Annotated in this window: 46 protein-coding genes, 1 tRNA gene and 1 pseudogene (2 of these 48 running past the window's edge); 21 read left to right on the top strand and 27 right to left on the bottom strand. The window is 61.6% G+C overall.

Translation table 11 applies throughout. From position 1 onward, the window contains the following. Together SIN04_RS20130 and SIN04_RS20125 are read right to left on the bottom strand one after the other, a co-directional pair. Positions 1-1,277, bottom strand: partial view of an extracellular solute-binding protein gene (locus tag SIN04_RS20130; RefSeq protein ID WP_134492170.1) — the 5' portion only. 613 nt of this gene lie to the left of the window's left edge; only the first 1,277 of its 1,890 coding nucleotides appear in the window; its start codon is at positions 1,275-1,277; its stop codon lies off the left edge, out of view. A gap of 258 nt (positions 1,278-1,535) precedes the next feature. Beyond that, positions 1,536-2,081 (bottom strand): c-type cytochrome, encoded by a 546-nt coding sequence (locus tag SIN04_RS20125; protein WP_134492168.1) that lies wholly within the window; start codon positions 2,079-2,081, stop codon positions 1,536-1,538. Between the two features lie 325 nt (positions 2,082-2,406). Here SIN04_RS20125 and SIN04_RS20120 point away from each other — a divergent pair, with 325 nt between their 5' ends. Together SIN04_RS20120 and SIN04_RS20115 are read left to right on the top strand one after the other, a co-directional pair. Beyond that, positions 2,407-3,270, top strand: a complete 864-nt coding sequence (locus tag SIN04_RS20120; RefSeq protein ID WP_134492166.1) for a prephenate dehydratase — start codon at positions 2,407-2,409, stop codon at positions 3,268-3,270. A 222-nt stretch (positions 3,271-3,492) separates the two neighbouring features. Then, complete coding sequence (locus SIN04_RS20115) at positions 3,493-4,848, top strand: APC family permease (RefSeq protein ID WP_134492164.1); 1,356 nt, start codon at positions 3,493-3,495, stop codon at positions 4,846-4,848. Between the two features lie 143 nt (positions 4,849-4,991). Here the strand turns inward: SIN04_RS20115 and SIN04_RS20110 are convergent, their stop codons facing one another. The 3 genes from SIN04_RS20110 to SIN04_RS20100 form a co-directional block, all read right to left on the bottom strand. Continuing rightward, entirely contained in the window at positions 4,992-6,203 is a 1,212-nt protein-coding gene (locus SIN04_RS20110) for a TIGR03862 family flavoprotein (protein ID WP_244606014.1), read from the bottom strand. Between the two features lie 768 nt (positions 6,204-6,971). Further along, complete coding sequence (locus SIN04_RS20105; RefSeq protein ID WP_244605917.1) at positions 6,972-7,253, bottom strand: chaperone modulator CbpM; 282 nt, start codon at positions 7,251-7,253, stop codon at positions 6,972-6,974. Further along, positions 7,254-8,156, bottom strand: a complete 903-nt coding sequence (locus tag SIN04_RS20100; protein WP_134492160.1) for a DnaJ C-terminal domain-containing protein — start codon at positions 8,154-8,156, stop codon at positions 7,254-7,256. A gap of 486 nt (positions 8,157-8,642) precedes the next feature. Here SIN04_RS20100 and SIN04_RS20095 point away from each other — a divergent pair, with 486 nt between their 5' ends. From SIN04_RS20095 to SIN04_RS20075, 5 genes are all read left to right on the top strand, one after another. Beyond that, positions 8,643-9,077, top strand: a complete 435-nt coding sequence (locus tag SIN04_RS20095; protein ID WP_134492158.1) for a DUF1236 domain-containing protein — start codon at positions 8,643-8,645, stop codon at positions 9,075-9,077. Positions 9,078-9,180: 103 nt separating this feature from the next. Next, complete coding sequence (locus tag SIN04_RS20090) at positions 9,181-9,858, top strand: HAD family hydrolase (protein WP_134492156.1); 678 nt, start codon at positions 9,181-9,183, stop codon at positions 9,856-9,858. Between the two features lie 117 nt (positions 9,859-9,975). Next, positions 9,976-10,052, top strand: a tRNA-Met gene (locus SIN04_RS20085). Positions 10,053-10,416: 364 nt separating this feature from the next. Continuing rightward, on the top strand, positions 10,417-13,272 hold the full coding sequence (locus SIN04_RS20080) for an AMP-binding protein (protein WP_134492722.1): 2,856 nt from the start codon (positions 10,417-10,419) through the stop codon (positions 13,270-13,272). Positions 13,273-13,321: 49 nt separating this feature from the next. Further along, positions 13,322-13,678, top strand: coding sequence for an Mth938-like domain-containing protein (locus tag SIN04_RS20075; RefSeq protein ID WP_134492154.1), 357 nt, complete (start codon positions 13,322-13,324; stop codon positions 13,676-13,678). A 40-nt stretch (positions 13,679-13,718) separates the two neighbouring features. Here the strand turns inward: SIN04_RS20075 and SIN04_RS20070 are convergent, their stop codons facing one another. After that, entirely contained in the window at positions 13,719-14,015 is a 297-nt protein-coding gene (locus tag SIN04_RS20070; protein ID WP_134492152.1) for a GYD domain-containing protein, read from the bottom strand. A gap of 430 nt (positions 14,016-14,445) precedes the next feature. Between SIN04_RS20070 and SIN04_RS20065 the strand changes: the two genes are divergently transcribed. After that, positions 14,446-16,113: an AMP-binding protein gene (locus tag SIN04_RS20065; protein ID WP_134492720.1), complete on the top strand. Its 1,668-nt coding sequence runs from the start codon at positions 14,446-14,448 to the stop codon at positions 16,111-16,113. 276 nt (positions 16,114-16,389) lie between these two features. Here the strand turns inward: SIN04_RS20065 and SIN04_RS20060 are convergent, their stop codons facing one another. Together SIN04_RS20060 and SIN04_RS20055 are read right to left on the bottom strand one after the other, a co-directional pair. Beyond that, positions 16,390-17,466 carry a hypothetical protein gene (locus SIN04_RS20060; protein WP_134492150.1) on the bottom strand — a complete coding sequence of 359 codons (1,077 nt, stop codon included), beginning with the start codon at positions 17,464-17,466 and terminating at the stop codon, positions 16,390-16,392. A 159-nt stretch (positions 17,467-17,625) separates the two neighbouring features. Then, positions 17,626-18,078, bottom strand: a complete 453-nt coding sequence (locus tag SIN04_RS20055) for a hypothetical protein (protein ID WP_134492148.1) — start codon at positions 18,076-18,078, stop codon at positions 17,626-17,628. Between the two features lie 772 nt (positions 18,079-18,850). On the opposite strand from SIN04_RS20055, the gene SIN04_RS20050 reads away from it, so the two are divergent. After that, on the top strand, positions 18,851-19,801 hold the full coding sequence (locus SIN04_RS20050) for a 1-phosphofructokinase family hexose kinase (RefSeq protein ID WP_134492146.1): 951 nt from the start codon (positions 18,851-18,853) through the stop codon (positions 19,799-19,801). Positions 19,802-20,270: 469 nt separating this feature from the next. Then, entirely contained in the window at positions 20,271-21,209 is a 939-nt protein-coding gene (locus SIN04_RS20045; RefSeq protein ID WP_134492144.1) for a class I fructose-bisphosphate aldolase, read from the top strand. 60 nt (positions 21,210-21,269) lie between these two features. Here the strand turns inward: SIN04_RS20045 and tpiA are convergent, their stop codons facing one another. Further along, complete coding sequence (gene tpiA / locus SIN04_RS20040; protein ID WP_134492142.1) at positions 21,270-22,019, bottom strand: triose-phosphate isomerase; 750 nt, start codon at positions 22,017-22,019, stop codon at positions 21,270-21,272. Between the two features lie 580 nt (positions 22,020-22,599). On the opposite strand from tpiA, the gene SIN04_RS20035 reads away from it, so the two are divergent. Next, the gene (locus SIN04_RS20035) at positions 22,600-23,160 is read left to right on the top strand and encodes a nitroreductase family protein (RefSeq protein ID WP_134492140.1); all 561 of its coding nucleotides are present in this window, start codon (positions 22,600-22,602) and stop codon (positions 23,158-23,160) included. A gap of 212 nt (positions 23,161-23,372) precedes the next feature. Here the strand turns inward: SIN04_RS20035 and polX are convergent, their stop codons facing one another. The 4 genes from polX to SIN04_RS20015 all read right to left on the bottom strand — a co-directional run bounded on the left by polX (position 23,373) and on the right by SIN04_RS20015 (position 28,730). Beyond that, positions 23,373-25,088 (bottom strand): DNA polymerase/3'-5' exonuclease PolX, encoded by a 1,716-nt coding sequence (gene polX / locus SIN04_RS20030; protein ID WP_134492138.1) that lies wholly within the window; start codon positions 25,086-25,088, stop codon positions 23,373-23,375. A 92-nt stretch (positions 25,089-25,180) separates the two neighbouring features. Then, positions 25,181-25,639 (bottom strand): YbhB/YbcL family Raf kinase inhibitor-like protein, encoded by a 459-nt coding sequence (locus SIN04_RS20025; RefSeq protein ID WP_134492136.1) that lies wholly within the window; start codon positions 25,637-25,639, stop codon positions 25,181-25,183. An 18-nt stretch (positions 25,640-25,657) separates the two neighbouring features. Beyond that, the gene (gene ppsA, locus SIN04_RS20020) at positions 25,658-28,078 is read right to left on the bottom strand and encodes a phosphoenolpyruvate synthase (RefSeq protein ID WP_134492134.1); all 2,421 of its coding nucleotides are present in this window, start codon (positions 28,076-28,078) and stop codon (positions 25,658-25,660) included. 451 nt (positions 28,079-28,529) lie between these two features. Next, complete coding sequence (locus tag SIN04_RS20015; protein WP_244605915.1) at positions 28,530-28,730, bottom strand: hypothetical protein; 201 nt, start codon at positions 28,728-28,730, stop codon at positions 28,530-28,532. Between SIN04_RS20015 and SIN04_RS20010 the strand changes: the two genes are divergently transcribed. After that, positions 28,729-28,980, top strand: a complete 252-nt coding sequence (locus tag SIN04_RS20010) for a hypothetical protein (protein WP_244605914.1) — start codon at positions 28,729-28,731, stop codon at positions 28,978-28,980. The two genes, SIN04_RS20015 and SIN04_RS20010, sit on opposite strands and share 2 nt — an antisense overlap. Positions 28,981-29,183: 203 nt before the next feature. Here SIN04_RS20010 and SIN04_RS20005 read toward each other — a convergent pair whose 3' ends face one another. Continuing rightward, positions 29,184-30,344, bottom strand: a complete 1,161-nt coding sequence (locus SIN04_RS20005; RefSeq protein WP_134492132.1) for a CapA family protein — start codon at positions 30,342-30,344, stop codon at positions 29,184-29,186. Between the two features lie 44 nt (positions 30,345-30,388). Continuing rightward, positions 30,389-31,420 carry a hypothetical protein gene (locus tag SIN04_RS20000; protein WP_244605913.1) on the bottom strand — a complete coding sequence of 344 codons (1,032 nt, stop codon included), beginning with the start codon at positions 31,418-31,420 and terminating at the stop codon, positions 30,389-30,391. Between the two features lie 151 nt (positions 31,421-31,571). Between SIN04_RS20000 and SIN04_RS19995 the strand changes: the two genes are divergently transcribed. Further along, entirely contained in the window at positions 31,572-32,084 is a 513-nt protein-coding gene (locus tag SIN04_RS19995) for a PAS domain-containing protein (protein ID WP_166796008.1), read from the top strand. A 250-nt stretch (positions 32,085-32,334) separates the two neighbouring features. Next, positions 32,335-32,811 (top strand): NUDIX domain-containing protein, encoded by a 477-nt coding sequence (locus tag SIN04_RS19990; RefSeq protein WP_134492126.1) that lies wholly within the window; start codon positions 32,335-32,337, stop codon positions 32,809-32,811. A 436-nt stretch (positions 32,812-33,247) separates the two neighbouring features. Here SIN04_RS19990 and SIN04_RS19985 read toward each other — a convergent pair whose 3' ends face one another. The 6 genes and pseudogenes from SIN04_RS19985 to SIN04_RS19960 all read right to left on the bottom strand — a co-directional run bounded on the left by SIN04_RS19985 (position 33,248) and on the right by SIN04_RS19960 (position 38,969). Next, on the bottom strand, positions 33,248-33,493 hold the full coding sequence (locus SIN04_RS19985; RefSeq protein ID WP_134492124.1) for an acyl carrier protein: 246 nt from the start codon (positions 33,491-33,493) through the stop codon (positions 33,248-33,250). Then, positions 33,490-34,689: a dihydrolipoamide acetyltransferase family protein gene (locus SIN04_RS19980; RefSeq protein WP_134492122.1), complete on the bottom strand. Its 1,200-nt coding sequence runs from the start codon at positions 34,687-34,689 to the stop codon at positions 33,490-33,492. Before SIN04_RS19980 ends, SIN04_RS19985 begins: the two co-directional genes overlap by 4 nt. Before the next feature lie 4 nt (positions 34,690-34,693). Further along, the gene (locus tag SIN04_RS19975) at positions 34,694-35,704 is read right to left on the bottom strand and encodes an alpha-ketoacid dehydrogenase subunit beta (protein WP_134492120.1); all 1,011 of its coding nucleotides are present in this window, start codon (positions 35,702-35,704) and stop codon (positions 34,694-34,696) included. 19 nt (positions 35,705-35,723) lie between these two features. Next, positions 35,724-36,707 (bottom strand): pyruvate dehydrogenase (acetyl-transferring) E1 component subunit alpha, encoded by a 984-nt coding sequence (gene pdhA / locus SIN04_RS19970; protein ID WP_134492118.1) that lies wholly within the window; start codon positions 36,705-36,707, stop codon positions 35,724-35,726. Then, positions 36,704-38,461: an acetate--CoA ligase gene (acsA, locus tag SIN04_RS19965; RefSeq protein ID WP_134492116.1), complete on the bottom strand. Its 1,758-nt coding sequence runs from the start codon at positions 38,459-38,461 to the stop codon at positions 36,704-36,706. The genes pdhA and acsA overlap by 4 nt, the downstream gene beginning before the upstream one ends. Before the next feature lie 86 nt (positions 38,462-38,547). Further along, positions 38,548-38,969 (bottom strand): annotated as a pseudogene (locus SIN04_RS19960) (CBS domain-containing protein). 767 nt (positions 38,970-39,736) lie between these two features. On the opposite strand from SIN04_RS19960, the gene SIN04_RS19955 reads away from it, so the two are divergent. Beyond that, positions 39,737-40,000: a helix-turn-helix domain-containing protein gene (locus SIN04_RS19955; protein ID WP_134492716.1), complete on the top strand. Its 264-nt coding sequence runs from the start codon at positions 39,737-39,739 to the stop codon at positions 39,998-40,000. 81 nt (positions 40,001-40,081) lie between these two features. Continuing rightward, positions 40,082-41,809 carry a SulP family inorganic anion transporter gene (locus tag SIN04_RS19950; RefSeq protein WP_134492714.1) on the top strand — a complete coding sequence of 576 codons (1,728 nt, stop codon included), beginning with the start codon at positions 40,082-40,084 and terminating at the stop codon, positions 41,807-41,809. Between the two features lie 45 nt (positions 41,810-41,854). Here the strand turns inward: SIN04_RS19950 and SIN04_RS19945 are convergent, their stop codons facing one another. Further along, the gene (locus tag SIN04_RS19945) at positions 41,855-43,378 is read right to left on the bottom strand and encodes an aldehyde dehydrogenase family protein (RefSeq protein ID WP_134492114.1); all 1,524 of its coding nucleotides are present in this window, start codon (positions 43,376-43,378) and stop codon (positions 41,855-41,857) included. Positions 43,379-43,678: 300 nt separating this feature from the next. On the opposite strand from SIN04_RS19945, the gene SIN04_RS19940 reads away from it, so the two are divergent. Continuing rightward, on the top strand, positions 43,679-44,938 hold the full coding sequence (locus tag SIN04_RS19940; RefSeq protein ID WP_341264176.1) for an SGNH family hydrolase: 1,260 nt from the start codon (positions 43,679-43,681) through the stop codon (positions 44,936-44,938). Positions 44,939-45,098: 160 nt separating this feature from the next. Then, a complete protein-coding gene (locus tag SIN04_RS19935; RefSeq protein ID WP_134492110.1) occupies positions 45,099-45,719 on the top strand; it encodes a L,D-transpeptidase in 621 nt (206 codons plus the stop codon). A gap of 83 nt (positions 45,720-45,802) precedes the next feature. Here SIN04_RS19935 and SIN04_RS19930 read toward each other — a convergent pair whose 3' ends face one another. Beyond that, on the bottom strand, positions 45,803-46,345 hold the full coding sequence (locus tag SIN04_RS19930; protein ID WP_166796006.1) for a GNAT family N-acetyltransferase: 543 nt from the start codon (positions 46,343-46,345) through the stop codon (positions 45,803-45,805). A 100-nt stretch (positions 46,346-46,445) separates the two neighbouring features. Beyond that, complete coding sequence (locus SIN04_RS19925; RefSeq protein ID WP_134492105.1) at positions 46,446-47,444, bottom strand: alpha/beta fold hydrolase; 999 nt, start codon at positions 47,442-47,444, stop codon at positions 46,446-46,448. A 329-nt stretch (positions 47,445-47,773) separates the two neighbouring features. Between SIN04_RS19925 and SIN04_RS19920 the strand changes: the two genes are divergently transcribed. Then, positions 47,774-48,253 (top strand): Hsp20 family protein, encoded by a 480-nt coding sequence (locus SIN04_RS19920; RefSeq protein WP_134492103.1) that lies wholly within the window; start codon positions 47,774-47,776, stop codon positions 48,251-48,253. Between the two features lie 151 nt (positions 48,254-48,404). Here SIN04_RS19920 and SIN04_RS19915 read toward each other — a convergent pair whose 3' ends face one another. Further along, positions 48,405-49,454, bottom strand: coding sequence for a threonine aldolase family protein (locus tag SIN04_RS19915; RefSeq protein WP_341264175.1), 1,050 nt, complete (start codon positions 49,452-49,454; stop codon positions 48,405-48,407). A 604-nt stretch (positions 49,455-50,058) separates the two neighbouring features. Between SIN04_RS19915 and gltB the strand changes: the two genes are divergently transcribed. Continuing rightward, on the top strand, positions 50,059-54,789 hold the full coding sequence (gltB, locus tag SIN04_RS19910) for a glutamate synthase large subunit (protein WP_134492099.1): 4,731 nt from the start codon (positions 50,059-50,061) through the stop codon (positions 54,787-54,789). Positions 54,790-54,944: 155 nt separating this feature from the next. After that, positions 54,945-56,363, top strand: a complete 1,419-nt coding sequence (locus SIN04_RS19905; protein ID WP_134492097.1) for a glutamate synthase subunit beta — start codon at positions 54,945-54,947, stop codon at positions 56,361-56,363. Positions 56,364-56,504: 141 nt separating this feature from the next. Here the strand turns inward: SIN04_RS19905 and SIN04_RS19900 are convergent, their stop codons facing one another. Next, positions 56,505-57,284, bottom strand: coding sequence for a L,D-transpeptidase (locus SIN04_RS19900; protein ID WP_423136039.1), 780 nt, complete (start codon positions 57,282-57,284; stop codon positions 56,505-56,507). Positions 57,285-57,588: 304 nt separating this feature from the next. After that, positions 57,589-57,671, bottom strand: the end of a protein-coding gene (gene rpoC / locus SIN04_RS19895) for a DNA-directed RNA polymerase subunit beta' (protein ID WP_134492095.1). It continues 4,114 nt past the right edge of the window; 83 of the gene's 4,197 nt are visible here — the last part of the coding sequence; its start codon lies off the right edge, out of view — the gene reads right to left on this strand; it ends in the stop codon at positions 57,589-57,591.

The raw sequence follows: 57,671 nt of genomic DNA, 5'->3' as shown, positions 1-57,671 counted from the left end.
TCCTGCCCTGAGCCGTCCGACACGGGCGGCGCATAGACCTCGCCAAAGGCTTCAGCGGGGATCTCGCCGCGGTAGGGCTCAAGCAGGGCGAGTTCCTCCGGCGAAGGCTTTCCCTGCGCCGCCATCGGCGAATTCTGGAAGAAAGAGGTGGTGCGCGAATAGACGCCATACATGATATTGGCGTTGGTCCATTCGAAATCGAAAGCAAGACCGACCGCCTGCCTTATGCGCGGATCCTTGAATTTGTCGCGCCGCATGTTGAGGAACCAGCCCTGCGTTCCCATCGGCGACTCGTCCGGCAGCGTGGCGCGCTGAACGCGTCCTTCCTTGACGGCTGAAAAATCATAGCCGGTCGCCCAGACGGCGGAGGTGAACTCCTCGCGGAAGGTGAAAATCCCGGCCTTGAACGCCTCGAACGCGACTTTACGGTCGGCGAAATACTCAAACCGGATGTGGTCGAAATTCGCCTGGCCGAGATTGACCGGCAGATCCCTGCCCCAATAATCGGGGACGCGATCGAAGCTGATAAAATGGCCCTGATCGAACCGCCCGACCTTGTAAGCTCCGGAGCCGAGCGGCGGTTCGAGCGTCGTCGCGTCGAATTCGCGCGTCTTGTAATACGCCGCGCTGAAGATCGGCTGTCCCGCCACGATCAAACCCGCTTCGCGGCTATGATGGGGCTTTAGCTTGACGAGAACGATGTCGTCGGCTTCGGCCTCGGCGGCGTCGATGTCGCGCAGTGCCTGGCGGATCGAAGGGTGGCCTTTGGTCCGCAGCACGTTCAGGGAAAAAGCGACATCCTCGGCGCTCAGCGGCGAACCGTCATGGAATCGCGCTTCCTTGCGCAACAGGAAGCGATAGGCGCTCTTGTCGGCCGAGACTTTCACGGCGCGGGCGGCGAGACCATAGAGGGAATCCGGCTCGTCGGCGTTCCCGGTCATCAGAGTATCGAAAATCAGCCCCATGCCGGCCGCGCCGTCGCCTTTCAGGATGTAGGCGTTCAACGTGTTGAAGGTGGTGAAGTTCTGGTTGCCCGAGGTCGAGCTGACCTGCAGCACCATCTGACCGGCTTTCGGCGCGTTGGGATTGACATACGCGAAATGTGGAAAGTCCGCGGGAAGCGCCAGATCGCCGAAGACGGAGAGGCCGTGAACTTCGCCGGCTTCCGTCGCCGCTCCGGCGCGGCCGGACATGAATGGAGGTAGGAGGAGACCACCGGCGGAGAGTTGCAGAAACGAGCGACGAGAGAAGCAAAAAGGATTGGGCAATAAAACCATCCCGATATGCGGCCGCCGGCTGCGCTGAACCTGCGAAGCTTTCCGCGCTGAGGCGGGCGCCGTGGCGCGTTCAGCTCCAAGGTTCAGAGCCGCGCGAGGCTCGGCCATGAACTCAACGAGCACCCTATCTAGGTTTTATGATGACGCTCGCCAAGGCAAATAAACCAAAACGCCGGGCGCAAACCCGGCGTTGGATCAATCAGGGGCTGTTCGCCCCGCCTTCGCCCCCGGAGAGAGCCAGAGCTTTGCCGCGGCGTCCTATTTCGCCGCCGCCGCCGGAAGCGGAACCGGGCTATCGGACAAAGTATGCAGATAATCAATGATGTCGGCGCGTTTTTGCGGATCGGGCTCGCCTGCGAACGCCATTTTCGTGCCGTTCACGAAGCCCTTGGGATTGGCGATGAACTGATCGAGATCGTCATAGGTCCAGTCGCCGCCCTTGGCCTTCATCGCGTCGGAATAGGCAAAGCCGGGGATCGAGCCTTTGGGGCGGCCGACGACGCCATAAAGCGGCGGACCGACCTTGGGGCCAGCACCCTTTTCAAAATTGTGGCAGGCCTGACAGGCCTTGGTGCTGGCCTCTCCCTTGGAGACGTCGGCCTTGGCGAGGCGCGCGGGCAGCGGTGCAACCGCGGGCGTGGCCGCCGCGCCTTCGGTAGCCTCGGCGGGCGCGGGCAGATCATAGCCGGGCTTGACGAGCGGCGGATGGGAGAAAATCATCTGGCCGATGACCCCGAGCCCCATGGCCAGGAGAAGCGAGCCAAGGATAGCTCCGGCGATCTTGTTGGTTTCGAAAGAAAACAATTGCGCCCTCCACCCTTCATCCATTTTAGGCCAGGCTCGAACCTGAAAGGGCGAGCCGGGCCGTCACGCTGATCATGATTCCATCAGCTTGGACGCTGCATAGTCTATCTGCGTTACGGCTTCCATAACAATATCGTCAAGGCTCCGCCACGCACTTCTTTTTGTCCCGCCGCCATCTGGAGCGCAAGGGCAAACACGCGTTTTGGCGCGCCCTGGCGCCCATTTTCCGGCCTCCGCTCCAACAAGAGCTTCCCGCGAGCGGCCGGAACATGCCATAGGCTGCGGCAGCTTCGGTTTTTCAGGTAGCGACAAGGTTTTCGAGATTATGACTGTTCGAAAAATCGCCTATCAGGGCGAGCCCGGCGCGAATTCCCATATCGCCTGCCAAAACGTCTATCCGGATTGGGAGCCGCTTGCCTGCGACACCTTCGAGGACGCGCTCAGCGCCATCGCTGAAGGCGAGGCGGGTCTTGGCATGATTCCGATCGAAAATTCGATCGCCGGCCGCGTCGCCGATATCCATCACCTGCTGCCAAGCGCCAACCTTCATGTCGTCGGCGAATATTTTCTCCCCATCCATTTTCAGCTGCTCGGCCTTAAGGGCGCGAAGCTTGGCGACGTCAAATCCGTTCACAGCCATGTTCATGCGCTCGGCCAGTGCCGCAAAATCATCCGCAAGCTGCGCCTTTCGCCGCATGTTTCAGCCGATACGGCGGGCTCCGCCCGGGAAGTCGCCGAATGGGGCGATCCGGCGCGCGCCTCGATCGCGACATCGCTCGCCGCCGACATCTATGGGCTTGAGGTTCTCGCCGGGGACATTGAAGACGAGCCGAATAATACGACGCGTTTCGTCATTCTGTCCAAGACGCCGCGCTGGGCGGAGCCCTCAGACGAGCCGACCGTTACGAGTTTCGTCTTTCGGGTGCGCAACGTGCCGGCCGCGCTTTATAAGGCGCTCGGCGGCTTCGCGACCAATGGCGTCAACATGACGAAGCTCGAGAGCTATATGGTCGAGGGACAATTCACGGCGACGCAGTTTCTGGCCGACGTCGACGGCCATCCGGACGAGCCGGCATTGGCGCGCGCGCTGGAAGAACTCGCCTTTTTCTGCAAGGAACTGAAAATTCTCGGCGTCTATCGCGCCCATCCCTACCGGATCCTGAGCCAGACGCTTGATCCCGACCTTTAGCGTATAAACGCGCCGGATCGTCGGCGTTGGGCGTCGCCGTCCCGATGATTGGCGCGTCTTTGTGGCGACGGTCGCTTTGCGCGAGAGGGCGGCTTACTGAAAAAATAGACTCTGCCAAGCCGACGGCCGCCGCAGGCCGCCGGCCCTGTAGCGTTTTGGTTAGGGTTCGGCGCTAAGGTCCAAACGCACGCCGCGCAACGCGGAGGCGTCAAAGGTGCGCCCATGAAATTGCAAACGACCACCAAGAAAGCTGGCCTTCGCCGATCGGTCGGATTTCTCGGGGTGCTTGGCCAGTCCGTGGCCGGCGTTGCGCCGACCACGACCCCGACGATCAACGTCGCCCTCGTCTTCGCCGCGGCGGGCAGCGGGACCTGGTTGGCTTTTCTGGTCGCGACGCTCGCCATCCTGCTGGTGGCGCTGAACCTGGCGCCGCTCGCCCGGACGTTTGCCGGGGCGGGATCGCTGTCGGAGTTCGTCGGCCATGGCCTCGGTCCCGTCGGGCGGCTGATCACGGCATGGATTCTCTTGTTGGTCTACCTCGCACTTTCAGTGGCGACGCTCGCGGGCTGCACCGCTTACGTGTCTACGCTGTTCGAAGCGGCGCGAATTTCCTTGCCGTTGATTTTCTGGGTAGCCCTCGTAGGCGGCGTGGCCGTGTTATTTGCGCTGCGCGACATTCGGCTTTCAACCGTCCTGATGCTGGCGCTCGAGATCATCTCCATCCTGCTCGTCGTCGTCCTCGGCATAACGATCCTCGTTCGCCTTGGCGTCGCCGTCGATCTCGCGCAGCTGCGTCTCACCGGCCTTCGTGGTTCGGGCATGAGCAGCGCGCTGCTGATCGGCGTGCTGAGCTTCGTCGGTTTCGAGGCGGCCGCGACGTTAGGGGACGAGGCCGAGCAGCCGCTGCGCGACATTCCGCGCGTGTTGATCCTGACCCCTGTGCTGGCCGGCGTGTTCTTCGTATTTTCGGCTTACGTGATTGTGCTCGGGTTCAATCATTACGGCATCGCCGTCGCCACCAGCGACGCGCCGCTGGATGATCTCGCCCGCGCTCTCGATCGGCCGGGTCTGGGGGCCGTGGTCTCGATAGGCACGGCCATCAGCCTTTTTGCCTGCGCGACCGCCACGATGGTCGCCTCCTCACGCATCGCCTTCGCCCTCGCGCAGCAAAACGCGATACCCGCCGCGCTAGCGCGGCTTGGCCGTCGATCCGCGCCGACGCGCGCGGTCGGACTGTCCGCTTTCCTGATCATGGCGACGGCATTGGCGCTGGCGACATTCGCCAAGCCGCTCGACATCTACGACTGGCTCGGCACCTTTGGCACCTTCGGTTGCGTGATCGCCTATGGATTGGCCTGCGTATCGACGCCGATCTTCCTGCGCCGCGCGGGCCAATTGCGCGTGGGCCATGTGGTCCTTTCCGCGGCGGCGCTCATTGTGCTTGGCTACGTGCTGCTCGGTTCGGTCTATCCAATCCCGGCCGCGCCGCTGAATGTGCTTCCATTGGTCTTTGTGGGCCTGCTCGCCACGGGAACCCTTTATTCATTGCGGCGGCAGACCGTGATCTCACGCGCATAGGCCTTCGTTCCCAAATGTCCACTTCGTTTCAACTCCATCATCGAGAACTCTTGGCCGCGCTTCCGCGAAGGGCAGGAACCGGTCATCGGCCAGATCCGCTGGATGAGTTTTGACGCCCGGAGCGGCGCCCCTGCGTTGTCTCTTCAAGTTCTTGAGACGAAAGATTCCGGCGCGCCCGTTTGCTTCGAGAGCCACTGAAGCGCGCCGCGTCCCGCGGCTGCGCCCGTGGCGAAACAGGCCTGGAGGAGATAGCCGCCCGTCGGCGCTTCCCAGTCGAGCATTTCTCCGGCGACGAAGGCGCCAGGGCGCCGCACCAGCATGAAATTGCTGTCGACTTCATCGAAGAGAACGCCGCCCGCCGTCGAGATCGCCCGCGCCAGCGGCGCGACCCCCTTGAGGCGAACCGGCGCGGCGTTGATGAACCCGGCAAGTCGCGCGGGGTCCATCGCCGAGAGGGGGAGCAGACCCTGTCTCGCGCTCTCGTGCAAAAGGCCGATCGCGGCGGGCGCAAGCTTGAGCGATTTGCGGGCGAAGGTCGAAAACGACTGTTTCGGGTCTCGCGCCTCTATGCGCCGCTCCAGCTCCGCAACCGAAAGATCGGGCCGCAGCGCGACGCGCAAAACGGCCTCCCCCGAAGCGGCGACGGACTCGCGCAGCGCCGCGGACAAGGCGTAAAGCGCGCCGCCTTCGAGCCCGGCGTGGGTGATGATCGCCTCTCCGCGCACGCTGGTTTCGCCAAAGGACAAAGCGATGCCCTTCAAAGGAGCGCCCTCGAAAAGATCCCTGAAATGATCTGACCAGTTGACCACAAATCCGCAATTGGCGGGCCGCAGCGGCGCCGTTGCGATGGCCGCGCGCTCCAGCGCCGCGACCCAGCCGCCGTCCGAGCCAAGACGCGGCCAACTCGCCCCACCGAGCGCCAGAATGGTCGCGTCGGCGGCGACCTCGAACTGACCCTCGGGACCTTTGAGGATGGCGGCGCCTTCATCGCTCCATCCCCGCCATTCGTGCCGGGAATTCAGGACAACGCCAAGCGAGGCGAGACGCTTCAGCCACGCCCGCAGCAATGGCGAGGCCTTGAATCTGGCCGGAAAGACGCGCCCGCTCGAACCGATGAAGGTCGATTCGCCAAGGCCCTCGCACCAGGCGCGCAGCACCTTCGGCGAAAACTGTTCGAGCGCGTCGCGCAGGCGCGGCAGGGCGTCGCCATAGCGCGTCAGCAAGATCTCGAAATCCTCGCTATGGGTGATGTTGAGGCCGCCGCGGCCGGCCAGCAGAAATTTGCGTCCAGGCGCCGCCATCCGATCGAATATCGTAACGCCGACGCCCGCCGAGGCGATAACCTCGGCCGCCATCAAACCGGACGGCCCGGCGCCGATAATGATCACATTCGGTCGAGCGGCGAGCGACACGGGAAACAGCTTTCCTGAAGCCTCGAGGGCGTTCGAGGCGAAGCGGACATGCCTTGCCTCAGACATGCCTTCGCCTCAGACATGCCTTCGCCTCAAGACAAGACGTGCCTTCGCCTCAAAAAAGGAGACGAGAAAACAGAAAGATAAGGAGGCGACAATGCTCTAGCATGAGCGCCTCCCCGCGCAAAGCCGTTTCGCCGCTGGCGCCGTCCTGAAGGATCGAGCCCCGCGCCTCCTCGCCCGGTTGGCGAAGGATTGCGCCGCTGACCTTCTCGCGCGGGAGACGCGGGAGAGCGGCCGCGACAGACCCCGGCAGATCACGCGCATTTGAGGCGTATTTGGGTCTGGCGCGGCTAAGGCGATGCCTGCTGTGAATTGACGCCAGGCGGATCACCGATCCGCCATGCTGGCGCAAGCTGCGTCAGGCACTGTCGCAACAACGCGGCGCGGATCCGCCCGCACAGCCAAGGATTTCGTCCCCTAATGAGAGACCGAGTCTTCGATTCTGAGGACGACGCCGCGCAATTTATCGCAATCGTCAAGGCGAACGATCCGAACGATGATTTTATCTATGTGATTTCAGGCGACCAGCGGAACGCTGGAAAATACATTATCGAAATTTTTGGCCAGGACGGGAGGCCTCTCGGAAGAGTTTGAAGGCGCGATGGGCTTTTTTTTGCGATCAAGGGCGCGCCCTTGATCGGGCTTGCATCATTCGCCCGTCTGAACGCGATCCTGGCGCAGCACCTCCTGAAGCGTCCGCCTCAAGCCGTGAAGCTGGTCGATCAGATGGAGGATGACCGCGACGGCTTCATCGTTGACGCCGATATCCGTCTTGAGATCGCGGATGAGTTGCGCCCGCGCGACGTCCGTTTCGGAAAAATCTTCGGCCTCGCCCTCGCGTCGCGGGATCAGCCATTCCTCCTCGATCCAGGCTTCAAGCGTGTGCGCTTCGAGGCGCGCCCGCATCAGGAACTGCTGTCGGTCAATCATTCAGGCCTCCATGCCGGCACGCGGGTTTTGAGCTTTCCCCGCGGCCCAGTTCGTCACGAATGATTCAAGCTCCGGATCGCTCTTTTCAGGCAGCATGACTTTCAAGGTGACATATTCGTCGCCGCGGCTTCCGTCCGGGCGCGCGACCCCTTTGCCTTTGAGGCGCAGCTTGCCGCCGGAGTTCGCGCCCCTCGGCACCTTCATGCTGACGGCGCCGGTCGGCGTTGGGACTTTGACCTCGCCGCCGAGAACGGCCTCTGCGAGGCTGATCGGCAAGGTCAGGTGAACATCGTCGCCCTCGCGCGCGAAAAACGGGTGGGGCCGCACCTCCAGTTCGACAAGCCCGTCACCGGGCGGGCCGCCGCCGAAACCCGGCTCGCCCTTTCCGCGCAGCCGAAGAATTTGCCCTTCCCGCGCCCCCGCCGGGATATTGACGTCGAGCGTCGCGCCGTCCGGCAATCCGACGCGAGCCGTTCCGCCATTGACCGCCGTCAGAAAATCGACGGGCAAGTGATAATGAATGTCGCGGCCGGCCGCCTGGCGCCGGCGGGCGCCGCGCAGGATGCTCGCCAGCGTCTCATCGTCCATGAAGTCAGCGTAGGCCGACTCATTGGCGTAAGGATTGGCGCCAGGGCCCGCGCCAGCGTAATCGCGATAGTATTGCTGAGGCGCCCGCTCGGCGCCAGAGGCGTCGATTTCGCCATTGTCGAACCGCTTTCGCTTATCGGCGTCGCCAAGCAGACCATAGGCCGAGGCAACCTCCTTGAATTCCTCTTCGGCTTTGACATTGCCTGGATTGAGGTCGGGGTGGAGCTTTTTCGCCAGCTTGCGATAGGCCTTCTGAATATCCGCCGCTGATGCGTTGCGTTCGACGCCGAGGACCTCATATGGATCTCTGCTCACGGCTTCTCCTTGAAGTTTTCGTCGCAGCGCGGCGCTTTTCCGCCGGCGGCCAGCATGATGGCGGAAACAAGTGCGGCTGTGTCAGCCAAAAAGCGTTTAAGCAATAGATTGAGCGACGCCCTCCGGCGCCGGGCGATGCCGGCGCGCCGCCCTGCGCTTAGTTGATCGAACCGGCCCTGTCGGTCAAGGCCCGGCTTTCCGATCGGCCGCCCCTGACATTTTGGTCCAAAAACAGCCCTTCACAAGGTTTTGACCGCGAAGCGAGCGATGCCGTTCCGCTGAAGCGCCAAATGCTTGAAGAGGCGCGCCAAACGTGCTTGACCAAGCAGGCATGTTGTGACGTTCGAGCCTTCTGGCAGGTCGGAAGACGCCAAACGCCTCACGGCCCGGACCTGTAGCGCAGCCGGAGTGGGGCCGTTGTGACCGGCGTGCCCGCGACACCGACAGCGTTGCAGAGTCCGTCCATCCGCAAGGGACAAAATCGTGATGAAAACCAAACTTCTTCTTCGCAGCGTTCTGTTCGCCCTGCTGCTGACGCCGCTCGCGGCTGAGGCGCAGAGCCTCTCGAGCGGCATCCAGAGCGGGGCCGCTGAGGGCGCCCGCTCCGGCGGCCCGGTCGGCGCAGTTCTCGGCGGCGTCGCTGGCGGCGTCATCGGCGGCGTCGGCGGCGTCGGCAACGCCGTCTTCGGCGCGGCCCACTGGCCGACGCTTCAGGATTATGTGCGCGAGGGGAACGTGCCTTCGCAGACGATTCGCGGTCCGGTCAGGATCGGGGAAAGGTTGCCGAGAGGGCTGACCGTTTACGCCGTGCCGCCGGAATATGGCGTCGACAGGCGCTACAGCTTCTCGGTCGTGAACAACGAGATCGTTCTGGTTGATTCGCGCAGCCGCCGCATCGTCCAGGTCATATCGGCCGCCTGAGCGGCTTTGCCCGGTCGACTCATGCATGTGATTCGATCGGGCTCGCTCCGCCTCTCGAACGGCGCCCCCCTTCGGGTTAGGTGAAACTGACTGACGGAAAGCCATGCAAAGCCCTCAAGGCTCGTTTCTGTTCGATCTCGACGGCACGCTGGTCGACAGCGTCTACCAGCATGTGCTGGCCTGGGACGAGGCTTTGAAGGCGGAAGGGATCGAGCTTTCGATCTGGCGCATCCACCGCAAGATCGGCATGAGCGGCGGCCTGTTCACGCATATGCTCCTGCGCGAAACTGAACTCGAAATCAGCCCGGAGCGCATCGAACGGCTGCAAAAGCGCCATGCCGAGGCCTATCGCAGCCGGGCGGACGCCATCCGCCCTCTTCCCGGCGCGCGTCAGCTGCTCGCCTATCTGACCGAGGCCGGCGTTCCGTGGGCGATCGCGACAAGCGGACGCATGGAGACGGCGGCTCCCGTTCTGGAAACGCTTGGCGTCGATTTAAAGCGCGTCGTCGTGGTCACGCGCGATCAGGTGAAATACGCCAAACCCGACCCTGATCTTTTTCTCACCGCCGCGGCGCGCCTTGGCGTCGAAACGCTTACGGCGACCGTCGTCGGCGACAGCGTCTGGGACATGCTGGCGAGCCGGCGCGCGCGCTGCCTCGGCATTGGCCTTCTCTCGGGAGGTTATGGCCAGGAAGAGCTGGAGCGCGCCGGCGCCTATCGCGTCTATGAAGACCCCGCCGACATGCTGAAGCGCATCGACGAGGTGGCGGGACGCGCATAGGCCGGGCTCGCGACGGCGGCAAAACACCGGCCGGCGCGAGGCGCTGAACTGCCTGCTTGACACAATTCGCCCGCATGCCTATGCCAACGCCTCGTCGCGCTTCATTGCAGCGCGCGGGGCGGAGTAGCTCAGCCGGCTAGAGCAGAGGAATCATAATCCTTGTGTCGGGGGTTCGAGTCCCTCCTCCGCTACCATCCTTCCCCACACTCCTTTGACCTGATTGGGGTAGGCCTGCTCGCCGAGAAGCGCCGTTAGCCATCCGGCAATCTCGACTAGGACGCCGCCGGGCCGGGACGCGTCGCGGGAGACCGTCACAGTCTCGCCCAAACCGCGCATCGGCTCCGCCGCTTCCGAGTCGCCAGCGTCAATGCCGCCAGCCAAGGCGTCCTGAAGCCGCGCCAGTTGCCCGTCCATCACAATTTCTGAATACCGGCCACTACGGCGGGAAGGATGCTGGAAGATATCTTTTTCTTCGCGTTTTCAGTTATAAGTCAGTTACGATCGAAAGCTTAATTCAGGTCAATGCCTGAGTTCCTCAAAGATTTTAATCATTTTTTTATGCCGGAGCAGCCTAGTCAAACAAATTCTCTCACCGCGGTGACCGAGCGGGAGATACGCGAGCGTGACCTGATCGAGGTCATTGCGCAGCTTGTGCGCGAGCTGCATCCGCAGCGCGTCAGATTCATCGACATCGTACCGTCAAGCCGGATCGAGCGCGATCTCGGGATCGATAGCCTGGGCCGAACCGAGCTGATCCTACGGATCGAGCGCGCGTTTCGCGTCCGCCTGCCTGCCCAGACCATTGGCGAGGCGGAAACCGTCCGTGACCTTCAGCAAGCCCTGGAACAAGCCGGACCTAGGCGGCAGCGGACGGCGCTAGAATCGGTGCCGGTTTCTGCCCTGCCGGCCGTGCCGGCCGCGAACCAGGCGCAAACTCTGGTCGAGGTTCTTGAGTGGCATGCAGCGCAACATCCCAACCGTCTGCATCTTACTGTGCTACAGGACGAGGCGACGGTTCTTGGCGCACTGACTTACGCCGAACTCGCAGCCAGAGCACACAACGTCGCACGCGGCTTGATCGGGCGCGACATCGCGCCCGCGGATCGCGTTGCCTTGATGCTGCCGACCAGCATCGACTTTTTCATCGCATTCTTCGGCATCCTTTGCGCCGGCGCCATTCCAGTGCCGATCTATCCGCCCATGCGGCTGTCGCAACTCGAGGATCATCTACGCCGCCAGACCGGCATTCTGCGTAATGCCGGCAGTTGCATGCTGATAACAATGCCGGAGGGGCGGCGGCTCGCCGCACTGCTCCGTCCGCAAGTCGAGAGCTTAACCGCTATCGTGAGCGTTGGGGACCTGGAGGCTTCCCCGCCACCGGTCGATCTGCCTCCTATTAATGATCCCAATTCGGTCGCGCTTATTCAGTATACATCCGGCAGCACTGGCGATCCGAAAGGCGTGGTGCTCAGTCACGCCAACCTGCTTGCCAACATTCGAGCGATGGGCGGAGTCATGGACGCGAGCTCGGCCGATGTCTTCGTCAGTTGGCTGCCGCTTTATCACGACATGGGTCTGATAGGCGCGTGGCTGGGATGTCTGCACTTTGCCGCGGCGCTTTATGTCATGTCGCCATTGAGTTTCCTCGTGCGGCCCGAAAGTTGGCTGTGGGCGATTCACCGCTTTCGCGCCACCCTTTCCGCGTCTCCCAATTTCGGGTTCGAGCTATGCCTGAACAAGATTGCCGATGCTGACCTTGAAGGACTAGACCTTAGCTCATTGCGCATGGTTCCGAATGGCGCAGAACCAGTAAGCGCCCAGACGTTACGCCGGTTCGTCGATCGATTTGGTCACTATGGTTTCCCCGCGTGCGCCATGGCGCCGGTTTATGGTCTTGCCGAAAGCTCAGTGGGACTCGCATTTCCGCCGCGTGGCCGCCCGCCTCTTATCGACCGTGTCAACCGCAATCGGCTGAGCACCGAAGGGTTGGCCGAGCCGGCAAGCTCCGAAAACTCTAGGCCACTCGAAATTGTAGCGTGCGGCCAGCCGCTACCCAACCACGAAATTCGCATCGTCGACGAGGCGGGTTACGAACTCGGCGAACGACAGGAAGGAAGGCTCGAGTTCCGTGGACCTTCGACAACGCGTGGCTACTTCCGCAACGAAACCAAGACACGCGAACTTTTTCACGATGGTTGGCTCGACAGTGCTGACCGTGCTTATATGGCGGGAGGCGACGTTTACATCACCGGTCGCATCAAAGACATCATCATTCGCGCCGGTCGTCACCTCTACCCACAGGAAATAGAGGAGGGCGTGGCTGAGATCGCTGGAATTCGCAAGGGCGGGGTCGCCGTATTTGGCGCGACCGATCGAAGCTCTGGCACCGAGCGCCTCGTTGTCCTCGCGGAGACTCGGGAGACCGACCCGGCGGTGCGCGCGGGGCTGCAGGCGCGCGCGCACGAGATCACGACCGACATCGCGGGAACGCCGCCCGATGAAATCATCCTCGCGCCGCCGCGCACGGTGCCGAAGACCTCGAGCGGCAAGATCCGCCGTAGCGCGGCCAAGGAGATTTACGAGAGCGGCCATATCGGTCCGCAACAACGAGCCCTAAGGTGGCAGCTTCTTCGCTTGGCGCTGTCCGGCGTTGGCCCCCAGATTAGGCGCTTGGCGCGAGCGTCGCGCGAAACCATATACGCAGCTTGGTGGTGGACTGTGCTTATCGGCGCATTCCTATTGGGATCGCTTGCCGTGCTCATCCTGCCTCGCCTCGCCTGGCGTTGGTCCGCTCTCCGGTGGATTGGACGCAGGGCGCTTTCAACGATGGGAGTCCAGCTTTCGACGAGCGGCATCGACCGTATTCCAAGCCGAGGCGCGATGCTTGTGTTCAATCATTCCAGTTATGTGGATTCTCTCATCCTCGCTGCGGTTCTCCCGGGCGAGCCAGCGATCGTTGCGAAAAGAGAATTGTTCACGCAATTTATCGCAGGCCCACTCCTGCGGCGTCTCGAAATACCATTCGTCGAGCGCTATGACATGTCCGGCAGTCTTGCAGATGCGGAGGAGTTAATCGCTCTTGCGCATAAAGGCCGCATCCTGGTCTTCTTCCCGGAGGGCACTTTCACCCGAAGGGTAGGCCTTTCCGAGTTCTATCTTGGGGCGTTCAAGACGGCGGCTGAGGCGAACCTTCCTGTCCTGCCGGGCATCCTCCGCGGCACCCGATCGATACTGCGCAGCGATCAATGGTTTCCCCGGCGCGGTGCGGTCACCGTCGAGATTGGGCAGCCGGTTATGCCGTCGGGCACGGATTTCAAGGCAGTTGTGCAGTTGCGCGATGCGGTGCGCAAAATCATATTGTCTCGTTGTGGAGAACCTGACCTTGGTGAGTTGATGAAGCCCTCTGTCTCATAGGCTGCAGAGGAAGCAAAGGGTGGAGGCAAAGCCTGTCCGGAGTGAAAAAATGCATATCGACAGAACCCAATTCGGGAGCATCACGATCGGTGGGAAAACCTATGAGCACGATGTGGTCATTCGTCTGTCCGGCAAAGTAAAAAAGCGGCAAAAGGCGCTCTCGAAAGAGCAGTATGGAACTTCCCACATCATATCGAAAGCGGAGGCGAAGTCTATCTTCGAGGAAGGCTGCGATTTGTTGATCATCGGCGCCGGTCAAGAAGGGAATGTGCGCCCGTCTCCGGAGGCCAGCGCATATTTCGAAAAGAAGGGTTGCCGCGTCATAGTGGAGCCGACGCCCGACGCCATTCAATCATTCAACCACTCACGGGAGAAAAAGATCGGCCTCATGCATGTCACATGTTAAATTGGCCCTTCGAATGCGATGGCGGCGCTCAAGCGCGCCCCTAAAGGGTCCGAACAATCTCTTTAAAGCGGCCCCACTCGGTCGCCGTCCAAATTTCGGTGTGGGCATGGCCAAAGGTGCGGACCAGGGTCGACACCTTGCTAGCTGTCTCGATGTCTTTGGCGCGGAATATATCCAAATAATCGCAAGGTCCTAGTATTGCGTAGCTGTTGACCCACTCAACATCGGGGCACTCCTTCCGCACGCGCTCCATGACCTGGCGTTCAAGGTCCTCAAGCGCCTCGGGCGAGCGCACTGCCTCCGAGCTGAGGCGCGTCAGCATGACGAAAGTCAGCATGGCGATATCCTCTTTTCAGTTCAGACATCAGACGCGAGACGCCGGACTGGGCAATTCGTTCCAGTCAAGGCCGACTTCGTCGACGATTTTTCTCACAGTTTTCGGATCACGCTGCTTCTTCATCCCGACGCCGAAGAATAACGCTTCGGTCGCTCGGGCGCACAATCACATGAGCACGCCCATGTGTTCTGACCGTGCCCTTGCTGTTTCCACCCATGCAGCGATCCATAATATCTTCAACGTCCAGCGCCAACTTACCAGCAAGAACTCGCGGGAGCCTGCAAGGCCTCGGCGATGCAGCCGTAGCGCGAAATCGTCGCTAGATTTGAACCTGATATGCTAACTGATTTTTTACGTGCTCTCATTGGCGATGCGACAGAGCTATTGTGACCGCTCCCTGCAGGGAGGGTTTTCAAGAACGGTAAGGATGATGGAGAAGATCTGGCTGAAAAGCTATCCGGCCGGCGTAGCTGCTGAAGTGAATGTCGACGAGTACCATTCGCTCGGCGAACTGTTCGACAGGAGCGTGGCCAGTTTCGGGCAGCGCGCAGCTTTCGTCAACATGGGCCAGGCCATCACCTATCGTGAGCTCGATCGCTTGTCGCGCAATTTCGGCGCCTACCTGCAAGGGGCGCTGAAACTGCAACCCGGCGCCCGAGTCGCTTTTGTGATGCCGAATATCCTGCAATACCCGATTGCCCTGTTCGGCGCCCTCAGGGCCGGTTACACGGTGGTGAACTGCAATCCTCTTTATACGCCCAGAGAGTTGGCCCGCCAGCTGAACGATTCGGGGGCTGAGGCCATCGTTATCCTTGAGAACCGCGCCTGGGTTCTCGAGAAAGTCATCGCCGGGACCGAGATCAAGCATGTGATCGCCACGCAAATCGGCGATATGCTGTGCCTCCCCAGGAACGTCATCGTCAATTTCGTCGTCAAGTTCGTGAGAAGAATGGTCCCGGCGTGGCGAATCCCCGGGGCGGTTTCCTTCAGATCGGCCTTAAAGCAGGGCAAGTCGCTGGAGTGGAGGCCGGTGAAGCTAGGGCATGACGATATCGCCTTCCTACAATACACGGGCGGGATCACGGGCGTTCCCAAGGGCGCCATGCTCACGCACGGCAACATCCTGGCGAACCTTCAGCAGGCCCATGCCTGGATGAGGCCCTTTTTTAAAGAAGGCGACGAAATCGTAATCACCGCGTTGCCGCTCTACCATATCTTTGCGATGACGGCGAACTGCCTGATCTTTGTCAAGCTCGGCGGCGCCAATGTCCTGATCACAGATCCGCGCGATATCGCCGGATTGCTGAAGGAGTTGAGGAAGCATCCATTCACGGCCATCACCGGCGTGAATACGCTATTCAACGCCTTGCTTCGCCATCCGGACTTTAGCAAGCTGGATTTCTCGCACTTGCGCAACTGCCTCAGCGGGGGAATGGCGTTGCATCAGGCGGTCGCCGAGAAATGGAAAAAGATCACCGGTGCAACGCTCATCGAGGCCTATGGCCTGACGGAGGCCTCGCCCGGCGTGACGATGAACCCGTTCAATCTTCGACAATTCAACGGTTCCGTCGGCCTCCCCCTGCCCTCGACCGAGGTCGCGATCCGTGACGATCAAGGTCACGATCTACCCATCGGCCAAGCCGGAGAACTATGCGTGCGCGGTCCCCAAGTCATGAAGGGCTATTGGAGACGTCCTGACGAGACCGCCAAGGCGATAATGCCGGATGGATTCCTGCGCACCGGCGACATCGCCGTCATGGATGAGAAGGGATTTATCCGAATTGTCGATCGCAAGAAGGACACGATTGTGGTCTCGGGCTTCAAAGTCTATCCGAACGAGGTGGAAGAGGTAGTGGTGATGCACCGGGGCGTCCTAGATGTGGGCGCGGTGGGCGTACCGGACGCCAATTCCGGTGAAGCCGTAAAGATCTTCGTCGTGAAGAAAGACGCCAATCTCACAGCGGCGGATTTGGTCGCCCACTGCCGCAAGAGTTTGGCCGCGTACAAGGTTCCGCGTCACATCGAGTTTCGCAACGACTTGCCTAAATCGGCCATCGGCAAAGTCCTGCGGCGAGTTCTTCGTGAAGGCGAGCCTTGATCGGCGCGCGAAATCTTTGGCCTTGCTGTTGGTCTCACCTTGGCAAGCGTTGATAAGGCATTGCCACGTCGCCGGCCCGTTTGCCGTTCATTGGCTTCAGCCGTAACCATCGATGATGACCAAGAATCAACTATGAGGGCTACGTAAGCGATGTTTGCGCGATCACCAACACTGTCTATTCATGGCGCAAGGAGGACAAGATTATTGGCAGCATGGCGCCGGGAAAGATCGCCAGAGCTAGAACAGGACCCCTACGCGTCAATGCCTGGCACAGGCTTAGTCCCCTTCGAACACCTCTCGCCAATGTTCCATCGCTTCAATCTGGTGACGTCCAAGATCAGTTAGGGCCAGGGCATCGCCTGGGGACCAATTGCACACCGCTCTGCCGAGATCGAAACATGGAAGGCGCTCACAAAGACCCCGCGCGCGATCGGATAGCGGGTGAGCGGTCCACGGATTTTCAAGCAAGATCAGGCCATCAGACACGACCAAGATGGCTCCGGATAGCTTGGTCTTTTTTTCTCCCGTAACCCGGAAGCGGCCATCATGTTCCATGGGCGCCACGCGATCGCGCGGAAAAAAGCAATCCTCGAAAACAGGAGCGCCGCGCCAGCCATAGAACGCATACCATAATGCGCCTGAAGTGAGCCCGTCACGTCCGGAAATGAGGGGAGCGGCCTGCTCTAGCTTCATGGCCTCGGGCCAGAGGCCGAAGCTTCTGAAGTCAATCCAGAGCAATGAAGGGGCTTTGTCAGAGAGTTGCGTCTCATCGCCCCTGGCTGCGCACACGCGGCTGATCAAGTCAGCCCGAACGCTATGAGGAGGCCTCGTCGGATCGGGAGCGCCGCCGGGCTGCAACACCGAAACCGTTGTCTCAATGGTCGCGTGTTCCCCTTTGGTCGCGAAATGCTCGACGCCCGGAGGCGTTCCGCCCAGAAGGTGCTTGTCTGCGCCACATTGGTGCTTTGTGAACACCTCGACCACAATTAACTCGTCTCCAGCATCAACAGAAAACTCGGGTGCGGCCACCTCCGATTGCGCTATGGGACTTACGCCAAAACCGGCATGCAGCAACCCGCCGTACGCACGAAGTTCGGCCAACGCCGCTGCCGCGTCCTCAGGATCTTCAAGGCGCGTGAGACGCCCATGAAGTGCGCGAAGCCAGTCGATGCCCCCGGCTTTGGCCACGAGCGCGACAGATTGGTTCGTCAGAAACTCGACTGTCTTCGGCTCATCATAAAAGATAGGATACCAAGTCGGATATCGGCCTGTCGGGATCAGGGGCGCTTTCTCGATCTCGGAGAGTTCAGCGTAAGTTAGCAGATCCCGAACAGAACTTGGCGTCACGGTCATTGGTTTTCCTAGGCCGGGGTTAATGACTGCGGTTGAGCTGCAAGGCGTTCTCGGGGAATTTAGGCCCGATGGGTACGGGCGCGCCGGTGTCCGCGTCCAGCCGCTTTAGGCGGCTCACATGGATAAAAGCCCCCCCGGATCTGCAGGGAGAAACTTTCTTCAGTAGATAATTTCGCCCTGATCTTTCTGAAAACTGATTACGTAAGTTGCTGTGACTTGGTTGGCGCGGGCGCCAATACCAGACAACATACCGTTAGACAGCACCAAATTTCCAATAATGACAGTTTCTGTAATTGTCTTTTGATCATCGCCGTACACAACAAGCTTGCCATATGGTGGCTGTGAGTGGCTATTGACCCAGTTAAAATTCGCGTGATACCCCTTTCCTTCGCCGTACTTCGTTGGAAAGAACAGTGAGCCATGCGATCCAAAAAGCCATTCGGTTGAGCTGTCGAGCCAGGGATGGGTATAGCTAGCCTTGCCAAGATACACGCTTACCGTTCCATCTGCTTGATTAGATGCAATCACAACATCTACCCAATAGTCCCAATGCGGCTTGAATTGTTTATTCCATTCGACCAAATCTTTCATCAAATCATCTATAGAAGACATGCACGATATCCTCTTTTTACCAACACGAGTTGTGTTTGGCGTGGGTTTGCCATCCGCTTTCGATATTGCTATTTGAGCATACCGTACTAACTATTAATCCTAACCCAATGGATTGTCCCGCGCCATCATTTTGAGCCGACATCCTTGATTTCGAGGCTTAGATTGCCGTTTTGGGGGCTTCCAGTCGCGCCACAGATCGGAATCATTTGGGAGCGAGGCCGTACGCCTCTGACCATGTCCACTGGACTTACGGCCCTTCGCGCGGTCAGATTGAACGGGACCTCGCGGGTTCTTGAGCCCTTGCCGTGACGGGACATGAACGCTGCATGATCAGTCGCGCAGGGCAGACGTCCGCGATCCGCAGCGCTGTCACCCCCGCCGACCCCTGAGCCCCGTCTGCGGCATGACTTGGACGAGCGCTAAGTGCGCCGGCCGACCCGTGGGTGAAGCGCCTGAGGCCCGCAGCATCGCATGAACCAGGCCAGGTAGCGGCCCATGCAGGCCGCCGTCAGCGTTGCAATTATGGCGAGCATGTGGATGATTGGGACCAAGGTAAATCTGCTTTCATGTCATCGCGGCGTCATTATCCTTCGCTCTGACCGATCGAGAGAGCCTTCGACAAAGATAGGGTAAGCGACGCCGCAGACTTTGTGGCTGCGCTAACTGACGCGAATCCATGCGTCTAGGCAACCGACTATGATCAGGTGCTCACACCTATCAAACGTTTGATGCAAACGTTACAGTTGCTCCGCTAGGGGCCACGGAGCTTCCAATGGACGCAATCGCCACATTGACCATGAATCCGGCATTGGACATCAATGCAGCGACCGAGCGCGTAATTCCTGGCGAGAAGCTCCGCTGCACGGCGCCGCGATATGATCCTGGCGGTGGCGGCATCAACGTCGCACGCGCGGTGCGATTGCTCGGCGGCGACGCGATCGCCGTGTTTCCCCTCGGCGGTCCAACCGGAGTCCGGTTGGAGCAGCTTCTGAAAGAGGAAAAGATTGACTATCGTTCTCTAGCGATCGCAGGGCTGACGCGCGAAAGCTTTACAGTCGACGAGCGGCAAACGGGCCAGCAGTTTCGGTTCATCATGGCCGGGCCGACCCTGACGGAGATTGAACAGCAACGCTGTCTCGATCAGATCTCGTCGCTTGAACCAAAACCCGCCTACATTGTGGGCAGCGGCAGCCTGCCTCCGGGAGTACCTTTTGACTTCTATGCTCGTCTCGCTGAGCGGGCCAAGAGACTCGGCGCCCGTCTGATTGTCGATACATCTGGCGAGGCGTTGCGCCAAGCTGGTCATGGCAACATCTACCTCCTCAAGCTGAGTCTCCGAGAACTGCAGGAGCTGGTGGGAAGGGAGATTGACGACGAGCGGCGGCAGGAGATCGCGGCGCGCGAACTCATTAAGGAAGCGCGCAGCGAGATCGTTGTCCTCTCTCTTGGAGGCGCCGGTGCGCTCCTCGCGACCGCAGAAGGATTCCGGCGCTTTGGTCCGATCAAGGTGCCAGTCAGGAGCACGGTCGGCGCTGGCGACAGTATGGTGGCGGGTATCGTTCTTAGCCTCGTGCGTGGACGGTCGATCGAGGAATCGGTTTGCTTCGGAACGGCGGCGGGCGCGGCGGCGGTCATGAGGCAGGGGACCGAGTTATGCGCCCGCCAGGATACAGAGCGTCTTTTCGCTCAGATGTGTCGGCCCTTTAACATATGCGCGGGATAGCCGGCTGGCGCCTAAACACGGCGCTGTCTACTGCTCCGTCTCTTTCTCAAGATCTGATGCGCCTGAACGGAAACTGGAATAGCTGAGCGGAACACTGGAGAGCCATTGTAAGCTGTGATAGACCGTCGCCGACGTGACGAAATGCGGCGGGACTGCGCTCTAACGCTGCATCCATCGTTATCTGCCAACCGCCACTACGGCGACGCCCACGCTTCATATAGCAGACTTCGTGTCGGAATGGCGCTTCGCCGACGGTCGCGTGGCGCATTACATCAGTGGCTACGCACCGCGGCGAACCGAAGCCCACCGGTGAATGCAGCCTTAATCGCACCCGCCGAACAGCAGATATACGCTTTGAAAATCGCAATCGTGAAGGCAGATTGATTGAAATCATGGCATTTCATAGCAAAGGATTTTTTTGTATCAGCCTTATCCAACTCGCCGGACAATCAATGGGAGAGCGGCAGCAGTGACGCCGAGAGTAAGAGAGATTCTGAGTTGGTACGGAGCCGATAACGTCGGGACGCTGACCAACGTGGCCCGCCTATTGAACCACGGTCGGTTGGCGGGGACAGGGAAGCTTGTGATCCTGCCGGTCGACCAGGGCTTCGAGCATGGGCCGGCGCGCTCATTTGCATCAAACCCACTCGCCTACAATCCGCATTACCACTTCGAACTTGCGATCGAGGCGGGCTGTAATGCCTACGCCGCTCCTTTGGGCTTCCTGGAGGCAGGCGCTCGCGATTTCGCGGGCGAGATTCCGCTCATCTTGAAATGCAACGACAATAATGCGCTTCTGGACGAGAAGGATCCGAATCAGGCGCTGACCGCCAGCGTACAGGATGCGCGCCGTCTCGGCTGCTGCGCGATCGGCTTCACGATTTATCCAGGCTCGGCCCATCAGCTTGAAATGTTTGGGCAGATCCGCGCCTATGCTGAAGAGGCAAAGCGATATGGGCTCGCAGTTGTCATATGGTCCTACCCGCGCGGATCAGATTTAGACAAGGAAGGCGAAACCGCGATCGACGTGGTCGGTTACGCCGCGCACATCGCGGCTCAGCTCGGGGCGCACATCATCAAGGTGAAGTTGCCGACCGCATATATTGAACAAGAGTCCGCCCGCAATGTATACGATCAGCTGCATGTTCCAATTGCAACCCTTGCCGAGCGGGTGCGCCATGTTGTCGAATGCGCCTTCGCCGGTCGGCGCATAGTCATTTTCTCCGGAGGCCCTGCGGTCTCCGATCAGGATAAACTGCTCGATGAGGTTCGCGCAATCCATGCTGGCGGCGGGTTTGGCTCCATCATTGGCCGCAACTCGTTTCAGCGTCCAAAGAAAGATGCGCTCCGGTTGCTGGGCGCGGTCATGGATATCTATGCAGACACGCCTGACCGGTTAACCGCGTAATGTTCCCAAGCATTTCGTCGCCTTGACTTCAAAAGTTTGCAGCTCGCTCGCCAAGCGCGGCTAAGCTTTTGGAGAAACAGCCCTGAAAATTGCTTCGAAATCCGCGGCCCTCAGGCTTGAGCGACCGACCAGCACGCCGCCAACTTCAGGCAGCGCGAGGATCTCACGCGCGTTGGACGGGTTGACGGATCCGCCGTAGAGGATGCGCATCGTCTTCCCTTTCGCCCCAAAACGCCCCACGAGGCAGTGGCGGATATGGGTAAGCATTTCCGCGATCTCCTCCGGAGTCGCCGCGCCCTCGGCTCCGATCGCCCACAGCGGCTCATAGGCGATCGCGTTGGCGGACGAAACCATGCCTTCGGGAACACTTCCTGCAATTTGATCGCTGCATACGGACAACGCCTTGCCGTCCCGCCGCTGTGGTTCCGTCTCGCCGATGCAGATGATTGCCTGAATGCCTACCCGCCAAGCGGCTTTCGCCTTCGCCGCCACCATTGCATCGGTCTCGCAATGATGTTGGCGGCGTTCCGAGTGTCCGACAATGACCGCAGAGGCGCCCGCATCCTTCAGCATTTCCGCGCTGATGCCCCCCGTGAAGGCGCCGGCAGCTTCCTTGTGGCAATCCTGCCCTCCGATGGCGATGCGGCCAGCGGCCCTCTGCGCGGCGCGCGCGATCAGAGTCGAGGGCGGGCAGATCAGAACGTCAGTAAACGGTGGCGTCGCAGTCACAGAGGCGGCAATCGCCTCGATCTCGCCAAGCTGCGACGATAAACCGTTCATCTTCCAGTTTCCGGCGATCAAAGGCCGCATGTTCTACTCACGGTTCCGGTGCGAACGGCAAAACGGAGACGCCGTCCGTCGCCTGGGTTTTCAAGACCGAAGGCGGCGTGACTTAATGGACGACGAGGCTCGTCTGACGCCTGAGTTTAGGCGGCGTCCTTTTGGCGTCGCAAGCGGCAATTTTGGCTTGAGGCCTCAGAATGCCGAGAGAAAGTCGATCTCCCGCACCGCTTTGCCATATTGACCCAAATCATGGCCGCTGCATTCATTCCGGGTATCAGTCGTCCAGGAAGAATGGGAGGCTGTCATGGAAAGCGAAACCTTTCGCCAATGGCTATCGGAGCGCGGCTGTACCTTCGAGGCTGGCAAGGACTCGGCCGGAGCACACGGTCATGCTTATGTGACCGTGCGCCGAGGCGACCGAAGGTCGGTTCTCCCTGAGGTGGGGTCCAAGAAGCGGCTTGATTCGAGAATTGTGCGACCAGTCGTCGACGAATTGGGTCTCGACTGGAATGAATTGCCCGGTCCCGCGTCTCGCGTTTGACGCCTTGAAGCGAAGAGGAAGATCGGGGTTAGTTTGATCTTTGGCAATCAAAAGCGGGATTCGATCATGGAACTCATGGAGGCGATTTTTGGACGACGCTCCGTCCGAGATTATCTACCTGACGCCGTACCGCAAGAGGCGATCAATCGTTTGGTCGATGCGGCGATCCACGCGCCGAACGCAATCAATCAGCAACCTTGGTCTTTCGCCGTGGTCCAGGAGCGATCGCTGCTCGATCAGATATCGCGCGACGCCAAGGCTCACTTGCTGAGCATCCGGTCCACGGCCCCCATGCCGGCGCATCTCTATGAAAGACTAGCAGACCCGGACTTCCACATCTTCTACCACGCGCCGACCCTGATCGTGATCTCGGCCATCGCGCAGGGACCATGGATTGTCGAGGACTGTGCGCTGGCAGCTGAAAACCTCATGCTCGCGGCTCACGGTGCCGGCTTCGGCTCTTGCTGGATCGGGCTCGCGCAGGCCTGGTTCGGCACGCCGAAGGGAAAGGAAACAATTGGCGTTCCAGAACCCCATGTCCCTGTGGCCCCGATCATCGTCGGTCGCCCAAGGACTCCCGCGCCGGCCGTTCCACGAAAAACGCCCGAAGTTCGTTGGATCAGTTAGATCGCTTCGCAACGCCACAGACGCAAGGCGCGGCGGCGGTTGAGTTCGAGCCATTTCGTTGCAGATTGCGCCGATCCCACGCGAGGGCGCTTGAGCGCAGCTTGTGAGACTCAGCTATCGCGTTCGCTTGCGGTTTATTGTTCGGGTCGCGATCTGAGGTCGTAGCGCTGAAGGACTTGTCTTTGCTGCCGCCGCGTCCGTGGTGCGACCAGTCAGTGTTTGAGGAGCTTTTTTAGTTCGCCAAGCGGCCGCGTATTGATGACGTCGCCAGACTCGAGCCAGCCGCGGCGCGCCTGGTCGACGCCAAACCGCATATATCCGAGCGCCGCGGTCGTGTGAGCGTCGGTCGAGATCGCGACTTTGACGCCCATCGATTTCGCGGCTTGAGCGTGCACATCTGTCAGATCCAGCCGCTCCGGCTCAGCATTCACCTCGAGGTGGCAACCGCGCTCATGCGCCGCAGCGATGACGCGCTCCATATCGACGTCATAGGGCTCCCGCTCTCCAATCAATCGGGCGGTCGGATGCGCCAGGATCGACATGTTCCGGTTGTCCATCGCGCGGATGATCCGCTCCGTCTGAGCCTGGCGGAAGAGATCGAACTTATAATGGACGGCGGCAACAACGACATCAAGACGAGACAGGATTTTATTTGGAAGATCAAGGCGACCATCCGCCAAAATATCGACCTCGACGCCTTTGAGCACGACGAAGCCCTCGAGTTCGTCGTTGAGGCGATCAACTTCGTCAATTTGCCGCGAAAGCCGCGCAGGATCGAGGCCATGAGCGATGGTTACGCGCTGGCTGTGGTCCGTGATCGCCATATAGGCGTAGCCGCGCTCTCTGGCTGCTGCTGCCATGTCGGCAATGGAAACCGTGCCGTCGCTCCACTCCGAATGGACGTGAAGATCGCCGCGAATGTCGGAGAGCGACACGAGCTTGGGCAGCCGTTTCTTCTTTGCCAGCACGACTTCGCCCCGGTCCTCGCGCAGCTCCGGTGGGACGAAGGCGAGGTCGAGCTTCCCATAGACGTCTTCCTCTGTCGCACCGGCGATCTGCCGCTCGCCGTCGAAAAGACCATATTCATTGAGTTTCCAACCGCGCTCATTGGCGAGAGCGCGGAGCGCGATATTGTGCGCCTTGGAGCCGGTAAAATACATCAGAGCCGCGCCGTAACTCTGCTCCGGAACGACGCGGAGGTCGACCTGGAGGCCGGAGCGAAGCACGACGGTGGTCCGCGTCGGCCCGTGGGCGAGGACGTTCGCCACGTTCTCATATTTTGAGAGCCTGTCTCCGGCAGCCGCATTGCGGTGCGCGGCGACAAGAATATCCAGATCCCCGACCGTGTCGCGACGCCGGCGATAGCTGCCCGCCACTACGACCCGAGCTTTGTCCAACCCCGGGCGCAGGAAGCTGACAAGCGCTTCCGCCTCCGCCTCGGCCATTGCGAGTTTAAACCTCTTCTGGCTCGGGGGCTTGGCGAGCGCGGCAAGGAGCTTCGCCTCGCTCTTTGGGCCGAAGCCCCGGAGCTCGCGGAGACGCCCCGCCTTGGCGGCGCGATAAAGATCTTCGATCGAGCGAACGCCGAGCTTGTCGTAGAGAAGCTTGACGCGTTTCGGACCGAGACCGGGCAAGGCGGCTATCTCGCCCAGATCGCCGGGCAGCTCGTCCTTCAAGGATTCGAGGAGATCGAATTTTCCGGTTGTGACGATGGCCGCAATCTTACCGGCCAAATCTTTGCCGATGCCGGGCAATTCCGAGAGATCTTCCCCTGCTTTCAGAAGACTCGTAACGCTTTTAGGCAATCCTTCAATGAGGCGCGCCGCTCGGCGGTATGCCCTGCTGCGAAAAGGGTTATCGCCCTTGATCTCCAGTAGCTCGGCCGCTTGGTCGAACAACGCCGCAATCTCGGCATTCTGCACCGGCATCGATCCTGTTCCCTATCTTCAGGAAGGCGCGTAAGCAGCGAATCCGGCGACACAGCCTGGAAAACCCTCGTGAACGAAACCGATCTTACTGATCATCGCTGGTACGTTCCCACGAGGATTGTTTCCGCAAGAAGATGTTTGCGCGCCTCTCGTTCGACATCCCGGCAGGATGGATTCCTGCGCACTGGCAGATGGTCTATTGAGAGCGCAAGCAGCCGGAAATGGTAATGATGCGGCCCATGGCCGCGTGGTGGGCAGGGGCCGCCGTAATCCGATCGGCCGAAGTCGTTAAGCGCCTGTTTTGAGCCATCCTCGCCTCCGGGCCGACCAGCGCCCTCGGGGAGCGCTGTACGATCGGCAGGAAGATCGTAAGCCGCCCAGTGACGCCAAATCCCTGCCGGAGCATCGGGGTCGTCGCAGAGAAGGACAAAACTGCGAGTTCCTTCCGGCGCATCAGTCCAATGGAGCGGCGGGGACACGTCTTCGCCCGCACAGGTAAAACGCCGCGGGATAGCGCTACCGTCGGAAAAGGCGCTCGATCTGAGTTGCATGGATTCGTCTCCCACACTCTAAGGCCGCGCTGCGGCCGCCGCGCGTTCCGCATCCGCCACCACCTTCAGCGCGCCGATCAGGCTGGATGGATTGACGCTGATGGAATCAATTCCCCAGCCGACCAGAGCGGCGGCGATCTCGGGATAGTTTGCAGGCGCCTCGCCGCAGATGCCGACATGGCGCCCGTTACGCTTCGCGCCCGTGACGGCGAGACGCAGCATCTCCAGCATGCCGGGGTCGCGCTCGTCGAAATCGAAGGCGACGATCTCGGAGTCCCGGTCGACGCCCAAGGTGAGCTGCGTCAAATCATTGGAGCCGATGGAAAAACCGTCGAACAGCTCGGCGAAGGCGTCGATGCGGATGACATTATTGGGGATCTCGCACATGACGAAGACCTCGAGCCCGTTCTCGCCGCGCTTCAGCCCATTGCGCTCCAATGCCGCCAGCACCCGTCTGGCTTCCTCCTCGCGCCGGACGAAAGGCGCCATGACCTTGAGATTTGTGAGGCCCATTCCCTCGCGCACGCGGCGCAAGGCCGCGCATTCAAGAGCAAAGCCCGCGGCATAGGCCGGATGATCGTAGCGGGAGGCGCCTCGAAAGCCGAGCATCGGATTGTCTTCCTTCGGCTCAAAGCCGGCGCCGCCGATCAGCCCGGCGTATTCATTCGTCTTGAAGTCCGAGAGGCGGACAATCACGGGGCGGGGATAAAAGGCCGCGGCGATGGTCCCGACGCCCTCGGAGAGGCGTTCGATGAAGAAATCGGCCGGCCGTGGATAACCCCGGACGGCGCGCGCGATCGCAGCCCTGGCCTTGGCCGACACGACCTTGGCCGGCTCGGCAAGCGCCATGGGGTGGATCCCAATGTGCTGCTGGATGATGAATTCCATACGCGCCAGACCGACGCCGGCCGATGGCAGTTCGGCCGCGCGAAAGGCGAGGTCGGGATCGCCCAGATTGACCATGACCTCCGTCTTGGGCGTCGGCAGGTCCTTGAAGTCGATAACCGAGGCCTCGAAAGGAATGGCGCCCGCATAGACCCGCCCGACGTCGCCTTCCGCGCAGGATACTGTCACGGTCGCGCCGGTCTTGAGCTTCAAGGTCGCATCGCCCGTTCCGACCACGGCCGGCACGCCGGCCTCGCGCGCCACGATCGCCGCATGGCAGGTGCGCCCGCCGCGGTTGGTGATGATGGCGGCGGCCGTTTTCATCACCGTCTGCCAGTCGGGCCTCGTGGTTTCCGCCACCAGAATCTCGCCAGGGCGGAAGGCGTCGAGATCCTCAACGCTGGAGACGACGCGGGCGATGCCGGTCGCGATCTTCTCGCCGACCGCGCGGCCGGTGACAATGACCGGCCCCGACCCCTTGATCGCATAAGTCTGCAGAATATTGGCGGCGCGGCGCGAGGCCACCGTCTCCGGCCGGGCCTGAACGATATAGAGCTCGCCGGTCTTGCCATCCTTGGCCCATTCGATATCCATGGGCATAGGCCGGCCGGCTTTCAGCGAATAGTGATCCTCGATCGCGATCGCATAGCCGGTCAGGGCGAGCACGTCCTCATCGGAAATGCAGAAACGCTCCCGCTCCGCCTTCGACGTCGGCTTGTTTCTGGTTCTCGCGCCCGCGCCGGCGCTTTCCGCATAGATCATCCTGAGCTGCTTCGCGCCCATCCTGCGCGCGAGCACCGTCCGAAATCCTTTCTTGAAGGTCGGCTTGTGCACATAAAACTCATCCGGGTCGATGCTGCCCTGGACGATATTCTCACCGAGGCCATAGCCGCCGGTGACGAAAACCACATCGCGGAATCCGGTCTCGGTGTCGAGGGTGAAGATCACGCCGCTCGAGCCGACATCCGAACGCACCATTTTGATCACGGCGACGGACAGGGCGACCTTGAAATGATCGAAGCCATTGTCGAGGCGGTAGGTGATGGCGCGGTCGGTGAAGATCGAGGCGAAGCACTGCCGGCAGGCCTCGACCGCGGCGGCTTCGCCGCTCACGTTCAGATAGCTCTCATGCTGGCCGGCAAAGCTCGCCGTCGGCAGATCCTCGGCCGTCGCCGAACTGCGCACCGCGACGGAGAGGCTCCCGCCGCATCTTTTCTTCAACTCCCGGTAGGCGGCGACGATCTGACGGCGAAGCTCCTCGCCTCCAGTCGCTGTGTAGACGATCCGGCGCGCCTCGGCCGCCCTTTCGGACAAAAGATCGACGTCGCTTACGTCCAGCCCGTCGAGCAGGCGATGCAATGGCGCAGAGGCGCCCGCCGCCGTGAGGGCGTCGCGGTAAGCCTCAGCGGTGACGGCGAAGCCCGGCGGAACCTTGACGCCCTGGCCCGAAAGCGCCGAGCAGAGCTCGCCGAGCGAGGCCGTTTTGCCGCCGACGATGGCGACATCGGCGCCGCTGAGGTCTTCAAACCAGCGGATATAGTTTGAGCTGGTCATTAGCTTCCTCTACCTGGCTGAGGTTGCGAGCCTGCTCCAACCAGAGATCGAGCCCTTTGATCACGATCAACGGTGGCGGGACAATCGTGTTGGGACGCCCGCAATTTAATTGCAGGCAGCTGCCTGGAACGTTAGTCGATGCCGCCTGAACGAACAATCCTGCGGCCTGGCGACGTCCTCGGCACGAAGCCGCGCGAGCCATTTACGAAGCATGACTGGCGGCGCCTCAAGGGACCAACGTCGAGACGGATGCAGCCGCGCGGCTTGATGCCGCTCAAGGCGCGCCGATACAACAAACCAAAGCTTATGCGAGGCGAGCATTGGTCCCGCCAAACGGAGACGCGGCTGATGGCGAAACCTCGCATCTGGTCGCCCTCGCATGTTCGGCCTATATCTGGCGGCCGGCTGAGCTTGTTCGCGTTGAAGGGAACCGAAGGGCTTGGCCAAGCGATCAGCCGGCTCCTCGGGCGACTTGCTCCGCGAAGCGCTGGAGGCGTCCACGGGCCGGCCGGTCGGCAAAGCATTCGCGGAAAAGCATCGCAGCGCCGGCGTTGTCTCCGGCGACCTTTTCGCTTGCGACGTCGCGGGGGCCGTCTGCATAATCGTCGACGATCTCGTCAGCACGGGCGGAACGCTCGTACGCGCGGCTCATGCCGCGCGTGGATCGCGGCGCGCGGTGGATCATCGCCTGCATCGCGCACGGCCTCTTCATGCCGGGCGCCGAGAAGACGCTGGCCGACCCGGCCATCGAGCGCATCATCACGACCGATACGGTTCCTCCCTTCCGGCTTCCGGCTGGTCCCGTCCGAGACAAGCTCGCCATCGCGTCGGCTGCGCCGCTGCTGGCCGAGGCGATCGCCCGGCTCCACGACCAGCCGCTCACAGATCTCCTTGTGTTTTGAGTCGCGGCTCTCGTGGAGGACTCGGCGGTATGGTCCGTCATGCGGCTGCGGCTAAACTTGAGCTCGGTCGCACGCGTCTAGCCTATGAGGTGCGCCAGCTCTCGCACGCAAGGCGGGCGGCGGCGTTGATCGCGCTCCTCGGTGAAGCGTTAATCATGAGATCGGCGCTGGGCACAAGAACGCGCCATATGCATGTCAGCACGTCAACCGACCGCATCACGCCAGCGCAGCGTCAGTCTCCCGTGTGGCGTCAGGCGGACCCGCGCGCCGAACGGAGAGCTTTCGCGATCGAGCGTCCGGCGCATCCACTCGACATCAGCTCTCGATGCTGGAACAAGCTGAAAACGCCGGATTTGAAGCACCGAGAGTTCGAGACTCGCAAGATGTCCGGTCAAGGCATCGAAACCGGCGAAATACATCACGGCGAGATCGCCGCGAAATTCCTCGTAGCCGCGAATGCCCTCATAATCGTTCAGGAAGTCGCCGCAGCCATAGAGGATCAGTCGATCCATGTAAATTTCGATGGCTTTCGCGTGGTGCGAGGAATGGCCGTGGACAAGAGAAACATTGGCCTGATCGATGAGGCCGCGCGCAAATCGTCGTTGCTCTTCTGGAACCTCATATCCCCAATTTGCTCCCCAATGAATGAACGCGATGACCAGATCGCCTGGCCGCCGTACGCTCTCCACCTGTTCCGCGATCCGCGCGACGCTTTCATCGGCAAAGTCGGAGAGAAGGTTCACGCCAGCGGCCACCGGAGTCGCTCCCCAATTCCGTGGGACGCCGCTCGTCGGGGACGCGAAAGAAAATACCAGCAAGCGTCCTTTGCCGGCGATCTCGAGGATCGCCGGCGCGCGCGCTTGCGCCAGATCGCGGCCAGCTCCGGCGGTCCTGATCCCCAAACGTTCGAGCGTGGCCAATGTTTCGAGCAGTCCGGCGCGCCCCCAGTCGAGGACATGGTTGTTGCCGAGGGCGCAGCAATCGACGCCGGCGGCAGGCAGGCACGCGGCGTTTTCCGGGCTCATTCGATAGTTGATGCCTTTTTCAGCATAGGCGTCGCTACGCGTAATGCTGGTTTCGAGATTGATGATGCGAGCGTCGGGTGCCTTCCGGTTCAGCTCGTCCAAAGCGGCGCCCCAGATATAGGACGGCGCAACCGGCGCTGGAATCGATCCGTTCGCCTGCTCGGCGAGACGAACATATCTATTTGCCGAATGCACATAATCTTCATGCAGACTAGGGTCGCATGGATGCGGCAAGATCTGATCGATGCCGCGCCCCGTCATCACGTCGCCGCAGAGAAAGACGCGAATGACTTGGCGCGGCGCCGGGGAGTCGAATGTGGACCGAGCCGAGGGGCTCATGCTCAATACCCTGCTTTCGATCGCCTTTGACGAAGGCGATCGGATCATTGCGCCGCTGGAACGTCGGGGCTAAGGCTAGCCGACGCGGCAATGTCCAAATATTGTTTGGCCAGGGGCAACCATTTCTTCGGCTTGCGCTGGTCATGCTCCAGAATGTGGACGAGCGATAATCGGGCGCGCAAACAGGCGCGGTAGGTCCGATAGAATGAAACGAGCTCCGGCGACGGCGTGTCGTCGCCTGAACTCTTAACGTAGACACTCAAGAGGACTGGCTCTACCCAGTCCGCCCCCAGACGGCTGCATTCGAGGCCGAGATAGGTGAGCTCATCCACCGGATCGACAAGGCGGAGCCGCCGATTGAACTCCAGGCAGTCAATAATGACCGGCGGTTGGCTGAGGCAGACATGCTCCGGCCTCAGGTCGCCGTGTCCCTCGACGATCCGGCCGCTTTCGGCGCGCGTCTCCAGGAGGCCGCTGCGCAAAGTATCCTCGACAAGACCCAAAAGCCGTTCGATGCGCCCACCATCGAGGTCGAATTGCGGAGCGGTCAGCACGGCTTCGTTCCGGGCGTGCTCTTCAATGAATTGCGCCACATAGGCCGCCGGCGCGAGATCCGCGGGCTGAGCGTGCTTGTAGAAGCCGACGAGCCGCTCAGCGACGGACGCTATTTCCGCGCCGCTGAGAGTGTGGGCGATAATGGCGCTGTCGAGCATGCGATCCCGTGGCAGGCGTCGCATGACGACCAGCCAGTCAACTGGACGCCCTTCCCCGTCTATCGAGAGGCGTCCACTATCGTTCCGAGTCAACGGCGCCACGCCGAGATAGATATCCTGCGCCAGACGACGATTGAGTCGAAGCTCCTCGCGACAGTTCTTCTCACGCGCTTCGATAGACCCGAAGTCGAGGAAGGAATGGCGGACCGGCTTCTTCAACTTATAAACGCGATCTCCCGCCAGAAAGACCCAAGACATATGGGTTTCCTCAACCTCAACCTTCGCCGGCTGAGGGCGGTAGGCCGCTGGGCTCTTGAGGAAACAGACCTTCTCCTCGAGGGAGGTCTCGGGAATATCCGTCACGTTGCGCTCGATCATCTGACTGACTATTTACTCATCATAAATTCGATGCGTAAAGTGTTGACGCAGATCAAGGAGAGGAGTCTTCGGCGCCCTCATGTTGATCCGTGGCTCGTTGGATGGCTGCCGAAGACCGAGCACGTGGGGGAATGACTTGACCACGCTCGCCGTGGCGCCGCCCCATCTCGCGCGCCTTTTCAATCGCCTTGACGCCGCCGATGCGAGCGACCCGCTTTTGAGGCTAGAGCTTGAATTCTGGCGCGACAAGCGTGGAAGCCGGCTCATGCCGACCGCCGCCGATCTTGCTCAGGGACCGGACGAAATTGCGGCCGGTATTTTCGTGTTCCAGCGATCTGACGGGACGAATGAATGGGAAGCGAGTCGGACCGGGCCTGAAGCAGGTCGTCTCCTGGGATTGGCGTCCCAAGAAAAAAGGCTTTCGAAAATGCTCGCGCCGCGCATCACCGCGCGTCTGCGGCGGCTTTTTGAGACGGTCGCTGAAACGGCCGAGCCTTTGGCCGCGGCGTTCGAGCTTCGCGTCAAGCCGGGCCGTCGCCAGTGGATCGAGGTTCTTGCAGCTCCGCTATCGTCGGACGGGCGCCACGTTGACGGCATATACGGCGGCATTGTATCCCACGCTGAGGCAGCGAGCCCGATCGCGAGCTGACGCCACCTCCGGCGCTTCTGGCCGGCCGCTACCCGCTGTGACGGATGTCGATGCCGGCGATCATGAAGGGCTATATCGACACCTTCGCGCGCGGCTTCGCTTCTGAATCGACAAATCAAACTGCGATCAGAAGGTTAGGACCATTCGGCCATCGACCTCAAGACAGCGCGATAATTCGAAACTCATTTGGCGGAGCGCCACACGAAGGCGTTGGAATTGACCTTGCGGTAGAGTTTTTGGATCCGAAGAGATGAGCCTCAGGAGCGCTGGCGTCTTGATGTATAAGCGCATGGATGGGCAGCTTTTTGTACTTCTCGTGCATCCCGGCGGTCCGTTCTGGCGCAATACGGACCTTGGCGCATGGTCGATTCCCAAGGGCGAAGTGGCTGAGAACGAGGATGCCGAAACCGCCGCTCGCCGCGAATTCGCGGAAGAACTAGGCGCCATGCCGGCGGGCGCGCTAAGGCCGCTTGGCAGCGTTCAGCAGAATGCGCGGAAAAAGACCGAAGCCTTCACCATGGAGGCCGATTTCGATGCGACCTGCATCAGCAGCAACTTGTTTGAGATCGAGTGGCCGCCTCGCAGCGGGCGCATGCAGTCCTTTCCGGAAATCGATCGCGCCGCCTGGTTTGCGTTGCCGATGGCCCGCCAGAAGATCCTCCCCGGCCAGCAGATCCTGCTCGATCGTCTCGAAGCGCTTTTTGGGCCCGATGGGGGCGTCAATTGATCCGTTTGGCGCTGCCCATGGCGACCAACTTATGAGCCAGACTCTACTTATTCCGCCATGCCGTATGGAGGCGGCCTACGCAGCCGGCGGAGCATGAGCGACCGAGAGCGTCAAGTTCGTTGATGAAGATGAGGCGCGGTGAGCGCCGCTTTGCGCCGATAGAAGAGGCGGCTTGGGCGGCGCCGGGCGTCAGCTCGGTCGAGGATCGTCTGACTATCGTCTGAAAGGAAGCCCCGCAGGGTCGGGCCGGTGTCCGCGCGCTAGCTCGGCCTTGATGTGAGGCGCGGCTTTTTCGCGGCCTTGCGTAGGCTTGCCGCCGCCCGGTGCGCTGAGTGGTCTTTCGGCGTGCAGTTTACCCTGAACTCGCGGACTGGCATTCAAAGGCATCCCCTACAAGGACATCATCATCCTCAGCTTAATCGGATGACCGTTGACGTCACCCAAGCTTCTCTTTGAGAAAACTGACGGCCCCATCCAACGTCCTGAGCCTTGGATAGTCGATCTCCGGTATCTCGATCTCGAGGCGATGGTGGATCGCAGTTATAAAATTAAGGAAATCAATAGAATCAATATCAAGAGCATCCCGCAGGTCTGCGGCGGGATCAACCGAATTTATATCGATTTCAGGCGCAATGTTTCCGAGTTCCTCCTTTAATGCCGTGCGGATATCGAGATCTTTCATAATTTCTCCGGCTCTTGCAGCAGTTTACCTATTTCGGCCAGGAACAAAGCTCCGCCATGGCCGTCATTGGCCCTGTGATCGCCCGAAAGAGTGATGCTGACGATGGAGCGCGCCGCGACGGCGCCTTCCACGATCCAGGGACGCGGTAAGATCTTCCCAACGCCCACGACGGCTACCTGGGGTGGATAAATCACGCCAAAGAGCGCTTCGACGCCGCGTTCGCCGAGACTTGAAACGGTAATGGTAGATTCGGCAATTTCCGAACTGCGGATGCGACCGGTCCGCATGCGTTGGACTAAATCGTGCGTGCGCGCCATAAGTTCGTCGCACGAGAGCTGGTCGACGTCATGAATCGCCGGCGCCGCCAATCCGCCGCCGCGAATGGCGATCGCCACTCCCACATGGACGCCGGAGGCCGACTCGAATTTTCCATCCCGGTAAAATCCGTTGAAGGCGGGAAAGCGGCGCGCGGCCAAAGCAACGGCCTTCAGAACAGGTGCGGCCATCAACACTCTTTTGTCGGGCGAACGGACCGCATTGACCTGCGCAAGCCACGCCTCGCATCGCGTTACGTCAACCCGATGCTCAAGATAATAATGTGGAATTTCACGCTTCGATCGCGCCATGGCGGAGGCGATCGCCGCCCGCATAGCGTCAAGGTTGAGGCCCGGCGCGGACTTCTTCTCCACCGGCGTCGCTACGGCGGTGAGATGGCGTTCGACGTCTCGAAGAACGATGGCGCCCGCCGGACCGCTGCCGGTGATCGCTGCAAGGTCCAGATCGCGAGTCTGAGCGAACCGCCGCGCCGCAGGTGAGGCGCGAATGCGATCGATCGCCAAAGGGGCCGGCCTTGGGGCCGTCGAAGGCAAAATCAGATGCTGCGCAGCGGGTGCGGCTACAGGAGGCGCCATCGCTGAAGCCGCTTCGGCAGGCTTTGCGTAGATACCGGCTCTGGCTTCCTGCTCCGTACGAATTTTCGCTAGCGCCGTCCCGACTGGCACTTTGGCGCCAAGATCGACCAGAATCTGCTCAACCTCGCCAGTCTCAAAAATTTCGACCTCGATCGCCCCTTTCTGAGTCTCCACTACGGCGACGACTTCGCCGCGTTTGACGCGATCTCCTGGCTTCACCATCCACTCGACGAGCGTTCCGGCCTCCATATCGGCGCCAAGCGAGGGCATGCGAAATTCGGCCACGGCGTCACCTTTCGCGCACAAGCGCGGATTTCACCGCCGCGACAATTTTCGGCGCCTGGGGGATTGCAGCCTGCTCAAGATGGCGCGGATAGGGAATCGGCGCCTCCTCGCTGCAGACGCGGCCTGGCGGCGCATCGAGCTCCCAGAACGCCTGCTCGATGACGCGTGTACAAATTTCCGCCGAAATGCTGCCGCTGCGCCAGCCTTCATCGACTACGATGGCGCGCCGCGTTTTGCTCACCGATGCGATGATCGTCACATCATCCAGCGGCCGCAAGCTGCGCAGATCGATGACTTCCGCCTCGATATTTTCATCCGCGAGCATGCGGGCGGCTTCGAGACACTTCCACAGCGATCCGCCGTAGGTGATGAGAGAGATATCTCGCCCCACGCGGCGCACCGCGGCTTTGTCGATCTCGACCGGGCCGGCATCGGCCGCGAGCTTTCCGCTCATATTGTAAAGCACGATGTTTTCGAAGATCAGCACGGGATCCGGATCCTGAAGGGCCGTCCATAGCATGCCTCGCGCATCCTCGAGCGTTGCCGGCGCGAGCACTTTAATGCCTGGAATGTGGGCGTACCACCCTTCGAGACTGTGCGAGTGCTGAGCGGCGAGCTGACGGCCCGCGCCGGTCGCCATCCTGATCACCAGCGGCACGCCGAATTGATTGCCGGACATATGACGAATGGTAGCGGCGGAGTTGAGAATCTGGTCGAGCGCGAGCAGGCTGAAATTCACGGTCATCAATTCGACAATCGGGCGCATGCCCGCCATTGCGGCGCCGATTCCGGCGCCCGTAAACCCCGACTCCGACAGCGGCGCGTCACGGATTCTCTCCGGTCCGAACTCCGCCTGAAGTCCCTTGGTGACCGCATAACAACCTCCGTAACGGCCAACGTCTTCGCCCATCAGGAAGACGCGCTGATCGCGCGTGAGCGCATCGCGGATCGCAGCGCGCACGGCCTCTCGATAGCTGATCTCGACAGGTTCGGATCGATCTGCGTTTTGTGGCATGAGGCCCGTCGCCAGCCTGTCAGGCTGTCCCTTCCGCATAAGTGAATCGCTTGAGGCGTTCGACCGGCTCCCATGTTCCCGCCTCTGCGAAAGCAATGGCTTCGGCGATTTCGGCGGCGACCTCAGCTTCGATCAGCGCCATATCCTCCGGGTGGATCATGTGATTTGCCTCGAGCCAGCCGCTGAACCGCACGATCGGCCCCTTTTGCCGCCAGGCCTCGACCTCAGTCTTGTCGCGGTAGAGTTGGCTGTCGAACATTGAATGGCCGCGGAACCGGTAGGTGTGGCATTCGAGAAAATACGGCTTTCCTGTTCGCCGCACCGCCTCCACCGCGCGTCGCGCCGCGGCCTCGACCGCGATCACGTCCATGCCATCGATCGCCTCGGCAGCGATCCGATAGCTTGCCGCCTTAAGGTGCAGATCGGTCTCCGATTCGGAGAGCGCCAGCGACGTTCCCATGGCGTAGAGATTATTCTCGCACACGAACAGCACAGGGAGCGTCCAGAGCATCGCTAAATTGAGGCTCTCATGAAACTCGCCTTCCGCGACGGCGCCGTCGCCGAAGAAGCAGGCAGTCACAATGTCCTCCCCGCGCATGTGATCGGCCAGCGCGAGACCGACCGCCATTGGAAGCCCACCCCCGACAATGGCGTTGCCTCCGTAGAAATTAGTCGCCCGGTCGAACAGGTGCATTGAGCCTCCGCGGCCACCGCTACATCCCTCCTGCTTGCCGTACATCTCGGCGAGCGCAGCCTTCATCGACACGCCGCGCACGAGCGCATGGCCATGCTCGCGATAGGTAGAAACAACCCGATCGCGCTTCTCGAGCACGGGAATGACCCCGGCGGCGACGGCCTCCTCTCCATCGTAGAGATGGAGAAAGCCCCTAATCTTCTCCTGCGTATAGAGCTCGGCGCATTTGTCCTCAAACCGGCGGATACGGATCATGTGCTTGAGGAGGTCGAGCTCATGCGCCCGCGACAAACGTGGTTTATCGGTCATTGCTCCTCGCTCTCAAGCGTCGACAGATCGCCCTCCGGCAGCCCCAATTCACGCGCTTTCAAGAGCCGGCGCATGATCTTGCCGCTGCGCGTCTTCGGCAGGTTCTTGCGGAAAGCGATGTCCTTTGGCGCGATCGCGGGACCAAGGCGCTTGCGCGCGTGGCCGAGCAGCTCCTTGCGCAACCCCTCGGTCGGTTCAACCCCTTCCTTCAAGGCGATAAAGGCTTTCACGACCTCCCCCGCAATCTCGTCCGGGATTCCAATCACGCCAGCCTCGGCGACCGCCTCGTGTTCCATGAGGGCGCTTTCCACCTCGAATGGGCCGACGAGATGGCCTGCGCTCTTGATGACGTCATCGGCCCGGCCAACAAACCAATAATAGCCTTCGTCGTCGCGCATCGCGAGATCGCCGGTTAGGTACCAGCCGCCGGCGAAACATTTGCGGTAACGCTCCTCCTCGTTCAGATAGGCGCGCATCATCGAGGGCCAGCCCGGACGCAGCGCAAGCTCTCCCATGATCATTGGCTTCGCGCTCTCCTGGATCTCCCCGCCTTGCTTCCGTTCGACGATCGAAGCCGTCACACCAGGCAATGGCCTGCCCATCGATCCCGGCTTGACGTCCATGGACCGGTAATTGGCGATCATGATGCCGCCGGTCTCAGTCTGCCACCAATTGTCGTGGAACGGCATCCCGAATGCTTCGAGTCCCCAAACGACAGCCTCAGGGTTGAGCGGTTCGCCGACGCTGGCCATGAAACGCAAGTTCGACAAATCGAACCGCTTAGCGACGCCGGCGCCAGCTTTCATGAGCATGCGGATCGCGGTCGGCGCTGTGTACCAGACATTGATTTTCTGCTTCTCAAGAATTCTGTACCAGCGTTCGGCTTCGAATTCGGCCTGGTCGACGATCAGCGTGGCGCCATTCGTGAGCGGAGAAATGATGCCGTAAGACGTGCCCGTCACCCAGCCGGGATCAGCCGTGCACCAAAAGATGTCGCCGGGATGGAGATCAAGCGCGAGCTTGCCCGTCACATGATGGGCGACGACGGATTGGTGCACGTGCACGGCGCCTTTTGGTCGCCCGGTTGTTCCGCTGGTGAAATGCAGGAGGGCCATGTCCTCGGGGCCCGTCAAAACCGTTTCAAACGAATCCGACGCCGCCGCCATGTCGGCCGCAAGATCGGTCGCGCCCGCGGGCGGATCGTCCAGGCAATCGGTCAGAAAGACATGCCCGAGGCTCGTCAATTCGTGGCGAATAGGCTCGATTTTGCGCCGGTAGAACGTTTCGGAAACGATAAGGGCCTTGGCGGCGCCGATCGTCATGCGCGCTTTGATCGGCTCCGGTCCGAAGGCCGAGAACAGCGGCGAGAACACGCTGCCGTTCTTGAGCGTGCCGAGGGCGGCGATGTAAAGCTCCGGCGTCCGGCCAAGCAGCGAAAAGACCCGCTCGCCTTTCCCCACGCCCCACCGCGCCAAGACATTAGCGAATCGATTGGCCGCAGCCTGGAGATCAGCGTAGGAGAAGTCTTGAACCCGATCGTCGCGGCCAATGCAGCGTAGCGCGAGCTTTCCGCCGCGCCCGGCCAATACATGCCGATCAACCGCCTCATGAGCGATATTAAGACCGCCCTGCGGTAACCCGCCAAGCAGCGTTTGTTCTTGCGACCATGAGAAGGTTGCAACCGAAGTTTCGTAATCCTGAAGGTTGGCGCCCGCAAAGTCCTCTGAACGCTTTCGAATAGCCTTCCATTCCATTGGCTCCTCCAGGCCGGCGTTTTTCTGGTTTTCAGGATACGCTTGAGATAAAGGTCACGATTGACCCTTGGCCAGGAGCTTTTTGGTCAGGCGTGATGGGCCGAGACAGCCTTCGTCGCTCCTGCGAGGCCGCATGCGAAACATCACCGAGGCTGATCATCCCAACCATTCTCTTGTTCGCATCGATGACGGGCAACCGTCTTACCTGCTTGCTTTCCATTATCCGCGCCGCCTCATCCACTGTTTCGCTGTCGCGGCAGTAGATTACGCCGGCAGTCATCACGTCCCCAGCGGTGAGCTTATCGAGATCCTTCCCGCTCATGGCGCCACGCACCGTGATGTCGCGGTCGGTCACCATACCAATGAGCCGATCGTTTTCACCGACAGGAATAGCGCCGATATCAGATTGTTGCATTTTTTTTGCCAGCGCCGTGACGGCTGTGTCCGGAGAAACACCATTGTGCATCATTTTTTTACTTTCATGGCGGACCTCTTTCCACCTGGTCATGGCCGCGTCGCGGCAATGGCCGTCTCGCCCGCTGCCCAGCCTGCCTTGCGGAACGCGCGCAGGGGCATTGCTGATAGTCTCTTCAATGTTCGAGGGCTATGATTCACATCAATCGCTTTATTGGAAATTGCCCTTTTTGCGTCGATGCGCCTAAGCAACCTTGATCTGAGCTTGGTGGATTATGAGCGGTTGGAAATTGATCGGAGTCCGCTAACAGACCACGCGGCCAGAATAGAAGCCAACCTCCTGTCAGGCGCGAGCCTGGCGAGAGTCTAGACGGCGTCGGAGCGGATTTCTCGGATGCACCTACCAAGTCTCATGCGCAGGATTGGAGGTGATAGCGCACATTTGGCAAGTGTGGGGAAAGGCGGTAGCGCTCCTCCGCTACCGCCTTTCCACTATGTCTCGGCCCGCTCACCGTTCGTCTCCATCTGGCGAGTCATGAACCCGGACGGCGCAGCGCGCCGGGCGCGCCAAGGCTCGGAGCCGCGAGCCTCATCCTCGCTACGCCAAACGGTCAATCTCCAGAGGATTGGACGCAGGCGCTGCTGATCCCGGCAATCCCGAAGATCGATTCTTTTCGCTTAAAGCCGCGCTCCCGCAGGCTTGCCAATAGGCGACGTCTGGTTTGTTACGACCGCGGCGGTCCGATTGGCCCGCTGCCGTCAGGCGGCCGGGGGAGACTCATGTTAAATCTCCCTAGATTCATGTTGAAACCATCAATCATGATGCTATATGCGTAATAGCAAATAAACATGGGGCCGCTCTTGATCACTGCCGCCCAGATGCGGGCCGCCCGCGCCCTGCTCGGGATCGACCAGCGCCAGCTTGCCGAGCTCTCCGGCATGTCGCTGCCGACGATCCAGCGCATGGAAGCCAGCGAGGGCAATGTACGGGGCGTGGTGGAGACCCTGACCAAGGTGATCGAGGCGTTCAATCGCGCCGGCGTCGAACTTATCGCGGAAGATGCGGCAAGTTACGGCGGCGGCCGGGGCGTTCGATTCAAGGAGTCGGCGCCGCGCCCGGACTGACTTTTTTTGAAACGCATATGACGGAGACCGCCAGGGCCTGAGCCAGACGATCCCGCGATATTGGATTGGGAGAAAATCGGCATGGCCGCCGGCATTTTGAACCCGAGTTTCGTCGAGCTCTTTACGCCCAAGCTCATCACCGTCCTGCGCGAGCGCTACGGCCTCTCCGATTTGCGCGCCGACGCCGTCGCCGGCCTCACCGTCGCGATCGTCGCCCTGCCTCTGTCGATGGCGATCGCCATTGCTTCGGGCGTGACGCCGGACCGTGGGCTCTATACCGCGATCATCGGCGGATTTTTCGTCTCGGCGCTCGGCGGCAGCCGCTTCCAGATCGGCGGTCCCGCCGGCGCCTTCATCGTTCTCGTGGCGGCGACGGTCGCGGAGCACGGCGTCGACGGTTTGATCCTGGCGACGCTGCTATCCGGGCTGATCCTGGTGGCGATCGGGTTCCTGCGTCTTGGCGCCTTCATCAAATATATCCCCTATCCGGTGACGGTCGGCTTTAGCGCCGGCATCGCGACGATCATTTTCGCGAGCCAGATCAAGGATCTGTTCGGCCTCACCCTGTCGGGGCCAGAACCCGGCCCTCTGCTTGAAAAGCTCAGCACTCTCGGCAAAGCCCTGCCGACGACCAGCCCGTCGGCGGTCGGCGTCGCGGCGGCGACCATCGCCGTCATTCTACTCATCCGGCGCTATCGCCCGCATTGGCCGGGCCTTCTCATCGCCGTGACCATCGCCTCCGCCGCCGGTTTTGCGCTTGGCCTCCCGATCGAGACCATCGGCACGCATTTCGGCGGCATTCCGAGAAGCCTGCCGGCGCCCTATCTGCCCGCGATGTCATACGACAAGATCACCGCCGTGCTCCCGGCCGCATTCTCCTTCGCTCTGCTCGGCAGCATCGAGAGCCTGTTGTCGGCTGTCGTCGCTGACAGCATGTCCGGGCGGCGCCATCGCTCGAACTGTGAACTGGTCGCGCAAGGCGTCGCCAACATGGCGTCGGCGTTGTTTGGCGGGATCTGCGTGACGGGAACCATCGCCCGCACGGCGACCAATGTGCGCGCGGGCGCGCGCGGCCCGATCGCCGGCATGCTCCATTCGCTGTTTCTCCTGATCTTCATGATGGTCGCGGCGCCGCTCGCCTCTTACATCCCGCTCGCGGCCCTTGCCGGCGTCCTCACCATCGTCGCCTGGAACATGGCGGAAAAACACGCCTTTGCGACCCTGCTGCGCGCTTCGCGCGGCGCCGCCATCGTGTTGCTCGCGACATTCCTGTTGACCATCTTCCGTGATCTTGCCACCGGAATCCTGGTGGGCTTCAGCCTCGCATCGCTGATCATATTGCGCCGCATGTCGCAATCGCTGGAAGTCGAAACTCTGGGCCCGATGGACGAGGACCAATCCGATCGCAGCGAGGCGGGCGAGGCCTATGACGCGACGCTGACGACGGACCGCGACATCGTCGCGTTCCGGATCTCGGGCGCCTTCTTCTTCGGGGCGGCCGCCGGCGTCAGCGCCGTTCTCGACGAGATCGCCGAACAGCCGAAAGCCTATGTCATCGACCTCTCGGCCGTGCAGTTTTTCGATTCGACCGCGGCGGTGACGATTGGAGAATTCGCGCGCAAGGCGCGCCGCGCCGGCGCCCTCGTTTATGTTTCGGGCGCGAGCAAAGCCGTGCGCCGCGCTCTGCTGCTGCACAGCGACGGCGTCAGGCGCGTGCATTTCAAGGACGATGTGAAAAGCGCCGTCTCAGCCGCCCGCGCGGCGATTGCGCGGGCGCCCGTTGCACATGAAGGCATGAGCGTTCCATAACGAACCCTCATGCCCATTATCATTGCAACGCCTGATCCGACGCGTTTAGCCAAGGCGCGTCGTGATGGCCTTTGTCTCAAGATAATTCGACAACACGGCCTGTCCCATTTCGCGGCCCCAGCCGGATTGCTTGTAGCCGCCAAAGGGCAGCGCCGCGTCGAAGACGTGGTAGCAGTTGATCCACACCGTTCCCGTGCGCAACCTGTTGGCGATCTGGTGGGCTCTTCCGGTATTGCCTGACCACACGCCGGCGGCGAGGCCGTAGATGGTGTTGTTCGCTTCCGCGATGAGCGCGTCGTCAACTTCGTCGAAGGGAGTGGCGACGAGCACCGGCCCGAAAATTTCCTCCCGCACGACTTTCATGTTCGGTTTGGTGTCGACGAGCACAGTCGGCGGCACGAAGTAGCCAGCCCCGCCAAGACCTTCGCCGCCGCAAAGCGCACGGGCGCCCTCCCGGCGGCCAGACGCCAGATAGCCGGTCACGCGGTCATACTGCACCTTGGAAACCAGGGGACCCATTTCCGTGTCGTCGCTAAGGCCGTGGCCGAGCTTGATCTTGTCGGCCTGCGCGGCGACGCCCTCGACCACCTTGTCGAAAATGTTCCTTTGCACGAACAGACGCGAGCCGGCGTTGCAGCACTGTCCATGATTGAAGAAAATCGCCGCGGTCGCGCCGGCGATCGCAAGTTCGAGATCGGCGTCGCCGAGAATGATATTTGGCGATTTCCCGCCGAGCTCGAGCGAGACTTTCTTGAGGTCGCGGGACGCCGCCTGGACGATCAGCCGGCCAACCTCCGTCGAGCCGGTGAAAGCGACCTTATCGACGTCCGGATGCTCCGCAAGAGCCGCGCCCGCCGTCTCGCCGAAGCCGGGCACGATGTTGACGACGCCGGCCGGAACGCCGGCTTCGAGTATAAGCTCGCCGAGACGGAGGGCGGAGAGAGGGGTTTCCTCGGCCACCTTGAGCACGACCGTGCAGCCCGCCGTCAGCGCCGGCCCGAGTTTCCAGGCCGCCATCAGAAGCGGGAAGTTCCACGGAATGATCTGCCCGACGACGCCGATTGGCTCCATGCGGGTCATTGAGACGAACTCGGCCCCAGGAGCGGCGAGCGCCGAGATCGGGATGGTCTTGCCCTCGATCTTCGTCGCCCAGCCGGACATGTAATGGAACATATCGGCTGCAAGGGTCACGTCTGCCGCCTTGGCGACGGCTTTCGGCTTGCCATTGTCGAGCGCCTCGAGGCTTGCGAGTTCATCGGCGTTCTCAAGAATCAGATCGCCGATCCGATGAATGATGCGGCCCCGCTCGGACGGAGTCATGCGCGACCATGGCCCCGATGCAAAAGCGCGGCGCGCCGCCTTCACCGCGAGGTCGATATCGGCCTTATCGCCTTCCGCGACGCTGGCGATCGGTTCGCCCGTCGCGGGATCAAACACATCGAACGTTTTGCCGGACTGAGCCTTGACCCATTTGCCGTCGATCAGCATCGGACGGGCCGTCGACAGCCATGCCTTGATAGCGGGCGGAACCACCGCCCTGGTCACTGTGATGTTGGCGCGGACGTTCATGCATGTTTCTCCCTTTTTGCTCACGGCGATGACGCCGCGGGTGAGCACAGCGGAGGCGGCTTCTGGAACGGGCCGCCGGTGTATGCGAACGGGGCGAAGGTATATGCCGCGAAAGGGCGGCCTCAAAGCGTAGCAGGAGGGGTGACGCATCAACTGCGCGCGATGTCGGCGCCCGCCCTCGGCAAGGGCGGAAAATCGGTGGGGCGCGCAATCAGGCGGAGCCTGAGCCGGAGGAATTTCACAACCTCTCCGGACGCGGAGGGGGGTGCGGCTTCAACGGAACCTGTCTATAATGGCGCGATGATCAGACCATCTTGCGATCGTCGATCGAGAACGTCCCGGCTCGGCCTTCTCCGGCTTCATGCGCTGGCGCTCACGATCGTCGCGCTCCTCCTGCCCTGCGTCGGCGCGTCGCCCGCCCATGCGCAGGCAGATCCGTTCGCCTGGTTCACGCATTTGTTTCAGCCCGCCCCGCCGCCGAGCCGCGTGATCAAGCCAAGGCCTGAATTTCATCGCGCCGCGCCAAGACGCGCCTCGGAGCGGACAAGGCCCAGTGGTCGGCGCGACGAGCGACCGGCCGACAGCGCCACGGCGAAACCTGCGGCGCCGGCCGTCGCGCCGACCTATTTCGTCGCCGTGCTCGGCGACAGCCTCGGGCAAATGCTTGAGCAGGGCCTGACGGAAGCCTTCGCGGATCGGCCAGAGGTCGCGATCCTGCGCAAGGCAAAAGAAAACAGCGGGCTCGTGCGCGACGATTTCTATGATTGGACGAAGGCCGCGCAGGACCTTCTTGCGAGCGGCGAAAAGATCAATTTCGCCGTCATGATGATTGGCAGCAACGACCGTCAGACCCTGCGGGACGGCAAGGGCGGCGCGTTCGAGCCGCGTTCGCCGCAATGGGTCGAGGCTTATGCGCATCGCATCGAAACGATCGCTTCAATGTTCCGCGACAAGAAAATTCCGCTGGTCTGGGTGGGACTGCCCGTCCTGAAAAGCGAGCGTCTGTCCGCCGACGCCTCCGCCTTCAACGACCTTTATCGCGAATACGCCAGCAAGGCCGGAGCGACCTATGTCGACGTTTGGGAAGCCTTCGCCAATGACGCCGGCGAATACAGCGCCATGGGGCCGGATCTCAACGGACAGATCGTGAAGCTGCGGGCGGCCGACGGCATCCATTTCACCAAGGCTGGCGCTCGCAAGCTGGCGCATTTCGTCGAGCCGGATATCCGCCGCAATCTCGACGAGACGGCGCCGCCAAACCCTGAAAGTCCGGCGATCTCGGCTCCCGCGGAGGCGAGCCTGCCGCCCGCGGACGCGTCTCCAAACGGCGCGCCGGGGGCGTCTTCGAGCGAACCGGCCGGCGCGCCCGCGCCGCCTCCCCCGCCAAAACCCATCGCCGGCCCGGTGCTGCCGCTGACGGGACCCGTGCGCGCGCCAGGCGGCGAACTCGCCTCTCGCGCGGCGAGCCCACAGGCGCCCGCGAGGCAGACTCTGCGGCAAGAGCAGCAAACCGATCCGAAGCCAGGGCGCGCCGACGATTTCAGCTGGCCGAGGCCGTGAGCTAAATCGGCGGCGCGGATGTCGCCGCATTCGTCGAAACGACGTCGATTTGATGGCTGGAATGCGAAATCTTTGCCATTGATCTGGAACAAACCGCACAGCTTGGGCGTTGGATTGGCAGTCTTATGTCCTCGATGCTGTTGGACGGGGGTTTTTGGCAATGGTCATGATAAAGAACGTTCTTTTTTCCGCGGCCGCAGCCGCCGTGCTGATGGCGACGGGCGCGCAGGCTTTTGACTCTGGGTCCTCCTCCAGCCTCGTGCGGGGACAGGGGCAGCCGGCGGCGCAGACGCAGCAAGCCAGTCTTCCAACCGAGCTCAACCGCGAGGTCGCGCCGACGCGCGCGCTGGTGCCAGATCCAACCGAGGAAAAGCCCGGCACGATCACGATCGACACCAAGAATCGCTATCTTTATCTCTCGCTCGAAGGCGGTCAGGCGATGCGCTATGACGTCGGCGTCGGCCGCGATGGCTTTGGCTGGCAAGGACGCGCCTATATCGGACGCCGCGCCGAATGGCCGACGTGGACGCCGCCCGCCGCCATGCTGAAGCGCCGCCCCGAGCTGCCGAGAACGATGGTTGGCGGCATCGCCAATCCCCTCGGCGCGCGCGCGATGTATCTTTACAATGGCCACGGCGACACGATGTATCGCATCCACGGCACCAACGAGCCGGATACGATCGGCCAGGCGGTCTCGTCGGGCTGCATCCGGCTGCTCAACGACGACGTCGTCGACCTTTACGAGCGCGTCAAAGTCGGCGCTCCGGTCGTCGTTCTCTGAACAACCCACATTACCTGAGCGCAGCGGCCCTCCTGGCCGCTGTTAGCTTGCCGGACGCGCGCTTTGAGGCGTGAAAAACGCGGTCATTTCGCCGCATCTAAGGCGAGCGTCACATGAATGATATCGTCTTCGCGACGCAGCCTCACCGGCGCGTCGGCATGGCGGAAGACGGCGAGCATCGGCTGGTTGTCAGCCAGCACATCGGCTTCCAGCCGCGCGACGCCTTTTTGCCGCGCAATCTCAATGAGCCGCCGCAAGAGGTCGCTCGCGAGGCCAAGCCCCTGATATTCCTCTTCCACCGTAAAGGCGAGGTCGGCGCTATTCAGCGGATGGGCCGGATCGATCGCGAAGTAACTCGCTCCGCCGATAACCATCTCGTCTTCGCCTTTGCCGGTCGTGACCAGCAAAGCGACATCGCGATCAAAGTCGACCCCCGTTATATGGGAGAGTTCGGCGTCGCTGACGTCGCTCTTGTGCCCGAAGAACCGGCTATAGACCGTATCGGGACTAAGACCCTTGAATGCCTTGTGAATTTTAGGCCCGTCGTCAGGGCGGACCGCCCGGACGGCGACGATCGTTCCATCCTTCAGGGTCCTTTCGGCGAGATAGTTTCGTAGCTGCTCCACGCTCATCCTCCAGCGCGCCGCGCCCCGGCGACCGGGACGGCGCAGGTCCCATCACGGCGACGCGGAACCATCGAATTTTCTCCTCGGCCGCGTCTTAGCCTCATGCGTCGTCGCGCGCCGACGCTGATGCGAGACTTGTCGCAAAGGGATCGACGCCTTTGAGCGAACCTGGAACAAAGGCGTCGAACGCCGCCCAGAACTGTTCGCGTATGGCGTCCCTTTCGAGCATGATCTCGTGTTGCGCGTGGCGCAGCGTAATGCAGCGGCCGGCCTTCAACCGGCTGGCGAATGCTTCCGTCGCCCGCGTGTCGACAACGGCGTCCGCGCCGGCGCCGATGATCAGGACCGGCGTCAAAACCCGGCGGGGATATTCCGCGTCCCTGAAACGCCCCATCAGGCGAAACGCCGCATTGGCCCAACCGATCGTCGGGGCGCCAATTGCAATCTCCGGCCAGGCCGCGACGACCGATGCGACACGGCCGAAGCGAAGATGGTCCGAGGTCAGGACATTTCCGCTAAAGGATCGCGCCAGATACGGCGTTGCGCCGCCCGCCCCCGGCGCGAAAGCGCGGCCAAGGCCGAGCCCGGCAAGGCCGCGCGCAAGCCCATGTGCAAGTCGGGCGAAGCGAAGCTGATAGAGATCGATCATCGGAGCGGTGAGCACAATGCGCTCGAAGGCCGAGCGCCCGGCGCGCGCCTGATCGAGCAGAATGGCGCCGGCCATCGAATGGCCGAGCGCAAAAAACGGCAGCCGTCCGAACGGTTCGAGGATTTCGCTACGCAAGGCTTCGAGATCATGTTGATAAGCGGAAAAATGCCCGACATGGCCCTTCCCGGGGTGCGAAGTCAGGCGATCCGAGCCGCCTTGCCCGCGCCAGTCCATGACGACGACGTCGAAGTTCCGGGCGAGCAATTCCGCGACGACCTCAGCATATTTTTCGATGAATTCGGCCCGGCCGGGAAGGATCGTCACGGTGCCGGCGCATGTCTCGCCGCAACTCCACCGCGCGACGCGCAGAGCGATACCGTCCTTCGTCCGGATCCGGGACACGACGGCGCCAGGCGGGATGGGGTTCGCCTCGGTGATGCAAAGGTTCATCGTCCAATCCGTGTCAATCTTCGCAATTGGCTGAAGCCAGGCATCATTTCCGAAAAGCAGATGCCGGTTCCGCGAATGAAAATAATGCGAAATCAAAGAGTCCCAGGCAAGATTGAGTTGGCGCGCCAACGCAATCCGGCTTCGGTGAGCGCGCGCTCCCCGCCAATTTTTGAAGCAAGGCTTCGTCCCTCTTGCAACGGGCAGCCCATTTCTTACATCATTTTTGCGCGGGCCGCTTACGGACGCGCAAAGCCGGCCAGGTTTGGAGCAAGAAACTCCACGGTGGCCGCCTTGAGAACGTGTCGCTTCAATTCAAGGAGGATATGCAGATGCGCCAGTTTGATCTTTCTCCCCTTTATCGCTCGACGATTGGGTTCGACCGCCTGTTCAACATGATCGACCAGGCCGCCGGCTATGACGCCGCGCCGAGCTACCCGCCCTATGACATCGAACGCACGGGCGAAGATTCCTATCGGATTTCCATCGCCGTCGCGGGCTTTGCCGAAAAGGATCTCTCGGTCGAGACCCGGGATAATACTCTGAGCGTTCGCGGCGCGCGTGGCGCGCAGGCTGAAGGGGAAGCTCCCAAGGCCGAGGTGCTCTATCGCGGCATTGCGTCCCGCTCCTTCGAGCGCCGGTTCCAGCTCGCGGAGCATGTTCACGTAACCAACGCCAGCCTCGAAAACGGCCTGCTTCACATCGACCTGCTGCGGGAAGTTCCGGAAGCGCGCAAACCGCGTCAAATCCCGATCGGCGCGGCCAAGGCGGAAGCCGGCCCTCAGATCGTCTCAGCGCAGCAAGCCGCCTGATTTCCGCAAGATTGGAGTCAATCGGGCTGGAGGAAGATTGAATTCAGCCGAACCGAAGCTGGATCAGCTCTCTGTTCCGAAAGAAGAGTTCCCGCCGGGAGCGATTCGAGGCGCCTCATTCGAGGCGCCTTTTTTTTTTTGGATTCAAAGCTCAGCCTCCTGCGAGTGCGATCAGCTTTTCGACATCCGACGCCGAGGTTGCAAAGGACGTCACCAGCCGGACGAAGACTTCGTCTTCCGCGCGCTGCTCGCCGAAATCGCGCATGGTCCAGTCATAATAGCGAACGCCCGCCGCTCGCAGGGCCGCGTCGGTCTTCCCCGGCAGAAATGCAAAGACCTCATTCGCCTGCCTCGGCCAGGGCAGTCGCGCGCCTGGCGCCCTGGCGAGACCCGCCGCCAGACGGGCCGCATGCTCATTGGCTGTGCGGGCGTTGACGAGCCAATGGCCATCCTCGAGATAAGCCGCCATCTGCGCGCCGAGAAAACGCCCCTTCGAGACCGTATGGCCGCTCCGTTTGCGCTGAAAGGGCAGCGTGTGCGCCTTGGCTGGATCGAAAACGAGCACCGCCTCGCAGGCCAGCGCGCCGTTCTTCGTCGCCCCGAAGGAAAGCACGTCGATCCCGGCTTTCCAGCTCATTTCAGCAGGCGCGCAGTCAAGAGTCGTCAATGCGTTGGCGAAACGCGCGCCATCCATGTGCACGCCAAGGCCGGCTGCATGCGCGATCGCCGAAAGCTCGCCCAGCTCGCCGCAGCTATAGACGGCGCCGCACTCTGTCGCCTGAGACAGCGACAAAGCCGCGGGCTGGACCTGTTTCACGAGTCCGCGCGGAAAGGCTTTGAGAGCCGCCGAGAGATCCTTCGCCGCGATCTTGCCCGCGCGTCCCTTGACGCCGATCAGCTTCGCGCCTCCCGTGAACATTTCCGGCGCGCCGCATTCATCCTCCATGACATGCGCCGTCTCGTGACAGAAGACGGCTCCCCAGGGCGGGCAAAGAGCGCCGAGCGCGAGCGCGTTCGCGGCGGTGCCCGTCGCAACGAGAAAGACGGCGACATCGGTTTCGAAGACGGCGCTCAGGAGGGCGACGGCTTTGGCCGTGAACGGATCCGCGCCATAAGCGGGAGAGGCCCCCTGATTCGCCGCCATCATCGCGTTGAAGATCGGCTGACTGACGCCGGCGGCATTGTCGCTCGTAAAATCCATTGGGCCTCATAATTCTGGCAAGACGGCTCGCCGACCAACAGCAGAACGCTGCGGCGGTTATCGGTCAAGCTGGCGCGGCGTCGCGGGCGCAAGTTATGGCATCCAATTTGCTAAGATTGGCCAGGATTTGAGAAAATCAAACTCTATTGCGCCGCCATACTGAGGAAACGACGCCCATCGCGGCGCAGCCCTCTTGTTAACGCCGATCAAATGACCTATTTTCCCATTCCGGATAGGACAGTGATACTGACGTGTTTCCGCTATCCGCGGCGCGCCGGCCTGGCCATGTTCTCCATGGAAACATCTCCGTCTGGCGGCTCGGCGCAGGCTGAGCATTCTTCTCGCCTGCTTCCGGTCTTGTCGCGGACGCACGCTCGTTGAGGGTCGAAATAATAAGGGCTATCGTCCGCGGGCGATGCGACAGCGGCGAAAGACCGCGCGAGAGGAACCATGCGCGCCAAAGAGACCATGACCGAGGGCGATCCAATGCCGAAGCGATGCTGCGCGCTGACAGTTCAACCGGCTGCTCGCTGTTTCGCCGACGCCGGCCCGCTTCGCGAAGGGCCGTCGGCGGGCGCTTCACAATTCCTGAGAGAGGTAAGATATGACCGATTCCATTGACCCGGCCGCCTCCCGTCACTCCTCTCTCGCGTCGAGCGGCCTTGCTACGAGCGCTGTGGCCTTGAGCGCGCGCGATCCGGGACTGCCGCCAGAGCAAGGTCTTTATTCGCCCATGCGAGAGCACGACGCCTGCGGCGTTGGTTTCGTCGCGAATATGAATAACCGGAAGTCGCACGAGATCATTGAGATGGGACTTCAGATCCTGCTCAACATCGATCATCGCGGCGCGGTCGGGGCCGACCCCAAGGCCGGCGACGGCTGCGGCATGCTGGTGCAGATTCCGCACGAATTCTTCGCGGGGAAAGCGCGCGAGCTCGGGTTCGAACTGCCCGCGCCCGGCGAATACGCCATCGGCGCGCTATTTCTTCCGCGCGATCCCGAAGGGCGCAAAATCGTCGAGACCATCATCGAGAAAGTGATCGCCGATGAGGGCCAGATTTTTCTCGGCTGGCGCGACACGCCAATCGATTCTTCGGACCTCGGCGAGAGCGTCAAGCCGACCGAGCCGGTGAGCCGGCAGATTTTCATCCAGCGGGGCCCTCACGTCGAAGACCAGACAGCCTTCGAGAGGCGGCTTTTCATCCTGCGCAAAGTCATCTCGAATACCGTGCATGAGCTCGGCGACCCGCGGGTCTCGGGCTTTTATCCGGTTTCGCTGTCGTCGCGGACCGTAGTCTATAAGGGATTGCTGCTGGCCGGACAGCTCGGCCATTATTACAAGGATCTCGCCGACCCAAGCTTCGTCTCGGCGCTCGCATTGGTGCATCAGCGCTTTTCGACCAACACCTTCCCGACCTGGTCGCTGTCGCATCCCTACCGGATGGTCGCCCACAATGGCGAGATCAACACCCTGCGCGGCAACGTCAACTGGATGGCCGCGCGCCAGGCCTCGGTCGCGTCCGGCCTATTCGGCAATGACATTTCAAAGCTCTGGCCGATTTCCTATGAGGGCCAGTCCGATACGGCCTGTTTCGATAATGCGCTCGAATTCCTCGTGCAGGGGGGCTATTCGCTCGCCCATGCGATGATGATGCTGATTCCGGAAGCCTGGACCGGCAATCCTCTGATGAACGAGGCGCGGCGCGCCTTTTACGAATATCACGCCACCATGATGGAGCCGTGGGACGGCCCCGCCGCCGTCGCCTTCACGGACGGGCGGCAGATCGGCGCGACGCTCGATCGCAACGGCCTGCGGCCGGCGCGCTACATCGTCACCGACGACGGGCTGGTGGTGCTCGCCTCGGAAGTCGGCGTGCTGCCGATCCCGGAAGAGCGCATTATCGCCAAATGGCGCCTGCAGCCCGGCAAGATGCTGCTCGTCGATCTCGAGCAGGGCCGCATCATCTCCGATGACGAGATGAAAAATGCGCTTGCGACGTCGCATCCTTATGCCGAATGGCTGAAGAATACGCAGATCTTCCTCGAAGACCTCGCCCATGTCGAGCCGCGCTCGACCCGCACCGACGTGTCTTTGCTCGACCGTCAGCAGGCGTTCGGCTACACGCAGGAGGATCTCGCAATCCTGATGGCGCCGATGGCGGCGACCGGCCAGGAGGCCGTCGGTTCGATGGGGACGGACACGCCGATCTCGGCGCTGTCTTCAGGCTCAAAGCCGCTCTACACCTATTTCAAGCAGAATTTTGCCCAGGTGACCAACCCGCCGATCGATCCAATCCGCGAGGAGCTGGTGATGAGCCTCGTCTCCTTCATCGGGCCGCGGCCGAACATTCTGGATCATGAGGGCAATTCGAAGCTGAAGCGGCTCGAAGTCCGCCAGCCGATTCTGACCAACAGCGATCTCGAGAAGATCCGCTCGATCGGCCATTTGGAGGAAGCCTTCGACACCAAGACGCTGGACATCACCTATAAGGCGGAAGCGGGCGCCGATGGCATGGGCGAAGCTCTGGCGCGCCTTGGCGATCGCGCCGATCAGGCGGTGAAAAGCGGCTTCAACATCATCATTCTGTCCGATCGCCTCGCCGGCCCCGACCGCATTCCGATCCCGGCTCTGCTCGCGACCGCCGCCGTGCATCATCATCTGATTCGCAAGGGACTTCGCACGTCGGTCGGCCTCGTCGTCGAGACAGGCGAAGCGCGAGAGGTGCATCATTTCGCGCTGCTCGCAGGCTATGGCGCGGAGGCGATCAATCCCTATCTCGCCTTCGAGACGATCGCCGCCATGGCGGACGAGTTCCCGGAAGAAGTCGATGGTTATGAGGCGTGCAAGCGCTTCATCAAATCGATCGACAAGGGCTTGCTCAAAGTCATGTCGAAGATGGGCATTTCGACCTACCAGTCCTATTGCGGCGCGCAGATCTTCGACGCGGTCGGCCTCGCCGATGATTTCGTGGCGAAATATTTCACCGGCACGGCGACGCAGATCGGCGGCGTCGGCCTCGCCGAGATCGCGCAGGAAACGGTGCGCCGGCACAAGGATGCGTTCGGCGATTCGCCCGTCTATCGCAACGCGCTGAGCGTTGGCGGCGATTACGCCTACCGCATTCGCGGCGAGGCGCATTCCTGGTCGCCGCAATCGGTGACGCTGCTGCAGCATGCTGTGCGCGGCAACAACCCCGAGACCTACAAAGCCTATGCCGCGCTTCTGAACGACGAGAGCGAACAGCCTCTGACCATCCGGTCTTTGTTCCGCATCAAATCGGCGGAGGAAGACGGCCGCTCGCCCGTGCCGATCGAGGAGGTCGAATCCGCCGCGACGATCGTGCGGCGCTTCGCCACCGGCGCCATGTCCTATGGCTCGATTTCGCGCGAGGCTCACACCACGCTGGCGATCGCCATGAACCGCATCGGCGGCAAGTCGAACACCGGCGAAGGCGGCGAGGAATCCGATCGCTACAAGCCGCTGCCCAATGGCGATTCCATGCGCTCCGCCATCAAGCAGGTGGCCTCCGGACGGTTCGGCGTCACCACCGAATATCTCATCAACGCCGACATGATTCAGATCAAGATGGCGCAGGGCGCAAAACCCGGCGAAGGCGGACAATTGCCCGGCCACAAGGTCGACGCGGTGATCGCCAAGGTGCGCCATTCTACGCAGGGCGTCGGACTGATTTCACCGCCGCCCCATCACGACATCTATTCGATCGAGGATCTGGCGCAGCTCATCTCGGATCTGAAAAACGTCAATCCGCAGGCGCTCGTCTCGGTCAAGCTCGTGTCGGAGGTCGGCGTCGGCACGGTCGCCGCCGGCGTCTCGAAGGCGCGGGCGGATCATGTCACAATCTCCGGCTTCGAGGGCGGCACGGGCGCCTCGCCCCTGACCTCGATCAAACACGCCGGCAGCCCGTGGGAGATCGGCCTCGCCGAAACGCAGCAGACGCTCGTCCTCAACCGGCTGCGCTCGCGCATTGCGGTGCAGGTCGACGGGGGCCTGCGCACCGGCCGGGACGTCATCATCGGCGCTCTGCTCGGCGCCGATGAATTCGGCTTCGCCACCGCGCCGCTCATCGCCGCCGGCTGCATCATGATGCGCAAATGCCATCTGAACACGTGCCCGGTCGGCGTCGCGACGCAGGATCCGGTGCTGCGCAGACGCTTCGTCGGCCTGCCCGAACATGTCATCAATTTCTTCTTCTTCGTCGCCGAGGAAGTGCGCGGATTGATGGCGCAGATGGGCTATCGCAGCTTCGATGAGATGATCGGTCAGATGCAAATGCTCGACAGGCAAAAGGCGATCGCCCACTGGAAGGCGCGCGGGCTCGATTTCTCGAAGCTCTTCCATAAGCCGCAGCCGGCGCCAAACCAGACGATCTATCATTCGATCACGCAGAACCACGGGCTCGACAAGGCGCTCGACCGCAAGCTGATCGAGCAGGCCAAGCCCGCGCTCGAGACGCGCGCGAAAGTCGTCATCGAAACGCCGATCCACAACACCGACCGCACCACCGGCGGCATGTTGTCGGGCGAGATCGCGAAGCGATACGGCCATGCGGGGCTGCCGCGCGACACGATCCATATCCTCGCCAAGGGAACCGCGGGACAAAGCTTCGGCGCCTGGCTGGCGGCGGGCGTCACGCTTGAACTCGAAGGTCAGGCGAACGACTATGTCGGCAAGGGATTGTCCGGCGGCCGGATCGTCATTCGTCCGCCGGCGGGTTCACGCATCGCTGCGACGGATGCCATTATCGTCGGCAACACGGCCCTCTATGGCGCAATCGCGGGAGAGAGCTATTTCAGCGGCGTCGCGGGCGAGCGCTTCGCGGTGCGCAATTCCGGCGCGGTGGCGGTTGTTGAGGGCGTCGGCGATCACGGCTGCGAATATATGACGGGCGGCATTGTCGTCGTCATCGGCCAGACGGGACGCAATTTCGCGGCCGGCATGTCGGGCGGCATCGCCTATGTGCTCGACGAGGAAGGCACATTTGCCGAGCGCTGCAACCTTGCAATGGTCGAACTGCAGCCTGTCGCCGATGAAGAAGAAGTGATGCAAAACAGCTATCACCAGGGCGGCGATCTCGACGCCCACGGCCGCGTCGACGTGATGAGCGACATGACCCGCTATGACGCCGAGCGTCTCCATCAGCTGATCTCGCAACATGCCGCCAACACCGGTTCGGAGCGGGCCAAGCTGATCCTCGACCATTGGGACGAGTACAAAAACAAATTCCGCAAAGTGATGCCGGTGGAATATCGCCGCGCCATCGAAGAAATGAAATTGGAGCAGGGTCAGGCGCTTCTCGCGACGGTTGGAATCTAGGGAAAACAGGCGCGCTTCATCGGCCGTTTTCCGGCTTGACACAGGCGCAAATCCTGCATGTTCATCAGCTCGCGTTTGGGCCTTGCGGGGTTGAACGCAGGCTGAAGCGTGACCATCGCGAGTTGCGGGCGACAACGTCCGGCAGAGAGGCTTTTATGGGCAAGGTGACAGGATTCTTGGAAATCGACCGGCGCGACCGGCGCTATGCGCCCGCTTCCGACCGAATTCGCCACTATAAGGAGTTCGTGATCCCGCTGTCCGAAGAGGCGACGAAGGATCAGGCGGCCCGCTGCATGAATTGCGGCATCCCTTATTGTCATACCGGCTGCCCAGTCAACAATCAGATCCCGGACTGGAACGATCTCGTCTATCGTTCCGATTGGGAGGAAGCTTCCCGTAACCTCCACTCCACAAATAATTTTCCCGAGTTTACCGGCCGCGTCTGCCCCGCGCCTTGCGAAGCCTCATGCACTCTGAACCTCGCCGATACCCCGGTGACGATCAAGACGATCGAATGCGCCATCGTCGATCGCGCTTGGGCCAACGGCTGGCTGCCGCCTGAAATTTCTTCCGTCCGGACTGGCAAGAAAATCGCCGTCGTCGGCTCCGGTCCCGCCGGCCTCGCCTGCGCCCAGCAACTCGCAAGGGTTGGACATGAGGTGCATGTTTTCGAGAAGAACGCCAAGCCGGGCGGCCTGCTGCGCTATGGCATTCCCGATTTCAAGATGGAGAAGCATCTGATCGACCGCCGCGTCGATCAGATGCAGGCGGAAGGCGTCGAGTTCCGCGTCAACGTCAATGTCGGCGTCGACATCGAGGCCTCGGCCCTGCTCAATGACTATGACGCCATCGTTCTCTCGGGCGGCGCCGAAAAGCCGCGCGATCTTCCGATCCCGGGCCGCGATCTCTCCGGCGTGCATTTCGCGATGGACTTTCTGCCGCAGCAAAATCGCCGCGTCAGCAGGGAGCCCGTCCAGAGCAATGAGCCGATCCTCGCGGCGGCGAAACATGTCGTCGTCATTGGCGGCGGCGATACAGGCTCGGACTGCATCGGGACTTCGATCCGTCAAGGTGCGCTGTCGGTAACGCAACTCGAAATCATGCCGATTCCCCCTGACAAGGAAAACAAGCTGCTGACCTGGCCCAACTGGCCCTTGAAGCTGCGCACCTCCTCCTCACAGGAAGAGGGCGCAAAACGCGAGTTTTCCGTGCTCACCAAAGCCATTCATGGCGAAGACGGCGTCGTCAAGAAGATCATCTGCGTCCACGTCGACGAGAAGCTGAAGGAAATCCCGGACAGCACGTTCGAGATCAGGGCCGATCTCGTGCTGCTTGCCATGGGCTTTGTTTCGCCTCTGCAGGACGGGCTTCTGAACAGCCTTGGCGTCAAGCTCGACCCACGCGGCAACGTGGCGGCGGACCAGATCGCCTACAAAACCTCCTTGCCAAAGGTCTTCGCCTGCGGCGACATGCGGCGCGGCCAATCGCTGGTGGTCTGGGCAATCCGCGAAGGACGCCAGGCGGCGCAGTCAGTCGACACATTCCTGATGGGCTCGAGCGTTCTGCCAAGGTAAGCCGCAACTCGCCAAGCATGATCGACGGAATTGGTCATCATGCTCGCTCAGCATGGGCTGGCATTGACAGACTGGCGCGGCGGCGACGGGGGGCGGCCGTAACACGCGCGCGTGTTGACGGCTCACCCACCCCGGCTCAGCTCATTCTACGACCACTCGCGTGCCGACGCCAACGCGCTGATAGAGATCAATGACGTCGGCGTTCATCATGCGGATGCAACCGGATGACACGGCCTTGCCGATTGTGTCCGGTTCATTGGTGCCATGGATGCGGAACAGCGTGTCCTTGTTCCCCTGAAACAGATAAAGCGCCCGCGCGCCGAGCGGATTTTCAAGGCCGCCGTCCATCGATTCAGGAAGGTCCGGCCGGCGCTGCAGCATTTCCTTTGGCGGAGTCCAGCGTGGCCATTCCGCCTTGCGGCCGACCCTCGCGCTGCCTTTCCATTCAAATCCCTGACGCCCGACTCCGATGCCATATTCGATCGCCTGCCCGTTCGGCCGGATCAGATAGAGATGGCGGCTGTGCGTATCGATGACGATCGTGCCAGGCGGTTGATTCGTCGGATTTTGGACCAGCATCGCCGTTCTTTGCGCGGCATTGACGCCGAGTTCGAGACCTTGCCGATCCTCGGAGCCGCCATATCCGGGCCTGTAGGCTTCGCCGCGCGGCTCGGAGTCGGGATAGGCGCCGCCATATGGTGGGTTTGGGCCGCCATAAGCGTAAGGGGCGTAAGGCCGCGCTCCCGGCGGCAGAGGATAATCCGGATAGGCCGGCAGGGGGGCCGGCGGGTAATAGGGATAGGGCTGATAGCCGGAATAGCTTCGCCACTGCGCCAGCGCAGGCTGAGGCGCTGAAGCGGTCGCGGCCGCCAACAGGACCGCCCCGGCCACGAGATGAAAAATCAATCTTGCTGTCCGCATCATGAAACTCAAGTTTGTTCAATGCGCGCGAGAATGACACGCGATGCGGCGGAAGAAAATGGCAAAAAGCCAGGCCGCGGTCACGATAGATGTCATGATCAATCAAACTGTTGCGAAGCTTTCGCCGCCTCGGCGCGAACGGTGAGAGCCGGCGTTTTGCCGGTTCGCCCATCCAGTCAAAGACGCGGACGCAACCGCGCGCCAGTCATGAAAAAGAGCGCATGACCCCTGCGATCATGCGCTCTTTCTCATTGTCGTCTCATCGCCGTCGCCCTTGTCAGACGCACGCCGTGAGCTTGACTGCTCAGTCCTGGGCCGCCGGAACAGCGGCTGGCAGCAGCGGGGTCGGCGCGGCCTCTCGCGATGTCTCGCCTTTTTGCGCCAGAA

It is taken from the genome of Methylocella tundrae (assembly GCF_038024855.1).
Lineage (GTDB): Bacteria > Pseudomonadota > Alphaproteobacteria > Rhizobiales > Beijerinckiaceae > Methylocapsa > Methylocapsa tundrae.
Note: the sequence above shows the minus strand (reverse complement) of the source record. Positions and strands in the feature narration are given on the sequence as shown.

Excerpts from the sequence above, each read along its gene's own strand:
- SIN04_RS20120 (WP_134492166.1), top strand. The coding sequence starts at position 2,407 with ATGACTGTTCGAAAAATCGCCTATCAGGGCGAGCCCGGCGCGAATTCC.
- SIN04_RS20115 (WP_134492164.1), top strand. The coding sequence starts at position 3,493 with ATGAAATTGCAAACGACCACCAAGAAAGCTGGCCTTCGCCGATCGGTC.
- SIN04_RS20110 (WP_244606014.1), bottom strand. The coding sequence starts at position 6,203 with ATGGCGGCCGAGGTTATCGCCTCGGCGGGCGTCGGCGTTACGATATTC.
- SIN04_RS20105 (WP_244605917.1), bottom strand. The coding sequence starts at position 7,253 with ATGATTGACCGACAGCAGTTCCTGATGCGGGCGCGCCTCGAAGCGCAC.
- SIN04_RS20095 (WP_134492158.1), top strand. The coding sequence starts at position 8,643 with ATGAAAACCAAACTTCTTCTTCGCAGCGTTCTGTTCGCCCTGCTGCTG.
- SIN04_RS20090 (WP_134492156.1), top strand. The coding sequence starts at position 9,181 with ATGCAAAGCCCTCAAGGCTCGTTTCTGTTCGATCTCGACGGCACGCTG.
- SIN04_RS20080 (WP_134492722.1), top strand. The coding sequence starts at position 10,417 with ATGCCGGAGCAGCCTAGTCAAACAAATTCTCTCACCGCGGTGACCGAG.
- SIN04_RS20075 (WP_134492154.1), top strand. The coding sequence starts at position 13,322 with ATGCATATCGACAGAACCCAATTCGGGAGCATCACGATCGGTGGGAAA.
- SIN04_RS20070 (WP_134492152.1), bottom strand. The coding sequence starts at position 14,015 with ATGCTGACTTTCGTCATGCTGACGCGCCTCAGCTCGGAGGCAGTGCGC.
- SIN04_RS20065 (WP_134492720.1), top strand. The coding sequence starts at position 14,446 with ATGGAGAAGATCTGGCTGAAAAGCTATCCGGCCGGCGTAGCTGCTGAA.
- SIN04_RS20060 (WP_134492150.1), bottom strand. The coding sequence starts at position 17,466 with ATGACCGTGACGCCAAGTTCTGTTCGGGATCTGCTAACTTACGCTGAA.
- SIN04_RS20055 (WP_134492148.1), bottom strand. The coding sequence starts at position 18,078 with ATGTCTTCTATAGATGATTTGATGAAAGATTTGGTCGAATGGAATAAA.
- SIN04_RS20050 (WP_134492146.1), top strand. The coding sequence starts at position 18,851 with ATGGACGCAATCGCCACATTGACCATGAATCCGGCATTGGACATCAAT.
- tpiA (WP_134492142.1), bottom strand. The coding sequence starts at position 22,019 with ATGCGGCCTTTGATCGCCGGAAACTGGAAGATGAACGGTTTATCGTCG.
- SIN04_RS20035 (WP_134492140.1), top strand. The coding sequence starts at position 22,600 with ATGGAACTCATGGAGGCGATTTTTGGACGACGCTCCGTCCGAGATTAT.
- polX (WP_134492138.1), bottom strand. The coding sequence starts at position 25,088 with ATGCCGGTGCAGAATGCCGAGATTGCGGCGTTGTTCGACCAAGCGGCC.
- SIN04_RS20025 (WP_134492136.1), bottom strand. The coding sequence starts at position 25,639 with ATGCAACTCAGATCGAGCGCCTTTTCCGACGGTAGCGCTATCCCGCGG.
- ppsA (WP_134492134.1), bottom strand. The coding sequence starts at position 28,078 with ATGACCAGCTCAAACTATATCCGCTGGTTTGAAGACCTCAGCGGCGCC.
- SIN04_RS20010 (WP_244605914.1), top strand. The coding sequence starts at position 28,729 with ATGCCGCGCGTGGATCGCGGCGCGCGGTGGATCATCGCCTGCATCGCG.
- SIN04_RS20015 (WP_244605915.1), bottom strand. The coding sequence starts at position 28,730 with ATGAGCCGCGCGTACGAGCGTTCCGCCCGTGCTGACGAGATCGTCGAC.
- SIN04_RS20005 (WP_134492132.1), bottom strand. The coding sequence starts at position 30,344 with ATGAGCCCCTCGGCTCGGTCCACATTCGACTCCCCGGCGCCGCGCCAA.
- SIN04_RS19990 (WP_134492126.1), top strand. The coding sequence starts at position 32,335 with ATGAGCCTCAGGAGCGCTGGCGTCTTGATGTATAAGCGCATGGATGGG.
- SIN04_RS19985 (WP_134492124.1), bottom strand. The coding sequence starts at position 33,493 with ATGAAAGATCTCGATATCCGCACGGCATTAAAGGAGGAACTCGGAAAC.
- SIN04_RS19975 (WP_134492120.1), bottom strand. The coding sequence starts at position 35,704 with ATGCCACAAAACGCAGATCGATCCGAACCTGTCGAGATCAGCTATCGA.
- pdhA (WP_134492118.1), bottom strand. The coding sequence starts at position 36,707 with ATGACCGATAAACCACGTTTGTCGCGGGCGCATGAGCTCGACCTCCTC.
- acsA (WP_134492116.1), bottom strand. The coding sequence starts at position 38,461 with ATGGAATGGAAGGCTATTCGAAAGCGTTCAGAGGACTTTGCGGGCGCC.
- SIN04_RS19950 (WP_134492714.1), top strand. The coding sequence starts at position 40,082 with ATGGCCGCCGGCATTTTGAACCCGAGTTTCGTCGAGCTCTTTACGCCC.
- SIN04_RS19945 (WP_134492114.1), bottom strand. The coding sequence starts at position 43,378 with ATGAACGTCCGCGCCAACATCACAGTGACCAGGGCGGTGGTTCCGCCC.
- SIN04_RS19940 (WP_341264176.1), top strand. The coding sequence starts at position 43,679 with ATGATCAGACCATCTTGCGATCGTCGATCGAGAACGTCCCGGCTCGGC.
- SIN04_RS19935 (WP_134492110.1), top strand. The coding sequence starts at position 45,099 with ATGGTCATGATAAAGAACGTTCTTTTTTCCGCGGCCGCAGCCGCCGTG.
- SIN04_RS19925 (WP_134492105.1), bottom strand. The coding sequence starts at position 47,444 with ATGAACCTTTGCATCACCGAGGCGAACCCCATCCCGCCTGGCGCCGTC.
- SIN04_RS19920 (WP_134492103.1), top strand. The coding sequence starts at position 47,774 with ATGCGCCAGTTTGATCTTTCTCCCCTTTATCGCTCGACGATTGGGTTC.
- SIN04_RS19915 (WP_341264175.1), bottom strand. The coding sequence starts at position 49,454 with ATGGATTTTACGAGCGACAATGCCGCCGGCGTCAGTCAGCCGATCTTC.
- gltB (WP_134492099.1), top strand. The coding sequence starts at position 50,059 with ATGACCGATTCCATTGACCCGGCCGCCTCCCGTCACTCCTCTCTCGCG.
- SIN04_RS19905 (WP_134492097.1), top strand. The coding sequence starts at position 54,945 with ATGGGCAAGGTGACAGGATTCTTGGAAATCGACCGGCGCGACCGGCGC.
- SIN04_RS19900 (WP_423136039.1), bottom strand. The coding sequence starts at position 57,284 with ATGCGGACAGCAAGATTGATTTTTCATCTCGTGGCCGGGGCGGTCCTG.